A 57,671-nucleotide genomic window follows, 5' to 3' on the forward strand; every position below is an offset into this window, starting at 1 on the left:
AAAAAGTAATTCGAATAGAGTTGAATAATTTATTACGCCCAGTCGCCTGTCCTTATTACTGGTGTGTCTCACATACGTGGCGCTTGACAATTGGGATTTTGACATAATATAGCGATTTTAATGAGCAACGCATTTTTACTGGCTCGTGGTAATGATTGTTCCATTTATTGGTTAACCCTGACCCTTACCTACTATCTGCGCGGCACTTACTCGCATTAACCTTATCGTTATCTTTAATGGCGTCATCATTATACTCCCTTGTTGCATCTTGAATGGGATATACTCTACGTATATTATTCCCATCACTGTTCTATTCTGCGCAATTACGCCCATCGTATATTCAATGCCCATCACATTAATAACTAGGTAGTTCCCGACCTTAGTCGTATTCGTTATGAAGCCCTCACCGACCAAAATCAGCCTGCCACTGCCGATGTAATCCCTTACTGTGGGTATTCCCATCAATAACCTCACAGTCCCGTTGAATCCCTCGCCTAGGTTGGCGCCATTGTACCTCAGGAACTCATTGATTAATCCCTTGGCGTTATTTATTGCGCTTGGTGAGGTGAATATCCGCATTGGGATTAAGAAGCTTGGAGAGTTACCATAACCAGATAATACGTAGCACGTGTAATTGATAATACCGGGCGGCGCAGTAATATTAGTCAACGTACTACACCTTTGCATATTAATTACTTGGTAACCAACTATGAATGGGAGACCACTTGGTGGGGATCAACCGCGAAAGCCGGCGCACAGGCATGGGGGACCCGCAATAAGCGATTTATTGAGTATGAGTTCATTACCATTAAAGACAACGAGGTCTGCGCTAAACACGGCAGGGCATAGGCAAATACGAGGATAAGAAAGCTCATAGGCAACCTTAATAGATAAGAAAATAACAGTAGCGGTAATTACCATAGCCACCACTAGCCACTCCAGTTTCGCTACACCCTGTCCATGCGTGGTCACCCTGTAAGTTTGAGCGATAATTATTTCTAGGCTTTAATAAACCTCGTTCTAAGAGCTAGTGCGCAACGAACCATGATTAATTACGACAACTAAGTAATGAGACCGTAAGAGACCATTATTGGGCAAAACAATGCATTGGCGATTATCTTAATTTTAAGTGAAATTGAGGCTCATTATTTATCAGCCAATGTTCCCCTTATTACTTAATGCGCCTTGCGCCTAGGTCTACGTCTACGTAACTATACACTGCATTAACGGTATTGTCGTAACCTAGCGTTCAATTAGCTTATTAATACTAGGGCTGTGGCGTAAAAGGATTCATGTTCATAAAAGTTCCTAGAATTATTGTTGGCGTTCTGAATGGTATTACTTAGGCCACATCGCTCAAGTCCTACACATTACCGTAATTGAGCATCTCGTTACCTGTTTATGAGTAATATAATTATCGCTCTCGTAATTACCACTACTCAGGTTAGATTGGATAAATACATAGTATGAGATGATGACTAATCAATCAATGGTTTATTTGTGATTACTGCTGCATCATTCCATCATCATTAATATGCGTGCTGCGCGCATCATATGTCGCTTTACATAAAGGCTAAATCGTTTTATTACGGTTTGATGTCGCTATATTGCCAATGCTGTAGGGAAGGCCCACACTTATGAGGTCACCTATTTCTTTCCAGTAAATTATAGAAGTAACTTCCGGTGTGGAGATTTAGCTGTAGCTTGATAATAATGGTATTGTTATGTTTCCAATGCTTGTGTTCAATACGACATATCCGTAGGGTAGTTGGGCAATACTGAGTGGGAGTGTGCGGTTCACATTACAGGTGATTGATGATGTGAATAATGATGTCCAATTACCTGTTAATGTTACAACATTCAATGGCATTATAACATTCAATTGCATTGAGGTGGAGCGATGTGACTGGGCTAGTAGGGATATGTTGACGATGCTCGTTGAGTTTATTATTAACGACTTATTTAATTCGCACGAAGTTAATAATGAACCATTATATGCGTATACGCTATAACCATTAATAATTACATTGCTTGGTAATGGATTCTCAAGGACTAAGTTAATTGCATTGATTGGGATCCACAACCGTAGATAATGCAGTATAAGTACGGTATTACGGTGTATTTTGCGAAGCCCATTGGTTTATTTACCGGTATTATCTCGGTTATTGAGGTGTTATACATAACCCAAGCTGGTGCTAGGTTATTGTTAATTATTGTAATTGATACCTTCATACCGACCAACTCACTTGTGAAGTTAATGCCATTTAATGATTTAAAGTCAAGATAGCCGTATCCCGCGAAGTAGGTACGTGTTGAGTTGTATAGTGCTATTGCCAATGGTAGCATTACTGTGGTTCTTGGCGGCACTAAAACCACCGTTTGACTTGGTATTAATTCACTGAATATCGGTGATCCGGCATACATCGCTATTGTTATGCGCATGGGTTCATTTGTTGGGTTCGTTATGTTTAGGAACAACGCGAAGTTGTCATTAGCATTAGTGTAGGAGTAGAGCACGGGTTTAATTCTAATTAATGATCCATAAACCGCGTCCACAAGGCTTGTATAATTAACCCTCAATTCATTGTACTGAGATTGAAGCATTGTATAATTCATTACTAAATCCCTGTATGCTGTCTCAAGGTTCGTATAATTCATAATCAATTGAATATATTGTACCTGTAATACTGTGTAATTTGTTCTCAAGGTATTAACCTCACCCTGCAGTGAGGCAATCTTTGATTCTTCGTTACTAATTACTACACCCAGGAAGGCAGCGACAATAACCAATATGATTACTATAACGATGTATACAGAGACCTTTATTCTCATGGTTACTCCCATTAAAGGTAATTCAGCCACTTTATTATTTCTATGCTTTAGTTAAGGGCATGTTCTAGAAGTTAGAATACTGGCTCGGTAGTGATTTATTAGTTTGGTTGTGTATTAACCCTATGGATGTCTCATGGCTCTAAGGATTTGTTGGGGCGTTAAGGTCAGGGGCGAGAAGAGGCTCGAGTGCGGTGAGGAGGTCAGTGATCCTAAGGTGATTGACGAGGTCATGAAGCTAATAAGTGAGTTCATGATTAGGGTCGAGAGGCACAAAGCCGTGCTGTTAAGTGATTCGGCAACTCCATTCGACAACGCAACCAATGCACTGAGCAATTGGTTAAGGAATATCGAGACTAGGATTGGGGAAAGCAATGACGAGGCATAGCCAAACTGAGGAGAGCATTGCTCAATGCCGGGAGGAAGATGCTGAGACTCCTAAGCCAAGCCAGAGAGAAGTGCTGAGCACATACAAGCAAGAGCTCGAAGAACTAATTGAAAAGTTGAGGAATGGTGAGGTGAGGGTAATAATTACGGGAGAACCACTCAATAAGGATAAGTCGTTCGTGGTGCATCTGTACACGGAGAACCTGGCGATTGTGGTAGATAGGGTCGCTGGATCGAGGGGCATAACGATAAGTATATCACTCACTGGGCTCAGGGGCACTCATGTGATTACGCCGAGACTCCTCGGCGATGGCAAGCTGAAGACAATGCAGTGCGGGCTAATACTGACAGACGGCTCAATCAAGAATGGATACCCAGTAATGCCCACTACACAGCTTTGGCAAGCCATCGCCTGGCTAATTGCGTGGCCCGGAAAGAATCACGTGTATATAAGTGGCGTGAGTCTCAACGATAGTAGTATAAACATTACTTGGCAATTAAGGGCTATTGATTATAAGGGCGTGTTTAAGGGTAAAGCCGATGTCGTTAAAGAGACAGGTAGGCTCGGCGAGGAGGAGTTCCCGACGTTCGTGGTATATATAGTATTTGGTGATGGTGAAGTGAATGTTAAGAGGAAGGATTTTAGGCTCACCATGGGCAAGTCAAAGCTTGGGTTGTGGGGCAGCATAATTGAGAAACTTAAGGGTCTAGGGTTTAGGAAGGGAGATGATTATGGGTATGCCGTAGCTTACGTGGTTAGGTTTTCCAAAGCCGTTGAGCTGGCTAGGAAAATACTCAGCGACACAATGATTAAGGCGTTAATTGAGGGCTTGGCTCAATTGCCGGATGCCGAGAAGTTAAGGCGTTTAATCGAGCTGGCAAGTATGGAGCTTAAGCCATTGGGTCATTCATCAATCGAGGTAGTTGATGGCATAAGAATGAACGTCCACGTGAGCAATAGCGGCACAATAGAGCTCAGGGCTTGGCGTAAGGGGCTTGAGGATGCCGTGAGGATTCGGGAGAGACTCAAGAGGGCAGGCTATGAGGCTAGGTTGAGGCCTAGTAGCAGTGATTTCGAGGTCTACATAGGCATGTACGTAATTGAGAGGGACCAGGAACTGGCGAGGAAGGTCTGCGAGGTGTTGAGGAGAATGCACGAGGAGGCGGCCAGCAAGGGCAAGGAGAGGAGGGCAAGGGCGATAGCCAGGGCAATGAAGAAGTTAGGCTGCCCCGCCCAGGGCCCACGGGCCCAAACAAACAAAACGCAATCAACCATTAACCCGCGTGGTGCCCCGGCCGGGATTTGAACCCTATCCCAAACCCTACCCGGCCTGACCGGGTGGGGTTTGACGGGACCTACCGGTCTTCAGCCGGTCGCTCTCCCAGGCTGAGCTACCGGGGCGTTTTTGTTCTTCTTGTCGGGGGATTTAAGTTTTTTTGTCCTGCTTTATTGTTCGTTGCGTGGTTTTGTATTTTATTTTCTCGATTGGCTTTCTTTTGTTTATTAGTGTGTCATCATTGCTTTTATGGATAGTGCTTCCTCTGGATCTGGTCTGTTGTACTGATACCTGTGGAGTTCTAGTGCCGGTATTGCGTTGACGTAAGTGCTGAGGCGCCTTTCGATTATTCCAATTATTTCCTTCATCCCAGTAATTGGTATTAAGGCTATTATATAATCAGCATCGGCTCGTTCAACTTTAGTGTCGACGGTCAAGGTCTAAGCGGTGTCCTCCACGCTTGGAATGCCTTACCTGCGGCGTTTCTTATGAGCCAATTCTATGAATTACTCAGCTAACTCAATCTCAGTGATTGTCTCTTGACCTTGACCTCTCTGTATTTAAGTTGATTCAAAGCTTAACTGCTAGATTTAATGGTTCACCAAGCCTTAAATACTTGCCTTAACTATTAGCTTAGTGATTTGGATCTCGAGTGCTGAGTGTTGTGATGAGGGCTCGCAAAGATGATCCCTCACGCCTTACTGGTTACGTAGCCGTACTGCAATGCCCTCCTGTTCATCCACACGGCGAGCATTGTCATTGGGACTAGGCTTATCTTTACGGAGAGCTGTGACGCATCAGTAGTAGTAGCACGTTGTTTGGTACAACGCCGTAGAAGGCGGTTGGTATGAATACCAGGGTGTCGATGGTCATTGCCACTGGGTCCGAGTAACCAACCCTCCTTAAAATACCACCACCAAGCCTACTCACGAGGAATACGTCGTAGGTCTCGGAAATGAGGAAGGCGGTTATTGAGGCCATGGCGATCCTCGCAGATTGACCCATTATGCTCGTGAATGCACTCTGCAGGTTCCAGAATGGGGCCGGCGGGTACACTATGACCAGCCAGTTTATGATGAATACAAGTGCCTGGAGGTAGGCGGCAATCCTAACGACCCAGTAACCAACCCTCCTACCATACCTGAGCGTTAGGAAGTCAAGCATTGCCACGCTGGCGCTGTAGGTGAAGACGCCCAGAGGTATGACCAGGGGCCCAACGAAGGAGCCGATCTTAGATGCTGTGTATTGGCTGATCGTGAGGAGGAGCATGTAGTTCATGGCGGCCACAGGGAGTAGCAAGTCATCCCTACCAAACCTATGCAGTAACCATAGCACCCCGGCGACGGCTATGTAGGTTACTAGGGCGTAGCCGTAGAGTTCAGGCAGGCCTGCCAGGTTATTCAGAATCATACAGGTTATTCCTGAGCGGCAGGTATTAAAGGAATACCACAATGCACTGGGCTAGGCGCATTACTGTATTTAGCTTATTAGGGGTTGATTGATTAAATCCCTCACAACCACTATTGCGCCAATCAACGATAATATAAACGCTTTTATATCCAGGGTGAGGGTAATTCCCTGCTGAGTAATGGAGTCTATCGTTGGTCCGGTCATTGATAGGCTTTGGATGCCGTGATGAAGAAGGTGGAGAGCGGTAAGAAGTTAACGAGTGAGGACCTAGTGGTGTTAATGCTAGGCATGTTCAGGGAGACCAACAGGAGGATTGATGATTTGAATAAGAGGGTTGACACATTATTCGAAGCGCTCAGTAAGAGGATTGATGCACTGGAGAATGAGATTAATGAGAGGTTCAATGCGTATGATGAGAAGATGGCTATGCTCGATAAGAAGATAGATGACAAATTTGCAATAATTGATAGAAAGATTGATGAAAGATTTGCGGCACTTGACAAGAAAGTCGACGAGAAATTCACTATACTGGATAGGAAAATCGATGAGAGAATTGCCATGCTCGATAAGAAGATTGATGAGAAGGTTAGTGAGTTGATGAGGAAGATCGATGAGGTGGATGGTAAGGCTGAGTTGCGCAGTAATTCGTTAAATGCTAGTTGATTCGGTAAATGCCAGGATTGACGCAGTGTATGGCGAGTTAAGTAGACGTATAAACGAGTTGAGCGACAAGATGGATGCTAGTAATAAGGCGTTGGGCGAGAGGATCGATAGGCTTTATGAGTTGTTGGGTAAGATATACGAGGCCTAATGAGGCAGGTAGGCAATGCGTAACGTTGATACAGCGCCTTCTGTGACTCACAATTACTTCTCGCCATTGAGTCGAGCCTTTAACTCGTTGAGTAGCGGTATTTCCCTGAGCATTTCGTCTGTGACGAATTCCCAGTAAATACCGCGTGGCTTTGTGTCAACCCTCTTAACCCTAATCACCCTGCCTGGAGTGACTATTACGTCTACAGGTAGGTCATAGGATTCCCTGGGAATCTCATCACTTACTAACTGTAGTTCGTGGACTGTGGTTATGACCGGTGTATTCTCATTGACCTTACCCAAGGCGCTAGCTATTCCCCATTCAATCTCCGCATAACCGTGTGACTTACCCAGCTACGCCCATTGCCTGGGTTTACGGCTACAGAGCCTATTATGACGAGGTCTATGTTGGGCATGTCCCAGGCTTAATCGGTATGCCCCACCTGAACGCGCCCCTAATGGTCGAAGCCTCGCCATAGTACTGCCTCGGTATTCTACGAGGATCAAGCATTAGGAAGCCCTCCCTAATCCTAGGCGTGGGCATTATCAACAACTTACCATTAACAAGCGTCAACTCCCTACACCGACGCTGGGGTGAGTCAGGTTTATCTTCACCACCCGTGCCCTAACGAACTCAGGCAGTGAAGCGACTAATTCGCAAGCCCTCTCGGCACCCACGAAGTTAGGTATCCTACCATAGACTGGCCTTGGGAATGACGCCACATTTCTCTCCTCAAGCAACCTCCAAATCCTCTCCCTAATCGCTTGTTTAATGCCCTTAACCTCCATCGTTAGTACTCATGTTTACGGAGGGATTAAAATAAGCATTGCCCTACCTAACTAATAATCAGTATTAAGCCGTGATTATGAAAGACGCACTGCATGTTGGGTAGTTGTTCTATGATACATCGTTGAGCCCTTAATTCCATTATCATTAACTACTTCGTTATTGTCCATGAAATATAAATAAACAACTTACTAATTTATTAATGCGTGATTAATGTTGCTGATATTAATGCCTTAATTCAATGGATACAATCCCAACAATTAATACTGGGTTTCCCAAACATTACCGTTAACTTCAAGGATAGGCATAATGAAATAACGAACCTACTAAATGACCTACGTATTGGCGGTGTCAGGATTATCTATGGACCACTTGGTGCGGGCAAGACAACGCTGTTGAACCTGCTTGCCAAGTCCCTCAGGGCTGTTGGGGTAGGTGATACCGCAGTTATTTATGTGAATTACGAGAGTAGGGTTACCAACATTATAATGCCAGGTGCACTAAGCATTAGTGGGTTGGTCAACGACCTTCTCAATAGGCTTTCGGCAACCATAATGGGGGTTACGGTCGGTGTTGGTCAGGTGATTGAGTTAGCTAAGGCCTTATGGAATTACATTAGGGAGTTGCATGGAGTTAACAACGTTCTAATAATACATGATGACCTGGATAGGTGGTTCATGTCTGGAGGCGTTGGGCGTGGTGCTGTTCAGGAACTAATCACGATGTATGCCGGCGAATTTGAGGGTAAGCCTTTGGGTGAGGCTCCATGGGGTGATAAGTACGTTAAGGTATTCATATCAATCAGCGATCAGTCAGCGGTGGAACTCGCGTGGAGGTATAGGGGTAAGGGAGGTTTAATGACAATGCTCCTCTGGAACCTACCGCGTGATGCCTTCCTTGATGTCGTTCATGATGTTAAGAGACAGTTAATGAGCAATGTTGATATTGAACACAGCCTACTTTGGCAACTACTTGGTGGTAATGTTAGGGCGTTGATGGACCTGGCGACGAATTATAACTGGGACCTAGGGACCTGGTTAAAGGGCATCATAAATCACGTGAGGAACTTAATGTATAGGGAGGCATTAATCCTCAACCTGCCAGACGTATCGGCATTAATAGCAGGATTAGGTCTAAGGTGAGTGAACCAAGGCCTGACGATTTGATTTACGGCGCAATGCTTAATGACGAACCACTCATTGAGGATAACGTGTTAATACGCATCATAGGCAAGCCACTTTCACAACTACCAAGCGAGGAGTGGGTGGGCGGTGACTACGCCTACCAATTACCTGCTTACTACTGGGTCCTCAGGGCCATGATTAATAAGGGGTCGGTAAACATCACGGGCGAGGAAGTGGTGAACGAATTAACGAAATACCTACATAAATAATTACTCCATATTTTGCAGTAAATATCCTACGAACCACAACATACGATTGCGTAAATCTCCTTACCGTTATCATCTATTAACTTCATTAACTTCCACCTGGAGTCGCAATCGCTTGTCGAGAATACGAAGACACCGGGGGATCTTACCGCCAAAGCCCCAGCCATTAATTAACGGGTAAACCCTAAAGCCGATGGGGACGATGACGGAATAATCCCTTAATCTATCCTTCTCATTAATTACTTCAACCACCTTAAATTTCTCCCTACATAAATGCGTACTAAGCTCGACATAGTCACCTAGGAATCTACAGTCTCTAGGGAATAGCATGAGCACGCTGATTATGACTGCTAAAATAAGTACTAGAATTGCGATGGTCAGTGTGATTAATGGTGGAATTAATTCATACGTGCTTATGAGTACTACGATGCTAATAGGTATGATAAGTATTAAGATGGGGGTTATTAAGCCCATTTTGCTGAAACAAATCTTCACGAGTACTGAGTTAGCCTGAATAGGATTTATAAACTTTTAAAAGATAATATACCATTGAAGGAAAAGTTCCAGAGAGACATTAGGGATACCATAACACGTAGAGAGTTGTTAAAGGGCTTTAACTGCAACGTCAGCCATAGCACTATTGCCAACTCCAAAGTGAGTTGGGGCTTTTGGCTTCACGAGTTGAATATCTCTGTTGATGATTTTCATATGGTTTTTCCTCAGGAGATTTAGGGATTCGCTGGTGAAGTTGTCATTTAGGAAGAGGGAGCTTTTTAAGGTGCTTTTGAGTAATGGGGATATTGGTGACTTACTATGATGCAGAGTTTCTTCCTGACTTCGTGGGATATATTCAGGCTTGTCATGAGTAATTGGAGCACCCTATTTGTTATAGCTGTATTGCCGGCGGTGGTGCCGTTGGTAATACTAGTGTTTATATGGATGTGGGGTGTTAGGCATATTAAGAACAGGGGTAAGTTAAGGGTCTTTAATAGGGTCATGATTATTACCGTGGTAATCTTCATCGTAGTTATTGTGATTACCGTGTTCAGCCCATTAATCATGCTCCCTGGTAAGTACGGCTACTCAATAGTCAATAACACACTTACCCTTTATTTGCCCACGGGCAGGTTCATCGTGAATTTATCAACGGCTAATATATGCGTTGTTAACGTGACGCAGGCCATGAGGATTGAGGGCTTCGCCTACGGCCCACTCGGCATGGGGCTATTCCTTGTTAATGGCAGGTACATGAACGTATTCTTCTACTCACCTGAGGGCTTGCGTTGGATATACGTGATTAAGTACGGGCATGAGGTTCTCGGCCTATACACACCGGGGTTTCAATTACCAATTAAATGCGGTAATTAATACTATCACCCATCCCATCTTTAAGGATTTATAGACAAGCCCACTTACTTAAACCCAGTATGGGATTAATCACTTGATGAGGCTAGGGCGCATTCTGGGTTGTACTGCTGATGTCGTGATTATATCGTGATTTGTGAAATTCTTAAATAATTCCCTAATGTTTTATGGCAATAATGGCGAGTGGTGGAGGGCAGGGTGGTGATAAGGAGAGGATGATTTATCTTTATCATGGTGTTTCGAGAATTTTTGATGGTTATATAGCTGGTATAGGCCTGGGCGTATTATTGATCATAGTCCTCGTGGTCATTATCCTAGCCAGTGACGATAATGTTGCCGCCCTTATACATAATTTCGGCATATTTTTCATAGTAATCGGGGTTCTAGGCATTCCTTTCACTTACTTTTTCATGTACAGGGGCTTTACCTACTTGGCGATGGCGGATAGGGATAGGTACGGTATTGGCGCACTCGGCGCCATTGGTTCATTGGCACTAAGCCTAGCTCTCATTCCAGAGGGCGCACTCCTCCTCGTGCTAAGGACCTCCTACTCAACCTTCCTGGTATTGAGTGTGGTGACAATTATTGTCGGCTTCGTATTCGAATTACTCATGTACATAGCCCTGTACAGGCTTGGCGATTACTTCAGCGTGGGCTACCTAACCGCCGGTATTATTATTATTTCATTATTTACCACCCTACTTTCAGTGATACCCGTGATTGAAATTATAGGAGCATCATAGGCCTTATTGGCTTTGTGCTGATTCTCGTGGGCCTTAATGAGGTTAAGAAGAGCGTTGAGAGGATTATTGCTGGTCATTGATTGTGGTGATTATGAATGTCTGGGCAGGTTAATCAGAGGTTGATATTTATTTATAATGGTGTTTCCCGTATTCAAACCGGTATAAATATCGGTGTAATGCTTGGTGTTATATACAGTATAGCGTTGCTCGTAATAAACCTACTTGGTTCAGTGTCTATTGGAGCCATGATACGTGGTTATGGCATACTCCAGGTGGCTGAGGTTGCTGTTGGTTTACCAGTACTTTATCACTACATGTATAGGGGATTTAATGAACTTACGAAAGCCGATAGTGCGAGGTATGGGATAGGTAGGTTAGGGGTTATTTTATTACTCGTGATTAGTCCCTTACTCCTGGCGGAGGTTTATACTTCATTCTCGTAGACGTTTCTCCATCAATATTTCTTCTATTGCGTGTGGTGGATAGTGTTGTGGCGTTAGTAAATATACGTATTAATCCTAGTGGCGCTTTATAGGTTAGGTTCGGAGTTTAATGTAGATCATCTAAGGATTGGCGCTATCCTGATTATTGCTTCTGCAGTTATATTAGTAACGCCGAACATACTCGCCGCGATAATAGGGCTTGTGGGCGTTGTTCTGACGATAATGGGTATTGGTGAAGTTAAGAGGGTTGTTGAGGAAAAGATAAAGGGTATGTAATTATGTAATAATGATGTATTAAGAATAAGGAATGGCATGCTGTTTCTCTAAAATGTGAATAGTCACGAGTTATCCCTCATTTACATGAGCATTTTTAGGTCTTCACGGGCCATCTCGTAATAATTATCATAACAGTATTGATCCTAAGTAGTACTTGGCAATATTTATTCTGGTAGTTATTTAGGCATTGCTTATTGGTATCGCACTGGTGAGTTCATTAGTTGGTTCGTTGTTTAGGGTGGGTATTGGTTTGAATTATTCAATTGCTCAATCAATAAGTAAGGTTGTTTCTAAGTATCGCTAAGTGTACGGAGAATTTGGTTTTTATATGGATTTGTTTTTGATATCGATTGTGCAATTGGGATAGGGATGTTTGGTTGCTTCTTGTCTCCAGGGGTTTGAGGAGCGTGGCCGGTGGCGCGCTTGGCGTAGTTACTGGGCTTTACCTGTACTACTACCTGCATTTATCATTAACTGAGGTTGGCATTTTCTTCGGTGTTGGCGCATTCACGGCACCACTCCTCTCACTCCTCTTTGGTAGGTTGGGTGATAAGTACAGTAGGAAGGTGATCCTACTACTGACGCTTGCCTTCCTGCCGATAGCCACGGCAATACTCCTAATCACCAGGTATTACCCATTGCTCCTACTTGCAGCTGCATTGGGTGGCTTTGGTACGGCCGGGGCGTTGGCTAGTGGTAGTGTTGGTGCCGTGGCTGCGCCCGTCCAAACGGCTATATTGGCTGATAAGACCGAGGGCATGGATAGGTCCATGGTATATGCAGTATTCAACCTAGTATCTGGGACGCATCGGCGATCGGGGCATTATTAGCTAACCTTAGCTATCGAGACGTATTCTACATGGCTCTTGCATTATCGGCGATTAGCCTCTTCGTGGTATTACCAATTAAGGAGGAACATAAACCTAAGCATCGAACTAATGATGATCCAAATGGTAATTTCAGGACCATGACCCAGCAGATCAAGAGGGATTTAACGTACATAAAGAGGTTCGCGATAGTCGGTGCGTTGAATGGCACAGCCCAGGGATTAATAACGCCATTCCTACCGATAATATTTAAGATGGTCCTCCACGTGAGCAATGGCGTTGTTGGCGATATATTCTTCATTGGCGGACTAACGGCAGCCTTCGCATCGCTCACGGCGCCAGTATTCTCGAGGATCTTTGGGCTTAGGGACGCCATAATAATTCCGAGAATAATATCAACAATTGCCCTGATACTAATCCCCTTCTCAACAACTCTTTACCTAGCCGTAATCACGTATGTTATTTACGTGATGTTTAGGGTCTCATCCCTAGCCCCACAGCAGGCGTTAATGATGGAGCTCGTGGGCAGAGACAGTAGGTCAACAGTCTCTGGCGTTAACCAAGCAGCACGACTATTACCATCGGCGACGGCAACTACGGCGGCTGGCCCAATGCTCAACTATCTGCCAATACCCATCCCATTCGCCATAGCCTTCATTGTGAATGTCATAAACATAGCCCTATACAGAAGGTTCTTCCCCAACCCAAAACCAATACGCGGAGGAGTAACCGTAATTGAGTAATGATTAAATAACTCCAGACGCCCTAACCTCAACACCCAACCCTCTAGCCAACTCAAGAGCCCTCTTCCTAATCGCTGGACCAACGATGAGTAGCCTCGGCTTCACCCTATTGACCCTCTCGTATAGGATTCCCTCCCTATATAATTCAGCTACGTCACCACGGTCAATACTGGTCCTATACTCAACGAGTATGTGCTCGTTATCCCTAATAAGAACGTCAACATCAATGACCGAGGGATGACCGAACACGAAACCCTCACTATCATAATAGGTCCAGCGCCTAACCTGGTAAACCCTAAGTAGGTCACTAACTAAGTACTTAATGGACTCCCTAAAAGTCTCCTCGATGAATAGCCCATAACGGTAACTCAATGCCGTTACTGATGATGTCAACTTCTCAATACCACTCTGCATAATGAGTATAACCTAGCCATGTCTCCTAACATCCTCACTTAATGTCTCTATAACCTTCCTAAGCTCCTCTACGGCTTTCCTCATTTTCACCTACCTCCTCACCATGTTTAGCAACGACGTCCTTTAAATCAGTAATAGCCTTAACTAGGTTATTAACTGAGGACTTAAGATCATTAATGTCCAATAAGCCCATTACCGCATACCTAACTCCTCATCCTCCTTCAACAGCCTCAGAAGCTCCTTTCTGAGATCAAAACCCATGCCCTATTATGATCATGCTTAATTATTTAAACCTACCCATGGCAATACTTTATTAAGAGCTTGTAAATGCATCCTTAGGATGGTCTCGTGGGAATTAATATTCAGGGCTTCAGTATTCATTGCCGAGGAGATGGGCGTTGCACTGCGTAGGTCAGCCTTCTCACCCAATATTAGGGAGCGTATGGACCACAGTTGCGCCATAACGGACGCTGAGGGTAATATCGTGGCCCAGGCAGAGCATATACCTGTGCACCTTGGTTCGTTCAGGGTGGGCGTTAAAAACCTGCTTAACTGGCTTGGTAGGGAGGGTGTTGAGCTCGGCCCTGGCGATGTAGTGCTTCTCAATGACCCATACATATCGGTACGCACTTAAATGATGTCATGGTTATGGAGCCGATCTACGTTAATAATAGGCTCATTGGTTATGTCGTTAATAAGGCTCACCATGTAGACGTAGGTGGGCCCGTGCCAGGTAGCATAAACCCAAGCGCCAGGACAATCTATGAGGAGGGTTTAATCATACCACCAGTCAGGATAATGAGTAAGGGCGAGCTACAGCGTGACATGCTCAATATAATACTTAGTAACTTCAAGACCCCGGAGACAGCAATTGGTGATATAACGGCTCAATTAGCCGCGAATAGTTGGTGTTGCCAGTTAGGGAGTTGGTGGAGAAGTACGGTGTTGATGAGGTTGTAAATGCGTGGAGGGAGGGTATCGAGTACGGCAGGAAGTTAACCCTAATGGAGATTGGTAAGTGGCCCAGGGGAAGCTACGATGCGGTGGACTACATGGAACTCGGTGATGAGTTACTACCCATTAAGGTTTCCGTGGAGATTAACGAAAACGGTATCAAGGCGGACTTCAGCGGCACTCATGAACAGGTTGAGGCGCAATAAACGCTGTCTATGGTGTTACCTTCTCCGCAGTGTCATTCGTAATTAGGTCCTTGGTTCAAAGTGACGTACCGACGAATGAGGGCTTTTATGGGGTGATCGATGTTACGGCGCCCGAGGCACATTGGTCAATCCAAGAAAGCCGGCGCCTGTGAGTGGTGGTAATGTTGAGACGACTCAGAGGATCGCCGATGTAGTATTCAGGGCATTAGCTAAGGCATTACCCAACAGGGTCCCCGCGGCTGGTTCTGGCACTATGATGAATGTAATGATTGGTGGAACATTGCCTAATGGCGGTTACTGGGCTTATTACGAGACGATTGGTGGTGGGACTGGCGGTAGGCCTGGCAAGCCGGGCGTGAGTGGTGTTCATGTTAATATGACGAATACGTTAAATACACCCATTGAGATAGCCGAGAGGCAATATCCACTACTGTTCACGGGCTATAGGATTAGAGATGGAAGTGGAGGTGATGGGCTGTACAGGGGTGGTGATGGAATTATGAGGTCGTTCAAGGTACTGACTAGGGCGAGATTATCAATAATGGCTGAGAGGTTCAAGACAAGGCCCTGGGGTCTGTGGGGCGGTGGTGACGGAGCGCCGGGTAGGGTCACTATTAGGAGGAGTAATGGTGAGGTCATTAATTTACCGAGTAAGGCAACAATAGACCTGGAGCCGGGCGATGAGGTAATAATAGAAACACCAGGCGGTGGAGGGTATGGTTCGAGAAGGTGATTTTATTAAGGTCCAGTAATATACTGTGATGAGCGAATGGGTATTAGGGAGGAAATCAATACATTAATTAGGAGGGCCAGGGACTTCTTAAGGACGGCCGGCTTTCAAGTGGAGAATGGGATGTATGATCTAGCTATTTTTAACCTTGAACAAGCCCTTCAATTATTCTTGAAGGCAAAAATCCTTGAGTACGGCGCTCAATACCCACGTACGCATAGTATACGTTACTTGCTTAAGTTTTTGCGCGATATTGTGCCAAGCGATAAGAAGCGTGTTGTGAGTGAATTATTGGATAAGTATTTATTCGAACTGGGCGTACTTGAGGACGCTATATTGGTGCTAGGTATGTGCCAAGGGAGTATACGAGGGAGGAGGCTGAAAGGTTAATTAAGGTTGTTAGTGAAATAATGAGTAGTGAATTATGATTATCTAATTAAGGATGCTAGGATGCGTCAGGACGTATTCAAGAATCTTGATAAGTACCTTCACATCATTAAGGAGGTTGTTAGGTCCATAGACCCTGATGCTGAGGTTTACCTATTCGGTTCTGTTGCTGAGAATAGGTACGCATTATCGAGTGATATCGATGTATTAGTAATAACCAATGCCGACCCAGGGATGGTTCTCGAGAGGTTGTGGAGGGCAGGTATTGGACCTCCCTTTGAGGTACATGTTAGAACGCCAGACAAACTAGTTTATTATGAAAGGTTTGGTAAGTTAATCAGGATATGATCACCATTAACCATTTCAGGTATTACACATTATTTGCCCCATGTATGGACTTGAGTAATTGAGTATTATGCCCATCGGCCAATAATAGTTATTACCATTGTTTTGCGCCCCGTTCGTGCCTATGAACGTTAAGTATAATTGATTTATCCCTAATTGCGTATTTGAGGCACTAATCATTACCTGTGTTTGCGTGTAATAAGTACTCGCCGTGACCGGCTGCGGCGCAAACAGCCCAGCAAATGTCATGGCCAGGCTAGCTACGATACCCCAGGGGTCAGGTAATAATGATAACGCGAATGCGCCTACCGCAAATGCGATACCAACTGGGTTTGGATTGTACGTGGTTATTAATGAGCTTAACGTAAGTGAGACTCCTCCCGTTCCTAGATTAATGCTTGGCTCATTTTGACATAGTGGTGTTCCGCCTGCTCCAACTATTTCATAGCCATCATAAATCGGTAGTTCATAGCCGAAGTAATTCGTGTTCACGAACATGCTCGTTATTGGCCCATTACCCATGTCAACGCTCGGCATTAGGTATAGTGTGTTTGTGTCGCCACTGGGCATTGTGTTGCCCCCGAAGCCCAGTATGTACGTGCCGTTAGCCCAAAAGATGTAATTACCGGTGTCGTAGTAGAACGAGACAAAGGCAATGTAGCTATCGAAATACGCATAGGCAAATCCAGGTCCATTAACCTGGTAAAGTATTGTACTGCCTACTAAGGCGCCATTGGCCGTGCCCGGGGTTAAGGATGTGTCTGGCTCAACGGTGATTGAGTAGTAATCATTCCATAACTCAATGTTCATATTATTGTTAAATTCAAATAATGGACCAACGAGCTCCAGGTATGATGAACTCCACGTGCCCGTTGGGATGTAGTAGGCTGTCCTGTTCAGTACTCCGTAAGGGCCGCTACCTGATTCCACGTAACCGTTTACCGTGAAGGATATGCCGCTAATGCCCGACTTGGTTAGGACATTCTCGCTCCATCCGATGAAGAATTGGGGCCATGGACCTCATACTCAATGCAATCAGCTAGAATCCACGCGCTAGGTCCTGGTGGGTTATTCTCAACCACACCATTACCATTGCAGTTACCTATATATGTAAACCCTTCGGGCGGTGGTGGCGAACCACCACCGCCACTTATTACCTGCGGCTTAACCATAAATGGGTCTTTAATGCTATTAATTGGCTTAGGAGTCATGAGGTCGTTTCTTGTCATGTTCGTATTAACTACGATTGTTAATGGCTTACTCAACGCTAGGTAGCTAGGTGGATATGGGATGGTGATTACCTTCGTGTATACCTCAGATGGTCCATTCACGTATGTTATAAAGGCTATTAATGACGGCCATACCGCATCGCTGTAGCTGCCGTACCAGTCACTCGCTATCTTCACGACAAATGGGCTATCTAGATTTATGGATACCGTGCCTAGGCCTTTATAGTAACCGACTACGTATATGCGTCTTAGTGTGAAGGCGAATAGGCTTACCGTGACCTCAATGGGCTGTCCATCCATGTATACGTGAATTACCAAGGTTGGATGCCCAGTGGCACTGCTGCTGTAATATTCAATTAACGCTGACTTTGTCTTAATGGTCTTAAACGGTATTACGTAGCTTTGGCCGAGACCTACGTTAACCGTCAATGTCATGACAAATATCACGGTGATTATAGCAACTATTAAGGTAATCGTAATCAAATACTTAGAACCTAATCTCATGGGCATCAAACATTTATTTCTTGCGGTACTTTTTTTTACTCTGGCTGTTCTTAAAAAGTGAGTCGAGGAAATCAAGTTGCTTCGGTATTTCGAACCATTAATGGTATTCGATCTTCATTCCTCGGTTAAAGTAATTCTTATGCCAATGATGACTTATATCGTAACTATACTCCATGATTAGCATGTCCTTGGGTAAGCCTAGTTTATTTTGTTTGTTTTCTTAATTAATGGCTCATAATAATTCAATCATTGATAATGTATAGTAGGTTTGGGTTTATTGATAGGCCGTTGAATCCAAGCGGAGTTCCGCCAATTGAGCGTAGGTACTCGCCGGTGGGTTTTGAGGGTGAGCTTGAGAGGGTTAGGGCTGCAATCAACGCGTTTCTTAAGGGTAGTGACAATATTGCTGTTGTCATTGTTGGGCAGTATGGTTGGGGTAAGAGCGAGTTGCTTGATGCTGTGGAGGCTGCGGCCCAGGGGCTTGGGCTTAGGGTTCTTAGGCTTCCATTGACCTTTGGCCTTGATATTAATGTCGTAATTAACTCATTGCTTAAGGCTCGCAATAACTCCAGTGAGCCGTTGCTCCTGCTTATTGATGAGGCTGACGAGGTTAGTAGGGCTATTGAGCTTAGTAATGCCCTTAGCCCAGGCGATGCTGCTAAGGTTAGGGACTTGGTCATTAGGCTTGGCTCCCTAATTAGGGCGTTGATCGAGCCTAGGAATTACAGGGATGTACTAGGCGTGGATCCCAGGAGACTTGGTAGGGTAATGGTTGTGCTAGCCTTCACGCCGCAACTGTACTATAATATTCTCAAGAACATGGTACCCGACGTTTTCGATATAACGAGGGGTAGGGTGTACATGGAGATAGTGCTTGATGAGAGGATGCCACTATGGCTCTATGAGGCAATGCTACTGCAGCGCTTTAATGCCTACTCAACCGATGAGAGGCTTGACCTAGTCAGGAAGGCCTAATCAGTGGTCTTCACCCATTGAGGCGCGAGTATCTGGCCACGCTTTATGAGCTAGTGGCTAACACCGAGGGTGGTAAGGCATCGCCGAGGGCCTTGGTTAAGTTCACGTCTAAGCTCCTGGATATGGTTGTGGAGAGTGGTAAGGAGCTTAATTATGAGTTATTTGAGGAGTTCCTAAAGAGCGAGGTTTCCGGTGGTGAGTTGAAGGCGTACCTTGACGTGATTAATGAGGGACCAATGATGAGAAGGGCTCCAGGGTATTCAGGGCATTGTTATTATCAGGCATTCCAAGGGGTATTAGTGATTTAAGTTCGGAGCTTGGGTTTGATGTTACATCGTACATCAATGCAATGGTTAAGGCTGGGCTAGTTGAGGAGGTTCAGGTCGCTAGGTTTAAGCTTGATAATGATGGATTGATTAGGGTCAATAATGAGCTAGTTAAGCTAAACATGGCGCCTATCGAGGGTGACCTTAGGGATATATCGATAAGCTACGGCATGTATTACACGGCATATGAGGGTGAACCCATAATCTACGTGGTATTTCCAGTCAATGCCAGGGTTTCATCAATCACAGGCATAACTAGGGCATACCAAGTATCGCCCAGGCTACATAGGATGTTTGTTTTTGGTAAGGAGCCTGAAGAGGTCATTAGGCTAAGGAGGAGGTTAGTAAGGCCATAGGCATTGTTAATGCATTTCGTGAGGACTTGGCGATGGAGATCGTCAGGGCAGCACTTGGTTCGCAAGTAACGCTTTACCCATCGTCAGGCGCCCTGTTTGGCATTATTGAGAATCCGCTCGATGTTAGGATTGGGGTTATCGTGAGTATGGATGGGGAGCCCAATCAACTCATTAAATTACTGAGTAAGGTGGTTAATGAGGGCGTAATTACGGTTAATGGTCAGGAGAGAGTTATCGACTCGCTATTGGTCATTATTGTATCGAGGACCCTACTTACCAATGATATCGCGAAGAGCATTGTCGAGCCTATCAGTAGGTTATCCTGGAAACTCGTGCTTGGTCCGGCGACCGACTTTACGTACTTCTCCATATTTGGTTCTGATAGGATTGATGATCTTAGGTCCATAGTGATTGGTTCCAGGCTTGAGAGACTAGATAGGGTTCCCAGGGAGTACTCGGTCTTCCTCGAGAGACTTAATGACTATAGGGATGAGGTGTTGGCGTTTAGGGATAGGGTTAGGCAGAGGGTTCTTCAGTACACGATGGCCATTAGGCGCGGCGCTAAGGAGTCAAAGGACTCAGTGATTAGGCATATAGTTGAGGCTTGGGTTAAGGGTGAAAGCCTTGATGATCAGCCTGAGATCTTTAGAGATGAGGGTGGTAGGGCTAGGGTTAGCCCTGTTGAGTTGAGTCTCATAAATTACCTAAGGTCATTGGGTAAGCAGAGCTTTACGGTGAAGGAACTTGAGTACCTCATAAGGAGGTTATACCCTACACACCTGTGGAGGGAGTTTAAGGAGGGCGATTTGATTAAGTTATTAAGTCTTAGGGGATTGTTATTGCCAATTAATGATGACCTGACTGAGTATGCCCCATACTCGCCTGAACTCGTGCCTAAGGTATTAACCATACTCAGTGAGCATATGGAGAGACTTGGTGAGGCTCTCCGTAAGCCGGTATCGATAAGCATCGATGAGTTGAAGATTAGTATTGAGGTTCAGCCTGGGATTAATGCTCAGGATAGTGATTGTGAGAGGGCCTTCACATTATTAAAGGCTGTGCCTGAGACATCGAGTGAGTTCCTAAAGAGGTACTCATTATTTATGCTATGCATTGATAGGTTGGAGGGTGAGGTTGATCAAAGGCTTGAGGAATTGAATAAGGAATTATCGGCATTATCATCATCACTGAATAATACGATTAGGGACCTATTGAACAAATTGGGTAGTGCCAGGAAGGGCATTAATGAGGATTTATCGGCGCTTTCAAGCGAAATTGATTCGAGGATTAATAACTTAATTGAGAGGATTAAGTCATATATCCTGAAACTCAATGGTCTTGAGTTAGAGAATATTAAGGAGAGTTTACCAACAATACTTGAAACGATCAATTCCGAGGTTAATGGCATGATTGAACTAATGAATATTCTGAGAGGTATTGAGGATAGGATTAAGGAGTACGTAGAATTAACGGGCATCTTAAGAAACGCGTCGGTCATATTGGGTAAGGGCATTCCTGAAATGAGCACTGAGGACTTTATGAATGACTTATTACCATTAATAAAGCATGGTTCATTGGACTTATTGAATAATTACTTAAATGAACTAACACGCATTGTCGAGTTAAGGCGTAAGGAGCTTAGTGAGGTCTTGGGCAATGTTAATGCATTGATTGATAAGTACGTTAAGATGACAGCATGGCTTAAGAAGAGAATAAGTAATAAGTTAGTTGGTAAGTTATTAGGTGATAGAGTTCCCGAGATTCCAAGCCCATCACCAACATTCGACAATGCCAAGTACATCAGCGATGCCATTAGGAGCATCGACGAGGTGATTAATAAGATTAGCAAGGAGCTTAACATACCCAGGGACTTACTCATTAAGGTCGCATCGTTGGGGCCTAATGTGGGTATTGACGAGGATTCCATAGCCAGGGAGCTCAATATTGATGCCTCCACAGTTAATAAGTACCTGGAGAGTATGTGGAGGGCAGGTTTAATTGATAGGAGGTATGTAACGTGAGGTGATGTTAATGAAGATAGCAATTCTTGGGCTAGGGAGGAATTGCATACCCAATGAAGTATTTAGTTGTGAATATGATGGTGATGCGAACGTGATCATCGACTTGATCGGCAGTCTTAAGTCATTGAGTGTTAAGGCTCAGTTAATAGTTTCATCGAACCCTGAGCCCCTCGTTCAAGTTAAGAGGCGCGTGGTTGATGAGATTGCGATTGGTAATTCTGTGTTAAGGACTTTAATAGGTCTTGGGGAGCTCGATGGTGATGCCGTTATTAAGGGTGTTAGAGGTGAGGCATTTGGTGTTTCAGTGAGTGGTAAGGTCGTACTCTTCGCAAGGCCATTACTAATCTACCTAGTCCATGACTCTGAACCACTCATTAACGAGTTAAAGCTCCTGCTTAATAATGCCCCACCTAGTGTTAGTATTGAGGATGTGATTAGGGAGTTGGCATCATTAATAATTTCTGAGAGACGTAGTAAGAAGGTTTCACGCACATTGGCTTACTTAGAGGAGTTTCTCCAGGATAATGATGTCAGTAAGTTACCGCCATACATACTTGACCTACTGACTAGCGTTGGTGCTGTGCAGGGTGATAGAGTTAATAGGGAATTGATTGAGAGGATAATAAACGAGGTGAAGACTAGGATATACCCGAGGAGGGGCTAGGATGTTTAATGACGTAATAGTAAACATGCTTGAGCTCATTGAGACCAGGATCGCTCAGATGAGAGATAGAGCCCTAGAATTACTTAACAGTGCCAGTGATTTCATGAACTACGTAATTGAGATTGCGCCTAATAGGGAGTTCACAAGGTTTATAGCCGTTGATTCTGGGTTCACTGAGATAGCGTACTTAGGTTTTAGAATATCCGTTATTAACGTGGCCCTACTAATGAATATTGATGGTAAAGGGCACGTAATAAATAGGTTCGATGCATTACTTGGAATTTCCAGTGAGGAGTTAGAAAGAATGGCACTGGACATGGAGGTTCAATACGCCCTGGAGTACTCAAGATCCTTCCCCGTGGATATTGTGTTGCTTGATGGAGCATTAATAGGGAGGAACTATGTGAATAGGTTCACAATCCCATTGCTTGCCCACGTTAAGGATATTAAGGTCAATAGGTATTCGCAGGGAATAACTAGCAATGAGTTTAGGAATTATGTTAATAGGGCGTTGCAGATAATGGAGGAGCCATTGGTGATGCACATGATTATGGAGACCTACAGGGCGAGGAATAAGTCGGTTAATGCCCTAATTACCAAGCCTTATGTTGTCGGTAAAGTTGGTGACAGGGAGGTTTATGGGTTCTACGTTCAATACCTACCAGCGACATTACCAATATACACCGAGTACATGGGTGATCCCGACATGATTCAGCGTGTGATATCGCGCTTAGTCCCGTTATCCACAATGCCGAGGCTTGGGTACCAGCTCCGCTTTACATCGTTGATAGGGTTGCTAAGGTTAACTCGGACTTCAGGGAAATGGTTAGGTTGATAATGGAGAAGTTGGGTGGTGAGGTTTTGAGCGAGTTGAGGGGGATGTACTTAAGGATGGGGCTTAATGAGTATGTGAAGAGTAGGTGATGATGAAGTAATTCAGTATTATGGCGGGATTTATCATCCCGGGTTCATCTCATCAAAGCTAAGCGCTCAGCAGCGTCCTCGACCTAATCACCGGCTATAGCGCATTTTCTCAGTAATTTAACTCTTTATTTCCACAATGACCATTAAGCAAATAAAGTACTAAAGGCTTTGTTTTGCTGGATGTTGATTTACATCGTTCGTGCCATGAATGAGCTTAGGAGGTGCCTAGCCCTCTATGATGAGTTTGAGTGTTCGGCATACCTTAACAGGACCTATGGCACATGGATGGTTAGGCTAAGTAATGATGAGGCCAATTCAATACTTAGCGAGGCGTCTAAGGAATGCACGCAGGTTGAGAGTAGTTTCCTCTACTGCATATTCTGTGTTGGTTCGCAATGCAGTATGGAGCCCTCGGAATCCGTGACTAAGTACATAATTGATTGCCTCAATAAGCTCAATATCAAGCAGGGTGTAAGGGATGCACTGAGAAGCATGCTTAATAAGGCTGTGGAGATTAATTCCGAGGTCGCCTGCACCGGTGAGTGACCAATGCTTAGGCAGGTAATCTTTGGAGGTCTTTTCGACAAACTACCTCAGGATGTTTATAGAAGGTGGTTCGTATATCAAATGAGGGTTTCCCAGGCATTAATAATAATCTCCATGGCATCATTCGTAATTGGTTCGGCTATTTTGGCGCTGAGGTATGGGCGATTACACGGAGACTTAATGCTCGGAGGCCTAGTACTATTCTACATCGGCATAATGTTTAGCCAACACCCTGGTTTCACGAGAGTTATGCCGAGCCCACTTGCGTCAATGCTGGTAGGCGTACTAACCATTGCCTGGTTTATGACCTACGCATTGGGGCTATGGTTTAGTTGGGTCGTGGGTATAGTCCTAGCGTTATATTACGCATTACTACTAATCATCAGGGCGGCTTGGGTAGGAAACCCCTTTACTGGCCCAACACATTCTTCCTAAGTGGTTTAATCAGCCTAATGATCGCCTTATACCTGGGTGGTTTTAGGCCGGTGGTGTTCCCTGTGGCGTCCATTGTCAGCCTCATGAGGCGTGTTGAGGGAAGGCAGAGGCCTATTTACGTAATTGATGTATTATACGCGGTCCTACTTCCCGTGATGACGTACTTCCTCAATAATCCCATAGACCTGGCGATCCTCTCACTATTCACGTTAGTGGTCATTGGCGTGCCCAGGAAATTCGGGCCTGCATTTAAAACCATATACTCAAGGGCGTATCCAATCGGTTCATCGCTTGGCAGGGCTTCGCTGGTAATTACGGCCATACTATCACTGATTGGGGTACCACTGGGTGATGCCATTCATATGCTCTTCATAGGTTTATAGCCGTGATAATGTCCTCACTCTGCATACCAATGCTTAACCCTGGTATTCTCTGGTTCTCAATGAGGCGCTACGGTATTGTAGGCTTCGAAATACCAACCCTTCTCTTCATATCGGCAGTACTACGAGCAATCTACTACCTGGTTGGTCCTCCATTAATTGCCTTATCACTAATCCTCGTGTTTATTGCGTATATCGAGGTCGCAGTATCATACTTAAGCGGTGAGAGGGTTAAGGTTCTCTAACGTAATTGAGCAGGGCATTTGCTATTAACCTGGCAACCCTAATCGGTTCAGGTCTCTTACCCTCCTTAATGAACTTCTTAATTATTGTCCTAGCCGTCCTATAATCAATACCCGTAAACCTCACGTAAATCCTCAAACCACCAGGTAATAGCATCTCCTTAGGCTTGCCCAACTTCTCGTAAAGCCTTATTCTCACATCCGAGTCATTTGGAAATAACTTCCTTATCGCATTTACAACATCGCCCTCAGGCTCCTCAAAGGTTAGGCACATTATTGGCAGGCCCAGCTCATTCACCAGCCTCTCCAGGTCGATTATGTTGTACCAAGATATTATACAACCATCAATCATCACTAACTGAATATCATTCCTATTAAACGACCTATATAGGCTTATTACGGCATCCGTCGCATCCAAACCACCAACAGTGGTCCTACCCAGTGATACGCCGTCAATAATGCCATCACTCCTCATGACAACGCCAACCAATATCGAGTACTTAAGGTCAAGCCTAAAACTCTCAGCTATGCCAAGAGCCCTTACGCCAGGCTTACTAACGAGCGAGTCAACGTCCATATCGTGTAAGTCCCATAAAATCTTAAATACTACTTATAATACTTAACGGATCCTTCTCATCATTAACTAACCTGGACAACCTTACCGTACTTGCACGTATACGTATGCGGATTCCCATAGTAATTAGTTGCATTAAGTATAAAGCCGAACGTGGGTAAGCCGTAGGCCTGCGATGCGTCAATAACCGATACGTATAGGTTTGTACCAACACCAATGTCGAAGAACTCAACCCAGGTCTGTTGCACCGTTATCGATGATGATGGAGGTAGCGACATACTCGCGATGTTAAATAATGCACCACCAATACTCACCAAGATATCAAGAGGTTCAGTACCGGGTATTAATGCCACAAGACCAAGGGCTATTCCAGCAAGCCATGGTTTTGGTGCGCTTAAACTATACGCAGTATTAATACCACCAAGCTGTACCTGGTAATACCCATTAAGTGCGCCAACGGGGCCATTGCACTCATAGAGGTATTCAGTGCTTGTGTATTCAAAACTAGCATAGTCAATGGCTGAGGATGCATAGTGCTGAATGGCCAAAGTACTCCTTAGCCAGTGGTATTGCACCGTAATGCAATAGGCCGATTGTGCCATTGCCGTAATCAAGCGCGGTATTGTAAGTATCATGTCCAGGTACATAGAGCACCTCAGAAACGGTTGTCGTACCCAAGTATTCCGTATAACCAGTCGTTGGGCCAACGTACCAGGCGCTGTACTGAATAATAGCCAGGTAGTATCCTTATAGTAGTATAGATAGAGCCTGGCTCATCTACCTAAGCACTAATTCCGTAGGTATGAAGTATGGGCATTACCCCACCCGGTAGATTTGCATATACATTGCGCTTCAAACTAAAAATGCAATGATTATGGAGTTATACTGATACAATACATGATACACACCCTACTTATTGCAGTAGATGTTCCTAGATAGGCTGTGTCGAATTAATGATTATGCCCACGGGGAATGCTTCACTACTTACCGAGCCGTAGTTATACTTCATGGGTGTTCCGTAAAACGCCACATAGTATGCCGACCATAATTGGCGACTAAATTAATTACAGTATTGAAGTAAAAGAATGATGAGGAACCTGGCGGTGGAACCATGAGACCAGCTATGCCAAGGGCCACAGACGTGGCTAAGCCTGCCAGGAACTGATCACCGCCAAATATCGCGGCTATGCTTGAACCAACACTTGGGTAAGCAAGGATTAAACCAGCTATGAATAAACCACCTCTGCAGCCACTCCATATGGGTTAGGATTGAATGTTGATGCAGCCACACTTAATGAAAAGTAGCAGCCTGATGATGTACATGTTACACTGGGACTTGACGTGCATAAACCATTATAACGATAATTACCGTTACTATCCCTTGAAATGAAGACATAGTCATAAACATAGTTTGGGCTAATTAAACTGAACTTAGGCGCTATCTGGCTCATAATGAAGCTCGTAATGCCATTGCCGAGGTCAATGCCTGGCCATACCCACAGCACATTATTATGTATTGCACCTGGTAACAGGTTGATAACTGCAGTAGCATTAGCATATTCATCAAGTGGATAAGTATAGCCGTTCTGATCGACGTAGTAGCCTTCGAACTGTATTAAGGCTAGGGTGCCATTGATACCTAGGTAAAGGAAGCCAGGTCCCCTATTGACATAGTAATAAAGGTTTGGGTATGAATACGATAACGAGGAACTTGACGAAAATGCGAAATATACATAGACATTATCAACATAGTTATAGCCGTTATAGCCTCCATAAATAGGTAGATTACCTGAAAACTGTAATGTTGGTCCAACAACCTCAAGCCCAGAACCGGGAACATTAGCAGCTCCATATAGCCAGAGCCTTTTGAGCGTAACCGCCTATACTCAGCACTATTCCGCCGCCAATATTGTTACTCCATGCGTCCTTGCCCCAGGCAATCCACAGTATGGGTATTGAGCCATTAAATCCAGCGCAGGCACGTGGTTCCCAATAAATAATTCCTGTTCCGGCATATGTTGGTGGTGGAGCGGCATTCAGTACATTAGTACTTCCGAGGCAGTTATATGGTCCCACGAAGCCGTATGGGTCAACCGAGGATTTCATTATTGATAAAGTGGTATTTATAGTGCCATAGCTATAGTCAACCTTTATTGGCTTTACCCTGCTGAAGTCTACATATAAGTTTATTACTATTGATTCATTATTTATTATCCAGATTGGGCTATACGGAATTGTCACTACTACAGTTCTAGTCTCGTTTGTGGACTTATTAAAGTACGTAATGAATGCAAGCAGAGATGGCCATACCACATTTGGTGAATTCCCATTTAAGACGAGATCTTTCACGGTCTCCCTGGCAATGTCCATTATTGGCTTTGACGTTAGGCTTATGTTTACTGAGCCGACTCCATAGTAATAACCTATTGTATAAATGTGCCCTTCACCTAGGGCGAATAGGCTTACGGTTAATGGCACTGGATTATTGCTTAAGTATCCATGTACTATGAGTATTGGTTTCCTTGCTGTTGCATTATAGTAGTAAACCTGGTATGCATTAGTACTGATCATTAGTATTGGCTTGGGGTTCGGCGACTGAGCAAATGTACTCAATGCAATGAGTATGATAATGGCAGTAATTGATATAGCCAGCACCGTTATTGCAATACCCCTCCTATTGATACCCATGGACATCAAATAATCATTAATCACCAAGTTTTTTTTACTTCGGGTGTTCTTAAAAGATAGTCGAGCCAAATTGAATGAATATTTAAAATTTAATGGCATTACACCCTGGGCTTTAGTCCCAACCTCATTAATCCATCCCTGAGTCTCTGCACCTCTGTGTCGCTTAGTGGTCTTAGGTATGGTTCCTTAACGGTTCCGAAGTCATAACGTAGTAGGTGGACTAGCTTGTAATAACCATCAACGCCTGGGTATTCCTTAATCAACTCCCTAATCCTGGCTATTAGGTCCTGCTTCTCCATGGCTGACTGTAGCTTACCAGCCTAAAGTCGTTAAACATATCCCTCATGACCTCGGGAAGCACGTTGGCCATTGCCGAAATACAGCCCTTAGCCCCAACCATGAGCGCTGGTAATATCGTGGAATCCGCGCCATTGAGCACAGTTATGCCTAACCTAACGTGACCCATTATCTGCGTTATATCGCCAGTACTATCCTTAACACCAGCTATTCTGACGCCATCGCTTAATAATTTCGCTATTAAGTCAGGAGTTACGTTAAAGCCCGTGTTCTGCGGTATGTTGTAAATGAATATTGGTAACTTCGTTAATTGAGAGAGCTTCTCATAATACCTCCTCAGCGTTTCATAGTCAGGTTTGTAATAAATTGGTGGTATTGACGAGATAGCCACCGCACCATACCTCTCGGCAAGTCTCACAGTCTCCACAACATCCTGCCAATCAAATGAGAAGACATGAACCATTAACTGCCTATTGGTGTTCCTTGAAATGACATCAAGGGCCTCCCTCCTCTCCTCAAGCGTTAGGTATGGCCCCTGACTCGTCGTACCAAATGGGTAGAAGCCATCAACGCCCGCCTTCGTTAGTGAAGCAACGTGTCTCGCAAGGGACTCCTCATCCAATTTACCGTTTTTGAAAGGTATTGCTAAGGCTACGAATATACCCTCCATTGAGTATTCGGAAATAGAGGCCCTTAATAAAGCTATTTACTTACATATCATAATTAATTAAGCTCCTGAACAATCCTCCTCTCATTACCCTCCTTAACTAGCCTAATAATGCTGTACTTAACATTAGTCTCCCTAGCCGCATTGATTATGTCGTTGACTAAGTCCTCTGACTGGGTCGTGATTATTACCTGGTTGACCAAGCCCTCACTGATAAACCTCGCAAGTAATGATGCGAAGGCCCTCCTAATGTTCACGTCAACATAGGGTATTGGTTCATCCATGAGTAGGAAGTCAATATTATGATTAGTGGCCCTATAGACACTTAGTAGGAATGAGAGGCTATCGTTAACCTCTGCCCATCACTAAGCCTGGATATCGTGACCTTCCTACCCCCAGGCCTGATTGCATAGAGCGTGTACTCACTAACAACACCAACAACGCCCCTATCCCTAACCGTAACCTCAATGCCCGCCCCCTCGAGATCGCCGTATGGGTATAGTAACTTAAATATCGAGCCCACGTTATCCCTAACGATTTTAATCATCTCATCCCTAACCCTGGCCTGAACCTCCCTAATACCAGCCTAATCCTAACCAACCTATTATAGAAGTCCTCGAGGAAGTCGAGCCTCCTCCTAAGCACTGATGGATCCTCCTTATCAAAACCAAGGCTTGACAAGGCCAATTCAAGCCTACTCAACTCCGCCGAGTCATCACTCAACTTAGCCCTAACCTGGGTCAGCCTCTCATCTAAATACCTGATTTGATCCTCAATGCTTATTACTGTTCTTGTGTCAATACCGAGACTACTAAGTTGCTGCCTAAGCTCCTCCTCCTGCTGTCTCAGGGAATTGAGCTCCCTATACTTCTTAAGGTATGAAATAGCCCTATCAACGTCATCGATCTCAGCCCTAAACTCATCAATAAACCTAGTGAGCGTCTGAATTCTCCTATCAATATCCCTAATAGACCTCTCAATCGTCTCTAACTTCGAGATAACGGCCTCAAACCTGGACCTAACGTCACGTGCACGTTCAATGGTGGCGTCATAATCATTAACAATGGGTAACAGGGTTTCCATGTTCGTTAAGGCCCTCTCCAACTCATTCAATTTACTTTTCATTTCCTCAATCTCGTCACTACGGCCCCTTGATAACTCCTCAATTCTCTTCCTAATGTTTTCATAATCCTCCTCACTCAATGGCTTATTACAAACTGGACACCTCTCCTCATGATTATTAAGTATGTATTGAAGAACATTGAGCAGCGACACCCTAAAACTCTCCTCAGAACTAAGCTTCTCAAGCCTACTCCTTAGCTCATCAATATCCTTCTTAACCTTAATCGGTTCACCATACTTACTAACCAATGCCCTATACTCCCTAACCCTGGGCTCTTCCTGAGAAAGTCTCGCCTCCAACTCCTTAAGCGATGCCTTCAGCGATTCAGACTGTATCTCAAGATCGTTACGGACATTACTTAGGTACTCTCTATCCTCGATAAGCTTATCCTTAAACTTAATAAGTGACTCAAACGCCTTATATATGCTTCAGCCGTCTCAGCCAGGTTATCGTTTGTCACCACCAACTTACTGACCTCATCAGCCTCCTTAACGAGTGCGTACTCCTCAAGCTTCTCAACCAAGGAATCCCTAAGTCTCTCAAGCCTAAGCCTAATACTGGTCTCATTAATCTCCTTAACACCAGCCCTCTCAAGCTCCTGCTCAAGATTCTCCCTCCTAATCCTAGTCGCTATGTAATTACTATATACCTCCTCAACACCCTTAAAATTCCTCAGTAGCTCCTCCCTCTTCCTTAGTAAATCATTATAGGCATTACCAAGTTCCTCCTCCTCCCTCCTCAACCTATCAATCTCCTCCCTAAGCTCATTAACCTTCTCCCTAGCCCTCTCAATAGAGCCGTACTTAACGATTATTTCAGGGAGCTCCTTAACGCTGGCCAGTCTCTGCCTAAGCCTATTAATCAACTCCTCAAGCTGCGACATGGGCAATGACCTATTCAAGTTATCAAGCACCTCAAGCCCAAACAACTTATCAATGAATAGGCTCCTCTTCGTAACACTACCGTAGACTAAAGCCTCAAGGGTCCTGTGCGTAACCAATACAAACCTCTCAAAATCATCATCATCAACGCCCAGGACCTCTATGATCCTTGTATTAACACTATCACCTTTGTACCTAGTACCGTTAATTAATGCGCTGGGGCTTTCCCTAGCTGTTTCACCGGCTCTCCTAAGTTCCCTAACCACCTCAAGGCCATCTGTAAGGGTTAGCTTAACGAGTGAGGAGTCAGCATCCTCATTTATAAGGTCGGCTATCTTTGAAACCCTCTCCTTAACCTCTAGCTGGGTTCCATAAAGTGCGTACTCAATTGCCTGCACAATACTCGTCTTACCAGAGCCGACTGGTCCATGGACTATATTAATCCCGTCACTAAATTTAACCCTATGTTCACCCCTAAACCCCCTGAAATCCCTAATAAATAATTCATTAATTCTAACCCTCATTCTCACCCACCTCAACACCAACCTTACTTAACTCCTCATTAATCGCCTTAAGGACACCCTTCTTACCACCCTCCTTATAGGCCATGTAAAGCCTAATGGCTAATTCAGCATCCTGACCAAGCCTATCCTTTAGAAACCTAATTATTAATTCATCAAGCTCACCCATTCCCACCACCCCTCCTCCTCAGCACCTCAATCCATGGATTATTACTGAGGAAGTCAGGCAATTCACCACTGACTGCTGATCCCTCCTGCATCGTGGTACCGGGGTTTTTCGCCATCTGCGTTCCGAGGCTTTCAAGCCTATTAACTCGCTCAATTAAGTCGTTAATTACCTGTTCAATCCTCATTATCCTATTCCTCAACTCATTAATGTCATTAACCAGCGGTTGAATGTTAATACTCGATAGTGCGTTCTTCATATCAATAACCGCTCTCTCAAGGTCATCAATTCTCCTTTTAATGCCTTCATCAACGCCTTGTTGAATCTGTATTGGTATGCCTGGTATTAACTCCTCTACGGCCTTCTCCGGGTCGGTTGACGACAAGTCATATATGTAAACACCAACCCTATTACTCCTGAATAGTTTACCATTGATTAAGTCCCTGGCACTCTGTGGAAATGCTATGTATGCCTTATTGTAATTAAATCTATTCCTCATGACGTTACTAAGCTCATCAATTATGTAGGACTCCGTTGGGAATTCCTCAGTGGATATCCTGAGGTAAACAGTGTTATTGCCCTCCATGAGTACGATCTCCCTATCACTTAGCTTATCCACTATCCTAAAGCCCCTCTGTAGAAGCCACTCCTCGAGAAGCTTCCTTGCAATCTCAATACTCATTACGCCTACACATTATTAATTAACAACTCACTTTTTAACCTAATTGAATCATTAGGTTAAAATGAACAAACCTATTGATGAAGGTAATACCAACCCTCCTTGGTTCTTTCATTCCACTTCACATTGCCAGGCAATGCATAGCCATATATGATGGCTCCCTTCCAAACACTGAACTGTGGATCCTTAACAATACTAATACTCAACTTACTGGCTAGGTCAGGTAATCTTTCGGAAACCATTAACCTAATCTTATCCACGCTATTAACAGCCACATCCTCGAGACCGGGAGGCACAGACCAATTAAAGGCACCACCACTAAGTATTATCGTACTCATTATCTTATCCTGAATCTCCACAGGGACCTTCCTAATACTCGTTATCAACGCCTCGGCAATATCCATCTCACCATAAAACACCATATCACCAACCGTGGCATCCTCAATCACAAGCCTACCCTGCTGAATATAACTCGTGAATATGTCATGCCTTGGATTAAAGATAACCTCGCCAATTAAAAACCTCATCCACGCAGTATCCCTCAACTCAACCTCAACCAATGGATTCACCCTAACCTTAATCGCGAATCTATCCGGGTCCTCCCTACCTTTTTAATGGCTCATCGAGATTCCTCGGCACTAATCCTACGGCCCTTTTCACGACCTCAACCACGTACTCATCCTTGGCCAAGTCACCATAGCCCGAGTCCTTAAGGACCTCCCTAGTAACCGCATTTGCCTCGGCCCCACCCCTATTGAGCGCCACAATTCCCTCCCTAATGCCCGTAGCTAATTGGTACGAGTTGTATATTGCCATGTCCAGCCTCGATCACGGTGCATGTCACGGCCTTCTCAGCAATTGCAACGGCGAATGGCTGGTCTATTATGGTCACCGCCTGAAGCAATTTACCGCCAAACTCCTCATCAACCTCCTTATGGACCTCAATCATTCTATCTCTCATGTAATCAGGCGCCAATGCTGATAATGCAACCACCAGGAAGAAGCCTTAAAGTCAGGTCTTCTAGTGAAGTCTGAGAAGAATTGCGAGAACCCGTACCTAGCGAGCTCCTTAACTATCTTCCATGAATCCTCATCCTCCTTCCTAATAACACCATCCTTAAGTGGATAACGCAGGTTCCTAATGGCATCCCTAATCGAGCTTAAGTACTTGGGTATGTCATCACCAACCACAACACCCCTCTCAAGAACCTCCTTAGGAACCAGCAACTTAATACTCTCGGGTAAGTCCCTGAGAAAAAGCCCACGGCTCTGAATCATGTATGGCTTATCCCTTAGGGTTATTGGGCCGTACTTAAAGTACCCAGTGCCGAAGTCCTCCGCATATACATAGTTAAGCTTATACTTGCTCTCGTCCATCATGTCGAATCACCATATCGCCTTTATCGTGATAAACTCATTATTAAACATTATTACGTACGTATCGTCAAACGACTTAACCCTAGGCCTTAAGTACTCCCTCAACCTATCTGGCAATGAGTTAATTGACCCATTTATACAATTAAGCACTTGGTCAAGGACGTTCTTTAACTGTTCGTTTGTTGTCTCCACGTAATACATTGCTTGGTACTTAACACCGTTGTCTATGGCTATAACTTAAGGTTTAAGCTACTTAATAAGCATGATATGAATTTACGTCCCTCCCTAATCACGTCATCCTCATTCTTTATCTCGCCAACCTTACACTCCTGACAACTCACATGATTTTATTAGCAATAAGGTTTATAAGGAGATTGCGCCTCTTGTGACGGGATTATAAGGTGCATAGTATTATGGAAAGCGAGTTAATTCTTGAGGTTAAGGATCTTGGAAACATAGTAATTAGGTTGGAGCCGGCCCTATCGCCATTGACGTACTCAAGGTTGGGTAAGTCATTACCGACTAGGGCAAATGCGATTAAGTATAGTCAAGTAATATTGATACCGTTGGATTTAGGCCTTGTTAGTGAGGGTAAGAGGACTAGTTTAAAGCCGTATGAAGTTGGTTACTGGGTTAAGAAGAGGAGTCTGGTGATTGCTCTGGGCAATGTTGATCTTGGCGAGCAGGTGAATGTGCTTGGTTATGTAATTAATGGTGCCGAGCTTCTTAGTAAATTGAATGGCGGCTACTCCATTAGACTTTCGATTAGGTAGCTAGGATTAAGCTTTTAAAGGGTTAGGGAGGTACCGAATACGGCGGAAGAAATATGAGCACACCACAGCAGGAAACCACAATACTAGTGGGTAAAAAAACCAACCACAAGCTATGTAATAGCGACAGTAATGAGCTTCAACGCAGGAGCCAAGAAGGTAATACTAAAGGCCAGAGGCGGTGCAATAGCCAGGGCAGTCTCGACGGCAGTAATGATAAGGGACAGGTTCCTACCAAACCAGGTAAAGATAAGCGACATAAAGCTACTAACTGACAAGGTAACTGGGCAGGGAGGAAAGGAGAGGTCCGTGGCGGCTATTGAGATAGTACTTGAGAGAATTTAAGAGCGTATAATGAATGAGTAGCTTCAAAAATTAAGTAAAATAAATACAATAATTAATTCAATTACTTATCACCATTTATACTTAGACATCTCAAGGAGATAACTCCTAATTTCCTCAAGGAGAGTGACAAGAACAAATAACGCGCTCCTCCTGTTAGTGGCTATTAATGGCATAACCTTAACCTCATAAGGAATCTTCAAAATGCTCTTAATCGTGGGTATATCCACGGCAGTGGGTACATCCTGCTTATTCGCAGCTACTACATGAGGCGTTGATGGGAAGTTTTCCCTAAAGAAGTTATACATGCCCAGGGCCTCCTTAACCCTCTCCTCACTTGAACTATCAACTATGAATAAATATCCATGCATACCCCTAGCAATGATCTTCCACATAAAACTAAATCTCTCCTGACCAGGGATGCCAAATAGGTGTACAACAAGGTCCTCCCTCACCTTCATCCTACCGTAATCAAAGGCTACCGTGGTACTCCTCTTGCCATTAATTGATTCCTTGGTTATCGGAACATCGGTCTCGATGGGTAATACCTCACTTAGTGTTTTAACAAAGGTTGTCTTTCCAGCGCCGTATGGCCCGGCTATTACAATCTTTATGGTCTTTATCGGCATTGTTCTCACCTACATGACGGCCTTGCTCCTTATGAAATTGATCACATCCTCAATATCCTTAGGCGTTATCTCGACATTCACAACCTCTATCATCTCCTCCTCACTAACACTGAGCAACTTTCTCAGTAAGTCGTACAGCTTGTCGGCATATTTCTCGAGTATTATCCTGGTTAAACCTATTGATGCCTCAGAATTAATTATAACCATGATATAACCCGCATCCCTAATATTCATTAATTGAATAATTCCATCAACACCCTGCATTAGAACATAGTTAACACTACCAATGGGTAACGTAGATACTAACCCCTTCAATGATGATATGAATCTTGGGGCGGCGAAGAACGTATTCCCTGCATTGATTAGGATTGTGTTTGTGACGTATGTAATTACTGTGCCCTCCTTATCCATTATATAAACAGCCCTTATCTGATCAGGACTTTCCGAAATAATCTCCTCAGCCGATGACCTAACCTCATTTATGATTCTTTGAATATCACTATTCACAGTCCTTTCTATTTATTATAATTTTTAAATCTTTCGATTTCTCTTATGCGAATAGGGGTAATCCATGTTTCAACTCCATTAGTATGCACACCCAAGTGCATAATAAGTTTTTTTAAATGCATGATGCGAATTAATACGGATGATAACAATAAAGGGATACGTGGTAAGTAAGACGCTGGTTAATGATCCTACGGGCGGTAGAATGATAGCTATACAAATTGTTGAGGAGAGGGAGACGCCTGGTCCACTCATTACCGGCACTGACGAGACATCACAGATGATGAGGGACGTGATGCCACTTGTCCAGCAGTTGCTTAGGTCAATGCCCATGGTTGGGCCATTAATGAGCGGTAAGGTTCCAATACCGAGACTTCTGATTTGGCTTAACGAGGATGAGGCCGAGGCATTAGGTCCTAAGTTGGATGTTGGTGACGCCGTAGAGATTAGGATAGATAATGGGAAGTTGGAATTAGTCAAGGTTTAGTAATCAGATCTTTACGTCAAATTCCCTGCTTAAACTGAGTAGGTCCTTAAGCTTAATCCTCATATGCCTCCCATTTGGTAATGTCCTAACTATAATGAATGGAAGTAATCCCCTGCGAACCTCCTCCATGGCGATATCTATTGGATCATACGTACCGAGTTCCTGAGGGTTAATAAGCGGTTGGGCGCCCATTGCCAATTGCTTTGCTCTAGCCGCCACTATCCTGGCAAGTTCGTACTTAGTTATCCTGGGCGGGTACGTCAACTTACCCTTAATTAGGTCATTAATTGTATTTAGAACACTGGCCAATGCGTCCTCCTTAAGGATGGAATTTGAGGCTTGGTTTGACGACGACATTGAAGAATACGAAAATAAAATCGTTTAAAAACCTAACTTTATGAATGCCAAATTTTTATTATTCAGACTTTGATTCGCTCTCCTCGCCGCTGCTCTCTGTCTTTGACTTGCCAGTACCGCTTGTCTTTGTCTGGGCTGCGGCCACGATATCATCGATCCTGAGTATCATTATTGCGGCCTCAGCGGCGCTCCTAATCACGTGGGTCTTGACCAGGAGTGGGTCAACGACATTTATCTTACTCATATTTGCAACCTTACCGCTTAACACGTCAACGCCGGCATCAACCTCACCTGCATCGTGTCTCCTCCTTAACTCGGCAATTGCATCGACAGGATCTAAGCCAGCGGTTAGGGCTAATATCGTTGGTATGTGTTCAAGGGCCTCGGCAAACTTAAGCACTGCTAACTGCTCCTTGCCAGGTAACTTCCTACCCCACTCCCTGAGTCTCTTTGCAATCTCCATCTCAAAGCTCCGCCGCCGGGCACGATCTTAGGCTCCCTGTATAGGTCCCTAATAACATGTAGTGCGTCCTGCATTGACCTCTCAGCCTCATCAAGTATCCTATCTGCTGCACCCCTGAGTAATATAGTGACTGCCCTTGGGTTGGGGCACTGCTCGACGAATACCATCTTCTCCTCACCAACCTTCCTCTCCTCAACAAGCCCAGCAGTACCAAGGTCCTCAGGCCTTATGTCCTTAATGCTGGTGACGATCTTGGCGCCGGTTGCCTTAGCAAGTTTCTCAATGTCGCTTCTCTTAACCCTCCTAACAGCCATAATGCCCTTCTTAGCCAGGTAGTGCTGGGCAACTTCATCAATACCCTTCTGCGTTATAACAACATTGGCACCAATCTCTGCGAGTTTATCAACGTAGGACTTAAGTATGTTGGACTCTTCCTCGAGGAATGCCTTTATCTGTTGTGGTGATGATACCGATATCTTCGTAGTCCACTCAGGTTTTTCAATCTCAAGTGGTGCGTCTAAGACTGCGATCTTGGCATTAGCAACTCTCTTGGGCATTCCAGGATGCACAACCTCCTTGTCGAGTACAATACCCTGTATTAACTGGGTCTCAAAGAGTGACTGTCCCTTCTTCTTCTCGATCTTAATCCAGTCCAGGTCAAGGTTATACTTATCGCCGATCTTCTCAACGGCTATGGCGGAGGCATCAACCGCGATCTTGGCAAGGTAATCCCTCGCCTCAGCGACAATCTTACTACTTAATGAGTTCATTGCGACAAGGGCTAGTTGGTTCTTATCCTCAACGTTTATTGGCTGTGCAATCTCATTGGCAACCTGTATTGCGTAGTCCATAGCCTTCTTGTAGCCGTCAATTATTATTGTTGGGTGAATACCCTCATCCAGTAACTCCTCTGCGAGCTCTAGTAACCTACCGGCAAGCACCACAGCCGTTGTCGTTCCATCACCAACCTCCGCATCCTGGGCCTTGGCAACCTCAATGAGCAACTTAGCAGCTGGGTGCTGAACCTCCATCTCCTTTAGTATTGCTGCTCCATCACCTGTTATTGTTACATCACCAAAGGCGTCAATAAGCATCTTATCCATGCCCCTAGGCCCTAGGCTTGTTGATAATATCTCGGCAATCACCTTAGCGGCCATTATGTTACTCCTCCTCGCATCTGCGCCGGTTGTTCTTTGTGAGCCCTCCTTAAGAACCATTACTGGAACTCCTCCCCTCTGCTGTGTACCGCTGCTCATCGGCGACTCCGTAAAGCACTTCTATAAAAACCTTTCTTCAAACAAAGCGAGTAAAAAAATAAGTACTACAGAGACCACGCCGACTTAATGGGCATGGGGCATGTGTTAATCATGCTTATTACGGCGTCGTTATTCGTAATACCATGGGCCGTCGTTAGTTCGTACTCCATGGAACCAACACTTGAGGTTGGTGATTTAGTCATAATGATGCCGCCGAGTCAGAACTGCGGCTCCTTACTAAATCACGTAGCCATATACTACTCACCACAGTTTGGCGATTACATAGTACATAGGGTAATAGCTATTAATAATGCGCAGGGATGCACATACATCTTTAAGGGTGATGCAAACCCAGTACCTGATCCGTACCCGGTGCCTCATGGTAATGTAGTTGGTGTTGTTACCTTCGTAATACCCAACTAGGCCTCTTAAGTCTCTCCTATAGGACGTTCACGGCAGCCCTATACATGCTGGGTCTCATTATCTTGGTAATTATTCCAGCATACATACTTGATAAGTGATAATTCCCTAATGAGGAAAAATGTATTAAGTCTCGCGGGTCAGGGATTTTAATGGGGGAGGAGGTTCGGGACGTCACGACTAAACTAAGTGGTCGTGAGTATATAAGGGGTAAGGATGGCAGGGTATTCGTACTTAGGGAGTTCGAGATAACGGACTTAAATACCGTGGTTATGATTAATAGGAGGGTATTACCCGAGAATTATCCTGAGTTCTTCTTTGTTGAGCATTACAGGAGCTTCCCCAAGGCCTTTATAGTGGCTGAGCTTAATGGTAACGTGGTTGGTTACATGATGAATAGGGTTGAATTTGGGTGGAGCTATATCTGGAGGGGTAAACCGACCAGGAAGGGCCACGTAATATCCATAGGCGTATTGCCCGAGGCAAGGAGGTTGGGCATTGCGTATAACATGATGATTAGGGGCATGCGTGCGATGAAGCACTTCTATGGCGCTGAGGAGGTTTATCTAGAGGTTAGGGTTTCAAATACGCCTGCCATTAATCTTTACAAGAAGTTGAATTACAAGATAGTAGACCTGATAAAGGGTTATTATCATGATGGTGAGGATGCCTACATAATGGCCAGGTCACTTGAGGACTTTGAGTAATGCAATTACTCACCAAACTTCTCAAGGGTTCCTAAGTAATTGGCTATGATATTCATAACGTCGACACCCCTAATCCTATTCCAAAAGCCCCTTGCACAGGACCTCTCACTGAATTGGGTCACGTCATCCCTCATAACGTCGGTCCCCACGCCATGAATGGTACTGGGTCACCCGTATGTTCCTTAACGGTTATTGGCGTTGCGTGGTCGCAGGTTATGAATATGTAGGTGTCGCTTGGCGCCTCCTCAAGAAACCTCCTAATACCTGCATCAACTCTCTCAATAATCATAGCCTTACCCCTCGCATCACCATCGTGTGACATCGAGTCTGTAGGCTTCACGTGGACGAATACGAAGTCGTAATTACTCAAAGCCCTGGCTGCTGTTTGGAATGCGGCTATGAAGTCATCATCCTTAGAACCAATATAATTATTAACATTGATGGCATCCATGCCCAATGCCCTACCAATACCTCTAATTAATGCAACACCGGCAATTATTGCGGGCTTAATCTTATACCTGGAACTTAATGGTTCAAAGCTCCTCAATGATCCGGCGCCTCTTAGGAGTACCATGTTTATGGGGCCCTTACCCTCCCTCCTCCTTTTCTCGTTGAACTCAGCCTTGCCTAATTTTTCATAGACAAGCCTTGTAAACTCATTAATGTAATCAGCCGTGATCTTAGCATCACCACTTAGGGCCTTGGCCTCCAAAACCTTAACACCAGTATTATGTGGATCGGTATCACTGACATGTGGTGAAACGTTGCCCCTAAGGACTAGGACACCCCTATGCTCCACGGTTTGTTTATAAACCGCGTCAATACCGTACTTGCTCCTTAATGCTGGTAATACCTCGTTATTAATTATATTTTCTATTTCCCTAACTTCGTCAGCGTCTATATACCTACCACCCTCCTATCAATAACAACCAAGTCACTATTAACGGTGGCCACGTTTGTCCTAAACGCAACATCGCCGGGATTAAGATTCAATCCCGCGCCCAATGCCTCAAACGGGCCTCTACCAGGGTAGTACTTATACGGGTCATAACCAAAAATGGCTAGGTGAGCCGTGTCGCTACCCGGCCTAATACCTGGCGATATTACGTCCATGAGGCCGCAGGAGCCCTCGGCGGCTAGCCTATCAATTGTTGGTTTATTGGCAAATTCCAATGGTGTCTTTCCGCCGAGTTCCTTAACCGGTCGGTCAGCACAACCATCCAGGATAACCAGTAATGCCCTGGGCATATGTAATTACTGAATCAAGCTTAGTTAAAAGCATTTGCCTTAAGTGAGGTTATTTTCGTTCTAAGGTTTCATCAATCCACTTTAAATACTCATTAAGGCCACCAATTATTGGCAGCGCGATAATCTCAGGAACTTTATACGGATGCTTCTCTCTAATGGATCTTACTAAGTCATTAAGTCTGTCCCTTCTTGACTTAATAATAAGCAGTGTTTCACTATCTTCCTCAACCCCTCCCTCCCAGTAATAAATACTCCTTAGCCCATCAATGATGTTCACGCATGCAGCCAACCTATTATTAATGAGCGACCTAGCTATTTCGAAACCAACGTCCTTATTCGGTACAGTGACAAAGACGACTATATAATCCCCCTCACCCATGGCCTACCCCAATAAGTCATCACCCCATCTACTAAAGCATTATCTCACTTATACCATAACCGCATTGTTAATCATGAGCAATAGATAATAAGATGTTAATAATATAACATTTAATAATGTAGTAAATCCAGCGTCATCTTCGATGGAGTACGTAAGTCTTGGCAAGACCGGACTAAGGATTTCAAGAATTGGTCTCGGTGCATGGCAATTTGGTGGTGATGCGTGCCCCTACGAATACGGCATCGCCAAGGAGGTTATTGCAAAGGCCTTTGAACTTGGCATTAATTTCATAGATACTGCGGCCGTCTATGGGCGTGGCCGTAGTGAGGAATTCGTAGGTAGGGCAATTAGGGAGTTGGGAATTAGAGATCACGTTATCATCGCCACTAAGATACCAGGCGATTGGCGTAGGTATGGCGATGTCCTTAAGGCGGCGAGACGAAGTAAGGAGAGGCTTGGCGTAGATGTCATTGATCTTCTCCAGCTTCATTGGCCAGCCTGTTGGCATAACGTCCCAATTTGCGAGACTATGAAGGCGATGGAGAGGTTGGTTGAGGATGGTGTGATTAGGTACATTGGAGTTAGTAATTATCCGCTTCAGTTACTTGAGGCTGCTCGTTCATGCCTTAAGAGGAATGACATAGTAAGTTCTCAGAACAGGTATAACTTAATCGAGAGGGATGTCGAGAAGGAGCTGTTGCCTTATCTGCAACGTGAGGGCATTACGCTCATTGCATGGAGTCCACTGGCGAAGGGCGCGGTCACGGGTAAGTATAGCCTGAGAATAGGCCTAGGGGTGACTTGAGGGAGAATGAGCCGGTGTTTTATCCCGATAATCTTAGGGAGATAAGTACGAAGTTAATCCCGGTAATTAGGGAGTTAGCGAGTAAGTACGGTAAGACAACAGCCCAGGTGGCGCTTAATTGGATTATAATGCATGACAATGTTGTGCCAATACCCGGGGCTAAGAATGCGGTGCAGGTCGCAGAAAATGCAGGCGCAGCTGATTGGAGGTTAAGTGAGGAGGACTTTAGAAGACTCGATGAAGCTAGCAGGTCCTTAGCCATAACATACGTTACCTGGTAATCAACTAGGCAGCGCAGTGATAATTGAGTTTAGTTTATTTAGTACTTATTAGGGATGTACCATTGTATGAGACTCCCCCGGGGAATCTATGGTATAACGGATACAAGCTACACCATAAAGAATCACGTAGATGCCGCTAAGGCATTCCTAGAGGGTGGTGTTAGGATCGTTCAGTATAGGCGTAAGGAGGGCAGTATTAGGATTATGCTTGAGGAGGCTAAGGCAATTAGGAGGCTTTGTAGTGAGTATGGCGCAGTGTTCATAGTTGATGATAGGGTTGACGTAGCAATACTTAGTGATGCGGATGGGGTTCACGTGGGGCTTGACGATGCGCCTGTTGATGAGATTAGGAGGAGGTTTGGTGGTTTGATAATTGGGGCTAGTGCAAGTACCGTTGATGAGGCAATTCAGGGTGAAAGGGCTGGTGCTAACTACATAGGTGCTGGCTCGGTATTTCCGAGCCAACCAGACCTGACTATAGGATAACAGGGCTAGAGGGATTGAGGAATATCGTCAGGTCGGTCAACATACCTGTCTACGCCATAGGCGGTATAACACTCGAGAGCATACCAGCAATTAAGGCAACCGGCGCCTGGGGTGCGGCAGTAATTTCAGGAATACTCGCCGCTAAGGACCCCGTCAAGATGGCTAGGGCATTTGTTGAAGCTTGGGAAAGCGCGTAGTTCTTTCTATTAACGTAGTTCTATACTTAATTCATGGAGTATTCTTACTGAATTTAGCAAATAAAACGTGGCAACTACTACACCTGAAATGAGTAGAAAGGAGGTCGCTAGGCACTATGCTAATGCTATAGTTAAGCTCGTAATATATATAGTCGTGTACGTTGTTGTGGCCGCAATAGTTCACTGGATAATAGTAACTTTACTGCCGATGTTCCACGTAAATATTAAGCCATATGAAGGCTATGTGAACGTACTACTCGCTTTGGCCTTTGGTTACTTAATCGTGTCTGCCTTCGCCGACGTTATTTACTGGTCTATGAGGTTTAGGTATGATCACCCAACTGCTAGGGCTATGAGGAATGTATTCCTGCTAATAGGTATTGGTGCGTTAGTTGCTGGTATCGCAGGTGCCATTGGTGGTGGGATTGCCGGCGTGGCTGTCGGTGGCTTCCTCGGCATTGTGATTGGCTTTGCCGTTCAGCAGGTCCTTGGGCAGGCGGTGGCCGGGCTCTTCCTGTTATTGCTAGGCCGTTTAAGATTCATGATCATGTTAATTTGCTTGGTGAGGATGGTATTGTGAATGATGTGGCTATTCTATTTACTGAGGTTCTTAAGAGTGATGGTAGTAAAGTCCTGATACCAAATAACTCAATAATTGGTAACAAGATATACATACTGCCCAAGCAGCAGCCTCAGCAGCAACAACAGAAGTGATTCATTGGGTTAAGATACAATATTAAATTTATTAATTGGTATATTCTCTTATTCCTCGTGCCATTACAGAGCCATGTCCAGATTGGTATTGTTGGTAAGCCTAATGTTGGTAAATCTACGTTCTTCGCCGCAGCGACCATGATTGACGTTAAGATTGCGCCATACCCATTCACCACCATTGAGCCTAATGTGGGTATTGGGTATGTCAGGATACCCTGCGTGTGCAGGGACTTGGGCGTTAAGGATAATCCCAGGAATTCAATATGCATTGATGGTAATAGGTTCATACCCGTGGAGTTAATCGACGTTGCCGGCCTGGTTCCCGGGGCTTGGCAGGGTAGGGGCTTAGGTAATCAATTCCTTGATCACTTGAGAAGAGCCCCCGTGCTTATCCACGTTGTTGATATGGCGGGCGCTACGGACGAGGAGGGTAGGTTAGTTAAGCCTGGTTCTCATGATCCGCTGGTTGATATTGAGTTTCTTAGTAATGAGGTTACCATGTGGATGGTACAAATGCTCAGTAAGGATTGGGATAAGTTGGTTAGGCTTGTGGATTATGCAAAGAAGCCACTGCTAGACGTACTGTATGATAGGTTTAGCGGGTTAGGCATAACCCAGGCGCAGATAAGTGATGCCCTCACTAAGTTAGGCCTCGATAAGAAGCCCCTCAGTAGGTGGAGTGGTGATGATGTTAAGGGCTTCGTGTCAATGCTCAGGGAGTTGAGTAAGCCCATGGTCATTGCGGCAAATAAGATGGATATTCCCGAGGCCGAGGATAATTATAAGAGGGTTATTAAGGAGGTCGGTAATAGGTATAGGGTTATCCCCGTGAGTGCTGATTATGAGCTCGCACTTAGAAGGGCGGCTAAGGCGAATCTGATTAAGTACATACCTGGGATGATGACTTTGAGGTTATCTCGAATAATTTAACGAAGGCTCAAAGGGATGCCCTGGAGAGGATTAGGGACTTCATGCATAAGTGGGGTGGTACTGGCGTCATTAAGGCGTTGAATACTGCCGTGTTCGATGTCCTAGGCATGATTGCGGTTTACCCAGTGGCAGATGAAAGGAGGTTTACTGATACGGAGGGTAATGTGTTACCGGATGTCTTATTACTACCTAAGGATGCTACGGTACTGGATTTGGCTAGGGAAATCCATAGCGAGATTGCCGAGAGGGCTATCACGGGTGTTGACGCCATTACTGGCAAGAGACTTGGCGTTAATTCAAGGCTTTGGCATAGGGCTGTCGTGAAGATCTACATATCAAAGTGAGCGGTTTCCTACATCCTCCTTAATCGAGGTATACCGAGTATGTCCATGGCATTACCAAGCACTGTTCTCACGGCATTCACAAGGTTTATCCTAAACTCCCTAATGCCGGGCTCGGCATTGAGCACGGGGTACTTCTCATAATAACTATTGAATACCAGGGATAGCCTATTTACATACTCAATTATGTTCTCAAGTCTTAATTCCTGGGCAGCCCTGGCAATGACCTCAGGATACTCACCAAGTAACAGTATTAATTCCCTCTCCTCATTAGCGATATTGTTGGGTATTTGCGTAAGCCTGGGAATATCACCAGCCTTCTCGAGTATTCCGTTAGTCCTTACGTATGTGTACTGAACAAATGGACCACTATTCTGTCTCAAATTCAGCACCTTATCCCATGAGAATGTCAATGGCTTATTCGGGCTTACCGATAGAAAGGAGTACCTAATCGCGCCGACCGCCACCGCCTCTGCCACCTTATCAGCCTCATCGGGCGAAAACCTGCCCTTTACAATCTCCATAACCCTATCCTTGGCCTCATTCAGCAACTCATCAAGTGATACGTAAACCCCCTTTCTACCGCTCATTTTCATTCCAGCCAGGTTAACCATCTCATAGGAGTAATGAATGAGCTTCTTAGCCAGGTCCTGATACCCCATCGCGTACAACGCCAGCCTAAGTTGTGCCTGTGGGTGTGCCTGCTCAGAGCCGATAACCCTTATCAACTTATCAAACTTGAAATTATCCCAGAACCAGAGGGCGTAGGCAATATCCCTCGTTAGGTATAGGCTTGTTCCGTCGCTCCTGAGGAGCGTGGCCTTCGGTATGTACCTAGGTAGTTTAAGCTCGTCCCAAAGCCCAAGGTCCTGGGCATACTTATCAGCCCTAAACACCAATGCGCCATTATCCCTCTCGATGTATTGTGGAGCCCTCCTAAGCAATTCATTGATTACCCTGGAAACACCACCGTTATCCACGGCAACCTCGCTCTCGAAATCCCACGAATCAAAACCTATTCCAAGCCTATCCAGTGTTATCCTGAAGCCCCTAAGCACTATGTCAACGGCCTCCCTAATGACCTTCCTAACGAACTCATCACCCTCCTCATAAGCCCTTGACCACTGCTTAACCATTAATGGGAGATCCTCAAACTTACTCAATCCCTTAAGCAAGGTCTCAGTAAGCTCCTTATCCCTCTCCATGAAGTTATTAATTACGGAGACCCACTCATCCCTCTCGCCAATTAGCTTATTGGCATCCTCATACTTACCCTCATTCTTAAGCTGCTCAATCTGCTTGCTCAATCTCTTAATCTCGCTTACTGCATAGGTTACTGAATAGATTATGCCCATTACATCATCAGGTTTCCAACCACTATTAACTCTATTAAGCACGAGGTCCTTAGCCACGTAATAGCCAATGCCGACATACGGCATTTGGTCACCACAATCATTAACGTAGAAGTGAACCCTAACTGAGGCACCACAGAAGCGTAGTAACCTCGCCAATGAGTCTCCAAGCACCGCGTTCCTACCATGACCAATATGCATTGGCTTAGCAGGGTTCGCACTTGTATGTTCTATTACATAGCTACCTGTTGGGCACTTATCACTAAGGCCGTACCTATTACCCAAGTTATTAATTGATGATAATACTATGTTTGCATAATTCCTTATATCAATATCAATGTTTAAATAGCCATTAACTAATATGGTTCTATTTATTAATTTTAATTGAGGTATTATCTTATTATTTATTATTTCGTCAATATTCTTATGCTCCCTCACAATGCTATGCATTGGAATTGCTAGATAACCGTACTGCGGCGGCGCCTTATTACTTCATTAATGTACTTAGTCGTATCAATTCCGATTTCTGCGCTTAAAAGTTCAAGGAGCTTTTGGACGTCCCTAATCACTTCATTATATGGATTACTCATTCAAGAATTGTTATAACCTCTAACTATTAAATGTTTTAATGCTGTTGATTAGGTCTTGGTGTAAGGCTTATATAGCCTTATGATGAGCGCAACATCGTGAGTTCAGGAGGTAGGAGGAGGAAGACTGAGGAGCGTTTTAGGAGGATTCTTGAGCATGAATACATGCCTAAGGCCGAGATTGTGCCTAAGGAGGAGGTTAAGGAGATTCTTAAGCAGTTGAATGCTAAGGTTTTCCAGCTTCCATGGATTAGGGCGAGCGATCCATTGGCCAGGGCCATAGGCGCTAAGCTGGTAACGTAATTAGGATAATCAGGAAGTCCGACACAGCAGGCGAGTTCGTTACGTATAGGTTCGTGGTTCCAGGCTGATATACAAAGCAATTTAAATAGGCCCTTTATAAGAGGGTAAGAGCATGATTATTCAGTCTATGGATAAACATCCTGGAAAAAAAGAGTTTAAATATTGATTTTGCATGGGGTGATTAATCATGCCAACGGATAATCCTAACATTGAGCATGGTAAGATGCTGAACTCAGTGCCAATACCAATCCTAAGGTCTAAGAGGGCTTACACGGCATTCCCATCATCAGACGATAGGTGGGAGTTGGTAAGGGCATTCATTAGGGAGGGCGGCCTCGTTAGGCATCAGATTGATTCATTCAATGACTTTGTGGAGAAGAAGCTGCAGGAGATTGTTAATGAGAACAGCATAATCGAGACAGAGGTTAAGGGTCTCTACATAAAGCTTGAGAGGATTGAGGTTGGGAAGCCAAGGGTTAGGGAGGCAGACGCAAGTGAACACATACTCTACCCAATGGAGGCTAGGCTCAGGAACCTAACCTATGCAGCACCGCTTTACCTAACGATGGTGCTTTATGTGAATGATGAGGAGGTTGATAGGCAGAAGGTCTACATCGGCGACCTACCAATAATGGTTAGGTCAAAGTTCTGCAACTTATATGGGCTTAAACGGCAGGAATTAATCAGTAAGCTTGAGGACCCGGATGACCCAGGCGGTTACTTCATCATTAATGGTAGTGAGAGAGTCATAGTCTCCCAAGAGGATTTGGCTCCAAATAAGCCGTTTTACGACAAGGGTGACAAGGCTAGCATTACCCACGTAGCCAAGGTAATATCGATTGGCGCTGGTATAAGACTACCGTCACGGTCGAGAGGCATAAGGACGGCATTATATACGTGACATTCCCTGCAATAGCCACCAGGATACCATTCCCAATAGTAATGAGGCGCTTGGCCTAGAGACGGATGAGGACATAGTGCTTGCGGTGAGCGATGACCCTGACATACAGAATGAATTATTACCTTCACTTCAATTCTCCGTTCAAATCGCCAGCACGGTTGATGACGCGCTGGACTTCATAGGCAGTAAGGTAGCCATTGGGCAGCCCAGGGAGGTTAGGATTGAGAGGGCGAAGCAGGTTCTTGATAAGTACTTCCTGCCTCACCTGGCACTACCGAGGATGCCAGGATAAGGAAGGCATTGATGGTTGGGCAGATGGTTAAGGGAGTAATTGAGATGTACCTTGGGCGTAGGCAGCCCGATGATAAGGACCACATAGCCAACAAGAGGGTTAGGCTCGTTGGTGACCTAATGGCTCAGTTGTTTAGGGCCGTGTTTAGGCAGGTGATTCAGGACATTAGACAACAACTGGAGAGGCATTATTCGAGGGGTAAGATACCGAGCTTAGTTACGCTTGTTAGGGCAGACATAATAACTGAGAGGATAAGGCATGCATTGGCCACGGGTAACTGGATAGGCGGTAGGACAGGAGTGTCGCAGATGCTTGATAGGACCAACATCATGTCAACACTAAGCCACTTGAGAAGGGTCGTTTCTAATCTAAGCAGGACACAACCTCATTTCGAGGCCAGGGACTTACACCCAACCCAGTGGGGTAGGCTTTGTGCAATTGAGACTCCTGAGGGCCAGAACTGCGGCTTGGTGAAGAACCTGGCATTACTAGCCACAATAACAGTCGGTGTTGATGAGAATGAGGTCGAGAAAATGCTTTATGACTTAGGCGTTGTACCAATACTGAAGGCTAGGAAGGAGGGTGTTAAGGGTACTGAGGTTTACCTGAATGGTAGGTTAATAGGCATTCATACAGAGCCTGATAAGTTGGTTAGTACGATTAGGGAGATGAGGAGGAGGGGGCAGATTAATCATGAGATTAATGTTGCTAGGATAAGGAATGAGTACCTTGATGAGGTTAGGGTTAACTGTGACGGTGGTAGGCTTAGAAGACCATTAATAATCATTGATAACGGAAAGCCAAGACTAAGGCCCGAACATATTGAGAAGTTGAGGAAGGGTGAGTGGACTTGGAGCGACCTGATTAGTAATGGCATAATTGAGTACCTTGATGGTGATGAGGAGGAGAATGCCTGGTGGCCATTAACCCCGAGGAGGACATGAGTAAGTACACACATATGGAGGTAATACCGTCAGTCATGATTGGTGCCGTGGCATCCATAATACCGTACGCAGAGCACAACCAATCACCCAGGAATATCTATGAGGCTGCAATGGCGAAGCAGAGTCTCGGATTCCCAGCTGCTAATTACAGGTTTAGAATGGATAGTAGGGGTCACCTACTTATTTATCCTGAGAGGCCGTTGGTAATAACGAGGGGAATAGAGCTTAATGGCTACTTAGAGAGGCCGGCAGGGCAGAACGCGGTGGTTGCGTTATTAACATACACGGGCTATAACATGGAAGATGCCGTTATACTGAATAAGTCAGCCATTGAGAGGGGTATGTATAGGAGCGTATTCTTTAGAACATACGAAACAGAGCAGATGAGGTACCCAGGTGGTGAGGAGGATAGGATAGAAATACCGTCTGCCGAGGTCAGGGGTTATAAAGGACCTGAGGCCTACGCTCACCTAGATGAGGATGGTATCGTATCACCTGAGGTATTTGTTTCGGGCGGTGAGGTGCTGATAGGCAAGACATCACCGCCGAGGTTCTATGGCGTATATACAGAAACAGTGGTATCCAGCGCTAGGAGGGATTCGTCAATAACCGTTAGGCGTGGTGAGAAGGGCATTGTCGATAGTGTGGTGGTTACGGAAACTAACGAAGGCTACAAGCTCGTTAAGGTTAAGGTCAGGGAGTTGAGGGTGCCGGAGCTTGGTGATAAATTCGCCAGTAGGCATGGGCAGAAGGGTGTCATGGGCATGATGATACCAATGCAGGACATGCCATTCACAGAGGATGGAATAACACCAGACATAATAGTTAATCCACATGCATTACCGAGTAGAATGACCGTTGGCCAACTACTTGAGTCCATGGCTGGTAAGGTCGCGGCATTGAGGGGCGTCATGATTGATGCAACGCCGTTTGAGGGCGTGACTGAGGAGGAGCTCAGAGACTTGCTCATTAGGTCTGGCTTTAGGTGGGATGGTAAGGAGGTCATGTATAGTGGATTGACCGGTAGGAGCTTGAGCCGACATATTCATTGGCGTTGTTTATTATCAGAAGCTTCACCATATGGTTGCTGATAAGATACATGCTAGGGCGAGGGGTCCCGTACAGATACTGACTAGACAACCAACGGAGGGTAGGTCTAGGGAGGGTGGTCTCAGGCTTGGTGAGATGGAGAGGGATGTATTGATAGCCCATGGTGCAGCCGCCCTACTTAGGGAGAGACTTGTTGAGTCCAGTGATAAGTATGTTATGTATGTCTGCGAGGATTGCGGCATGATTGCTTGGTATGACTCCAATAAGGGTAAGCCTGTTTGTCCAATACACGGTGATAAGGGTAGGATTGCGAGGGTTGTTGTGCCCTATGCATTTAAATTATTGCTCCAGGAATTAATGAGTCTAGGTATTTACCCAAGGATTGAGGTGGGTGATCTAATTGAGGAGAGGAGGGCCTGATAAGGTTTATTTAATTGTTGGTCAGGGAGGTGGTGAGGGATGGTAGCCCAGACCGAGAAGGTATCCGTTAGGGAGGAGGAAATACCGCTTAAGGCCATAAAGGCCATTAAATTCTCGATTCTCTCGCCGGACATCATAAGGTCGATGTCCGTCATGGAGATAACGACGTCGGAGACCTATGATGAGCTGGTAGGCCGATGGTCGGTGGATTAATGGATAGGAGATTAGGCGTTGTTGAGCCTGGTGCCAGGTGCGAGACCTGTGGCAATCCACCCGATAAGTGCCCTGGGCATTTCGGTAGGATAGAGCTCGCAAGGCCGGTAATACATGTTGAGTATGCTAAGTATATCCATGACCTGCTTAGGACAACCTGTAGGGAATGCGGTAGGATATTATTAACGGACGAGGAGATCGAGAAGTATAGTAAGAGGTTGGCTAGGCTGAGGGTTAGGTGGAAATTGCTTGCCGATAGGCTTATTGAGAGGATTAGGAAGAAGGCCATGGAGAGGACCGTATGCCCACATTGCGGTGCTAAGCAGTATAAGATTAGGTTTGAGAGGCCGTACACGTTCTATGAGGAGAAGGAGAATGGTGTCTTGGAGAAGCTTGATCCAATGAAGATTAGGGAGAGACTTGAGAAGATTCCAGACAGCGACCTGGAGTTATTGGGTTGGGATCCGAAGTTCGCAAGGCCTGAGTGGGCGATTTTAACGGTATTACCTGTACCGCCACCGCAGGTTAGGCCCTCAATACAGCTAGAGACAGGGCAGAGGAGTGAGGATGACTTGACGCATAAGCTCGTTGATATTGTTAGGGTCAATGAGAAGCTTAGAACGGCCATTGACTCAGGCGCGCCAAGTAGTGTGGTTGATCAATTATGGGACCTACTCCAGTATCACGTGGCCACCTACTTCAATAATGAATTACCAAACCTACCACCAGTCAAGCATAGGAGCGGTAGGCCACTAAAGACCCTGGCCCAGAGGCTTAAGGGTAAGGAGGGTAGATTCAGGGGAAGCCTATCAGGTAAGAGGGTTGACTTCTCATCAAGGACCGTAATCAGCCCAGATCCCAACCTAAGCATCAATGAAGTTGGTGTCCCAATAGACGTTGCTAAGATATTAACGGTACCTATGACGGTTACTGAGTGGAATCTCGAACTGGCTAGGCAGTTGGTGCTTAATGGTCCTGAGGTATGGCCTGGCGCCAATTACGTGATTTACCCAGACGGTAGAAGGGTTGACCTTAGGTACTTCAGGGATAGGCGTGAACTGGCCAATAAGCTGGCCCCTGGATTCATAGTTGAAAGGCACTTAATGAATGGAGACATTGTGCTATTCAATAGACAGCCAAGTCTACATAGGATGTCGATGATGGGCCACATAGTTAGGGTATTGCCTGGCAGGACCTTTAGGCTTCATCTAGCTGTTTGCCCGCCATATAACGCGGACTTTGATGGGGATGAGATGAACCTACATGTGCCGCAGAATGAGGAGGCTAGGGCTGAGGCTAAGACGTTGATGCTTGTTCAGAATCACATAATAACGCCTAGGTATGGTGGGCCAATAATAGGTGCTAGGCAGGACTACATAACGGGCGGTTACCTATTAACTAGGAAGGACACATTCATAAATAAGGAATTGCTCATGTACCTACTGGCCGCGGCTAATTATGATGGTGAAATTGATGAGCCGGCCATAATGCACCCGAAGGAGCTTTGGACGGGTAAACAAGTCATATCAATGCTCCTGCCCAAGGACCTAAACTGGGTTCAACCAACGGCAATTAAGGAGAGTTGCAAGGATCCATACAACTGCTACACAGATGAGTACATAATAGTGATTAATGGTTATATGGCCACTGGAGTCCTGGATAAGAAGTCCATTGGTGCTGAGCAGGTTGACTCGCTATGGCACGTAATAGTTAAGAGGTACGGCAATGACTATGCAAGGAAGTGGGTCGACTCAATACTAAGGGCGTTACTCAGGTTCCTAGACCTTAGGGGATTCTCGATGGGTATCGATTCACTGGAGATGCCACCCGAGAGCTATAGGGAGCTTGAGAAGCTCTATGAGGAGAGTGAGAGGAAGGTCCTTGATTACATACAGAGGTTTAGGGAGGGTAAGCTTGAGGCTGAGCCTGGCTTAACGGTTGAGGAGACATTAGAGAATGACATAACGATAGAGTTAAGCGTGTTAGGGAGGCCGCAGCCCGTGTTGCTGAGAAGTATATCAATAAGGACGGTGAGGCGTACATAATGGCTAAGACAGGCGCCAGGGTAGTATTGTCAATATAACGCAGATGGTGGCTATGATTGGTCAACAGACAATAAGGGGTGAGCGCTTTAAGAGGGGATTCACTGGAAGGACTACGGCTCATTTCGAACCTGGTGACCTCGGCCAATAGCTAAGGGATTCGTTAGGGACAACTTCAAGGTGGGCTTATCACCGATTGAGTTCTTCTTCCATGCAGCTGGTGGTAGGGATGGCCTAGTGGATACTGCCGTCAGAACAGCCCAGAGCGGCTACATGCAGAGGAGGCTCATTAATGCATTGCAGGATATTTATGTTGCCTATGATGGAACTGTGAGGAACGCCTCAGGCTCCATAATACAGACTAAGTATGCTGAGGATGGTATTGACGTTAGTAAGAGCGACCACGGAAGGCTTAATTTAGATGAGATATTTAGGAGGGCAGGCATTAATAGGTGATGGGTATGGCTGAGGCGAGGAACGTGGTATCGCAGGAGGAGTTGAATAACATATTAGCCCAATTAGCTAATATACTGCCTCCAAGGATTATTGATGAACTGAGAAACAAGTTATCAGGCGTGGAAATAACTAGGGAGCAATTAGCGAGATTAGTTAAGATATTGGTTGATGAGTACTATAAAATGCTTATTGATCCAGGAGAGGCTATTGGCATTGTTACTGCGCAATCTGTTGGTGAGCCAAGCACACAGATGATCCTTAGGTCATTCCACTTCGCAGGGCTTAGGGAGTTCTCGATGGCGCTTGGTTTACCAAGAATGATAGAACTCGTTGATGCCAGGAGGAAGCCGTCGGTACCCATGATGACGATATACCTAGATGAAGAGCATAGGAATGACCCGAACAAGGCTCAGGAGGTTGCCTATAAGATCCAGTTAACGACGATAGAAAACGTTACCAAGAGTGTTGAGGTTGATTACATAAATTCACAAATAACCATTGAGATTGACGAGGATGAACTTAAGCAAAGGGGTTTGAGTATGGAGGATGTTAGGAAGGTTGTGGAGAGGATTAAGGGTAAGGGTGCCCAGGTGGAAATTGAGGGTAATGTCATTAGGATCACGTTAGAGGAGGCCGACATAATAAAGCTAAGGAGAATTAGGGATAAGGTGATGCAGACCAGGCTTGCCGGTATTAAGAATGTTAAGAAGACCCTAGTTAGGTATAAGGATGGTGAATGGATAATAGAGACTGAGGGTACGAACCTGGAGGCAGTCCTCACAATAGACGGGGTTGATTATAGGAGGACGATATCCAACGATATTCATGAGGTTGCGGAGGTATTGGGCATAGAGGCTGCAAGGACAGTCATTATGAGGGAGTTGAAGAAGGTTCTTGACCAGCAGGGTTTGGACACGGATATTAGGCACCTAATGCTTATTTCCGACGTAATGACTTGGACAGGCAGGGTTAGGCAGGTTGGTAGGCATGGCGTTGTTGGTGAGAAGGAAAGCCCGCTGGCCAGGGCTGCCTTTGAGGTTACGGTTAAGAACCTCGTCGAGGCCTCAATTAAGGGTGAGTTGGAGAGCTTCAGGGGTGTTGTCGAGAGCGTTCTTGCTGGTAAGTACATACCGATTGGCACAGGTATTGTTCAGTTGCTAATGGAATTCGAGTAAAATAATACCTAGGCCTATCGTTGGCATTAGGTTTAAATAGGGTTTTTTTCAGGGCTGTCTTGAATGATTGATATTTCACGAGAACTACAGGTTGCGTTGAACACGGGTAAGGTAATGCTTGGTTATAGGAAATCGCTTAAGGCGGTAATTGACGGTTCAGCAAAACTGGTAATACTAGCGTCTAATGCGCCGGCTGATGTCATGAACACAGTACAGTACTATGCAAAGTTATCAAATGTGCCTGTGTATGTGTTTCAGGGATCAAGCTGGGACCTTGGTGCAGCCGTTAGAAAGCCCTTTAAGATCTCGACAATAGCCATAATTGATCCAGGAGAAAGCAATATATTGGCTTTAGTAACACAACGTACTGGGTGATCATAATGCCAAGCATTAGATTAACAGAAGAGGAAATTCGATATGTAGCGTTGTTTGAAAAAAATAACTGGAATAACACCAAGGGATACGGTAATAGACCCTCAATACAACAGAATAATATTTATAGTTGATAAGAATTTCGCACCACTTGCTGTTGGTAAGAATGGTATTAATATTAGGAAACTGAAGGAATTAACGGGTAAGGATGTCGAGGTTGTTGAGTATGGAGAGACTCCGGAGGAACTTATTAAAAACAGCCTTTACCCAGCGAGGGTCCTCTCAGTTAAAATAACGAAGTTACCCAATAATGGAAGTATAGCCATAGCCACGGTACACAATGAGGACAAGGCAATAGCAATAGGTAGGCAGGGAAGGAACATAAATAGAGCCAAGTTATTAGCTAAGCGGTACTTCGATATTGATAAAATAAAGATAGTATCACCAGAACAAAGCCAGTGACGTGAGGAAAAAGTAAATAAGCACTTAAATCACGGTGATAGCAATGCCCGGTAAAAAAATCACCACTTGGCATGTTTGCTGCCAGGGGATTGAAGGAGAAGAGGAAGAGGTTCAGGTGGAGCGACACGTACTATAAGAGGAGAATGCTAGGCATAGCCAAGAAGTTTGACCCGTTAGAGGGAGCACCAATGGCTAGGGGGATAGTCCTTGAGAAGGTCGGCGTGGAGGCAAGGAAACCAAACGCTGCCGTGAGGAAGTGCGTGGCTCCAGACACGTTGATTAATTTAACGCCCAGGGTGGCTACTAAGATAATAAATTTGATTGATAAGTGGCATGAGATATCAATAATTCATTTTAATAGGGATTCTAAGTTAATCGAGCCCACGCATCTTATAGATTTTTTTCCATATAGGATCTGAGGAATTTAAGGAAGACGGTGTTTATGAATTAAAGACACTTTACGGTAGGAGGATAATAGCTAGTGGAGACCATCCTATATATACGAGCAAGGGAGTGGTGCCGTTAAAGGAGGTTAGGCCTGGTGATTACGTGGCTGTATATCCAAGGGAGCCCATTGAAGCCTACGCCCTCAGTGATGATAGGGTTATACTAACCGAGGACGATATTAAGAGGGTAGCACCGCCCAATTCTAAGGTTGATGATATAATAAACAAGCTTAAGGGGCTCGGGTTACTGCCACTTAAATATAATAATAGGAATATTTATAGACTTGCACGACTCGTTGGTCACTTATTTGGTGATGGCTCATTAAGCTATGCCAGGGGTGGCAATGGTTACGAGGGTAAGGTGGCGTTTAGCGGAGATCCCGCTGACCTTGAGGATATCATTAATGATGTTATTGAGTTGGGGTTTAAGCCATCAAAGGTCAAGGAGTATAATCGTGAGAGTATCGTTACTTGGAGCGATGGTCAAGTTCAAGTAATTAGTGGTAAATCATACGTTGTTTTTGTTAATTCAATAACGTTATTCGTACTACTTAAGGCGCTGGGAGTCCCTGTAGGTGATAAGGCATTACAGGCATATAGAGTCCCTGAGTGGATAATGAAGGCGCCACTGGATGTTAAGGCTGAGTTCTTAGCGGCATACTTTGGTAGTGAATTAGAAAAACCGCGGGTAGAGAAAAATGGTAAGACGTTCCAGCCATTGTCATTAGTAATCCATAAGGCAGAGAGTTTAGTGGATAATGGTGTTGCCTTCTTAAACGACATCAGAACACTACTTAATGAATTTGGCATAGAGACAACCCCCATAACTATTAACGAAGGTGTCATTAGGAGAGATGGCATTAAGACCGTTAGGTTGAAATTCACGATACTCAGCAGGACTGAGAATCTATTAAGGTTCTTTGGAAGAATTGGCTATGCATACAATAGAGAACGTGATTCATTAGCGGTATTAGCATATGAGTACTTACGTAGGAAGACCATGATTTGGCAACACTACGTAAGGGCTTATGAATTAACCAAGAAATTATTGGCCGAGGGACATGACTGGCACAGCATTATTAAGGCAGTAAGAAGCGCTGGGTATAAGGTTAATAAGGCTACGATTTACAAATGGGTGAGGGGTATTAAGAATGATCATTACGTAGGTAAGACCGCTAGAATACCACCATTTGGTAAATGGGTTATTGAGAACACACTGGGACTAGGCAGTTCAGGCCTTGTATGGGATATCGTTACTGAAGTTAAGCCCGTTGAATGGAATGATAGACTTTGGGATGTAACCACAGAAAGTCCTTACCACAACTTCATTGCTAATGGTTTAGTAACTGGTAACTGTGTCAGGGTCCAAATAACTAAGAATGGTAAGGTGGTCACGGCGTTCGTGCCTTGGGATGGTGGGTTGAACATAATAAATGAGCATG

Annotated in this window: 58 protein-coding genes, 1 tRNA gene and 16 pseudogenes (1 of these 75 running past the window's edge); 41 read left to right on the top strand and 34 right to left on the bottom strand. The window is 44.9% G+C overall.

Annotated elements, in window-relative coordinates; all coding sequences use genetic code 11:
- Positions 1 to 171: 171 nt before the first annotated feature.
- The 3 genes from JCM16161_RS08305 to JCM16161_RS08320 all read right to left on the bottom strand — a co-directional run bounded on the left by JCM16161_RS08305 (position 172) and on the right by JCM16161_RS08320 (position 2,832).
- Positions 172 to 579: a hypothetical protein gene (locus tag JCM16161_RS08305; RefSeq protein ID WP_243670923.1), complete on the bottom strand. Its 408-nt coding sequence runs from the start codon at positions 577 to 579 to the stop codon at positions 172 to 174.
- A gap of 1,114 nt (positions 580 to 1,693) precedes the next feature.
- Positions 1,694 to 2,083: a hypothetical protein gene (locus tag JCM16161_RS08315; protein WP_054855573.1), complete on the bottom strand. Its 390-nt coding sequence runs from the start codon at positions 2,081 to 2,083 to the stop codon at positions 1,694 to 1,696.
- Entirely contained in the window at positions 2,053 to 2,832 is a 780-nt protein-coding gene (locus JCM16161_RS08320) for a hypothetical protein (RefSeq protein WP_243670925.1), read from the bottom strand. Before JCM16161_RS08320 ends, JCM16161_RS08315 begins: the two co-directional genes overlap by 31 nt.
- A 133-nt stretch (positions 2,833 to 2,965) precedes the next feature.
- Between JCM16161_RS08320 and JCM16161_RS17160 the strand changes: the two genes are divergently transcribed.
- Entirely contained in the window at positions 2,966 to 3,217 is a 252-nt protein-coding gene (locus JCM16161_RS17160) for a hypothetical protein (RefSeq protein WP_243670926.1), read from the top strand.
- 1,080 nt (positions 3,218 to 4,297) lie between these two features.
- Here JCM16161_RS17160 and JCM16161_RS17165 read toward each other — a convergent pair.
- From JCM16161_RS17165 to JCM16161_RS08335, 4 genes are all read right to left on the bottom strand, one after another.
- Positions 4,298 to 4,492, bottom strand: a complete 195-nt coding sequence (locus JCM16161_RS17165) for a hypothetical protein (protein ID WP_243670928.1) — start codon at positions 4,490 to 4,492, stop codon at positions 4,298 to 4,300.
- A 9-nt stretch (positions 4,493 to 4,501) separates the two neighbouring features.
- Positions 4,502 to 4,618, bottom strand: a tRNA-Phe gene (locus JCM16161_RS17170).
- 102 nt (positions 4,619 to 4,720) lie between these two features.
- Complete coding sequence (locus tag JCM16161_RS08330) at positions 4,721 to 4,930, bottom strand: hypothetical protein (RefSeq protein WP_054855575.1); 210 nt, start codon at positions 4,928 to 4,930, stop codon at positions 4,721 to 4,723.
- A 340-nt stretch (positions 4,931 to 5,270) separates the two neighbouring features.
- Entirely contained in the window at positions 5,271 to 5,903 is a 633-nt protein-coding gene (locus JCM16161_RS08335; protein WP_243670930.1) for a queuosine precursor transporter, read from the bottom strand.
- Positions 5,904 to 6,125: 222 nt separating this feature from the next.
- On the opposite strand from JCM16161_RS08335, the gene JCM16161_RS08340 reads away from it, so the two are divergent.
- Together JCM16161_RS08340 and JCM16161_RS17175 are read left to right on the top strand one after the other, a co-directional pair.
- A complete protein-coding gene (locus JCM16161_RS08340; protein ID WP_243670932.1) occupies positions 6,126 to 6,566 on the top strand; it encodes a hypothetical protein in 441 nt (146 codons plus the stop codon).
- A complete protein-coding gene (locus tag JCM16161_RS17175) occupies positions 6,556 to 6,714 on the top strand; it encodes a hypothetical protein (protein WP_243670933.1) in 159 nt (52 codons plus the stop codon). Before JCM16161_RS08340 ends, JCM16161_RS17175 begins: the two co-directional genes overlap by 11 nt.
- A gap of 53 nt (positions 6,715 to 6,767) precedes the next feature.
- Here the strand turns inward: JCM16161_RS17175 and JCM16161_RS08345 are convergent.
- Positions 6,768 to 7,502 (bottom strand): annotated as a pseudogene (locus JCM16161_RS08345) (5-formyltetrahydrofolate cyclo-ligase).
- A 204-nt stretch (positions 7,503 to 7,706) separates the two neighbouring features.
- Here JCM16161_RS08345 and JCM16161_RS08350 point away from each other — a divergent pair.
- Complete coding sequence (locus JCM16161_RS08350) at positions 7,707 to 8,642, top strand: AAA family ATPase (RefSeq protein ID WP_054855577.1); 936 nt, start codon at positions 7,707 to 7,709, stop codon at positions 8,640 to 8,642.
- Entirely contained in the window at positions 8,639 to 8,893 is a 255-nt protein-coding gene (locus JCM16161_RS08355; RefSeq protein ID WP_054855578.1) for a hypothetical protein, read from the top strand. The genes JCM16161_RS08350 and JCM16161_RS08355 overlap by 4 nt, the downstream gene beginning before the upstream one ends.
- 69 nt (positions 8,894 to 8,962) lie before the next feature.
- Here JCM16161_RS08355 and JCM16161_RS17180 read toward each other — a convergent pair whose 3' ends face one another.
- Positions 8,963 to 9,220: a hypothetical protein gene (locus tag JCM16161_RS17180; protein ID WP_243670935.1), complete on the bottom strand. Its 258-nt coding sequence runs from the start codon at positions 9,218 to 9,220 to the stop codon at positions 8,963 to 8,965.
- Between JCM16161_RS17180 and JCM16161_RS17185 the strand changes: the two genes are divergently transcribed.
- The 6 genes and pseudogenes from JCM16161_RS17185 to JCM16161_RS08385 all read left to right on the top strand — a co-directional run bounded on the left by JCM16161_RS17185 (position 9,219) and on the right by JCM16161_RS08385 (position 13,287).
- Positions 9,219 to 9,404 (top strand): hypothetical protein, encoded by a 186-nt coding sequence (locus tag JCM16161_RS17185; protein ID WP_243670937.1) that lies wholly within the window; start codon positions 9,219 to 9,221, stop codon positions 9,402 to 9,404. The genes JCM16161_RS17180 and JCM16161_RS17185 overlap by 2 nt on opposite strands.
- Positions 9,405 to 9,703: 299 nt before the next feature.
- Positions 9,704 to 10,258 carry a hypothetical protein gene (locus tag JCM16161_RS08365; RefSeq protein WP_054855580.1) on the top strand — a complete coding sequence of 185 codons (555 nt, stop codon included), beginning with the start codon at positions 9,704 to 9,706 and terminating at the stop codon, positions 10,256 to 10,258.
- 173 nt (positions 10,259 to 10,431) lie between these two features.
- Entirely contained in the window at positions 10,432 to 10,998 is a 567-nt protein-coding gene (locus JCM16161_RS08370) for a DUF973 family protein (protein WP_243670939.1), read from the top strand.
- Between the two features lie 95 nt (positions 10,999 to 11,093).
- Positions 11,094 to 11,441, top strand: a complete 348-nt coding sequence (locus JCM16161_RS08375) for a hypothetical protein (RefSeq protein ID WP_054855582.1) — start codon at positions 11,094 to 11,096, stop codon at positions 11,439 to 11,441.
- 78 nt (positions 11,442 to 11,519) lie between these two features.
- Positions 11,520 to 11,717 carry a DUF973 family protein gene (locus tag JCM16161_RS08380; protein WP_054855583.1) on the top strand — a complete coding sequence of 66 codons (198 nt, stop codon included), beginning with the start codon at positions 11,520 to 11,522 and terminating at the stop codon, positions 11,715 to 11,717.
- Between the two features lie 407 nt (positions 11,718 to 12,124).
- A pseudogene (locus JCM16161_RS08385) lies at positions 12,125 to 13,287 on the top strand (MFS transporter).
- 3 nt (positions 13,288 to 13,290) lie between these two features.
- On the opposite strand, the gene JCM16161_RS17190 reads toward JCM16161_RS08385, so the two are convergent.
- Complete coding sequence (locus JCM16161_RS17190) at positions 13,291 to 13,701, bottom strand: DUF3782 domain-containing protein (protein WP_243670940.1); 411 nt, start codon at positions 13,699 to 13,701, stop codon at positions 13,291 to 13,293.
- A gap of 340 nt (positions 13,702 to 14,041) precedes the next feature.
- On the opposite strand from JCM16161_RS17190, the pseudogene JCM16161_RS08395 reads away from it, so the two are divergent.
- From JCM16161_RS08395 to JCM16161_RS08405, 3 genes and pseudogenes are all read left to right on the top strand, one after another.
- A pseudogene (locus JCM16161_RS08395) lies at positions 14,042 to 15,594 on the top strand (hydantoinase B/oxoprolinase family protein).
- 120 nt (positions 15,595 to 15,714) lie between these two features.
- Positions 15,715 to 16,019: pseudogene (locus JCM16161_RS08400) on the top strand (HEPN domain-containing protein).
- On the top strand, positions 16,009 to 16,326 hold the full coding sequence (locus JCM16161_RS08405) for a nucleotidyltransferase domain-containing protein (protein ID WP_243670941.1): 318 nt from the start codon (positions 16,009 to 16,011) through the stop codon (positions 16,324 to 16,326). The pseudogene JCM16161_RS08400 and the gene JCM16161_RS08405 overlap by 11 nt, the downstream one beginning before the upstream one ends.
- A 15-nt stretch (positions 16,327 to 16,341) precedes the next feature.
- On the opposite strand, the gene JCM16161_RS08410 is transcribed toward JCM16161_RS08405, so the two are convergent.
- Positions 16,342 to 17,253 carry a hypothetical protein gene (locus tag JCM16161_RS08410; RefSeq protein ID WP_054855584.1) on the bottom strand — a complete coding sequence of 304 codons (912 nt, stop codon included), beginning with the start codon at positions 17,251 to 17,253 and terminating at the stop codon, positions 16,342 to 16,344.
- A 44-nt stretch (positions 17,254 to 17,297) separates the two neighbouring features.
- Positions 17,298 to 18,062 carry a hypothetical protein gene (locus JCM16161_RS08415; protein ID WP_054855585.1) on the bottom strand — a complete coding sequence of 255 codons (765 nt, stop codon included), beginning with the start codon at positions 18,060 to 18,062 and terminating at the stop codon, positions 17,298 to 17,300.
- Between the two features lie 249 nt (positions 18,063 to 18,311).
- On the opposite strand from JCM16161_RS08415, the gene JCM16161_RS17195 reads away from it, so the two are divergent.
- From JCM16161_RS17195 to JCM16161_RS17225, 10 genes are all read left to right on the top strand, one after another.
- On the top strand, positions 18,312 to 19,031 hold the full coding sequence (locus JCM16161_RS17195) for a hypothetical protein (protein ID WP_243670943.1): 720 nt from the start codon (positions 18,312 to 18,314) through the stop codon (positions 19,029 to 19,031).
- A gap of 17 nt (positions 19,032 to 19,048) precedes the next feature.
- Positions 19,049 to 19,339: a hypothetical protein gene (locus JCM16161_RS17200; protein WP_243670944.1), complete on the top strand. Its 291-nt coding sequence runs from the start codon at positions 19,049 to 19,051 to the stop codon at positions 19,337 to 19,339.
- Positions 19,300 to 19,713 (top strand): hypothetical protein, encoded by a 414-nt coding sequence (locus JCM16161_RS17205; protein WP_243670946.1) that lies wholly within the window; start codon positions 19,300 to 19,302, stop codon positions 19,711 to 19,713. The genes JCM16161_RS17200 and JCM16161_RS17205 overlap by 40 nt, the downstream gene beginning before the upstream one ends.
- Positions 19,714 to 19,745: 32 nt before the next feature.
- Entirely contained in the window at positions 19,746 to 21,734 is a 1,989-nt protein-coding gene (locus JCM16161_RS17210) for a hypothetical protein (RefSeq protein WP_243670948.1), read from the top strand.
- A 10-nt stretch (positions 21,735 to 21,744) separates the two neighbouring features.
- Positions 21,745 to 22,398: a hypothetical protein gene (locus JCM16161_RS08425; protein ID WP_054855697.1), complete on the top strand. Its 654-nt coding sequence runs from the start codon at positions 21,745 to 21,747 to the stop codon at positions 22,396 to 22,398.
- 1 nt (position 22,399) lies between these two features.
- Complete coding sequence (locus JCM16161_RS08430) at positions 22,400 to 23,233, top strand: single-stranded DNA endonuclease (protein ID WP_243670950.1); 834 nt, start codon at positions 22,400 to 22,402, stop codon at positions 23,231 to 23,233.
- Between the two features lie 269 nt (positions 23,234 to 23,502).
- On the top strand, positions 23,503 to 23,868 hold the full coding sequence (locus JCM16161_RS08435; RefSeq protein ID WP_054855586.1) for a hypothetical protein: 366 nt from the start codon (positions 23,503 to 23,505) through the stop codon (positions 23,866 to 23,868).
- A 3-nt stretch (positions 23,869 to 23,871) separates the two neighbouring features.
- Positions 23,872 to 24,303 carry a hypothetical protein gene (locus tag JCM16161_RS17215; RefSeq protein WP_243670952.1) on the top strand — a complete coding sequence of 144 codons (432 nt, stop codon included), beginning with the start codon at positions 23,872 to 23,874 and terminating at the stop codon, positions 24,301 to 24,303.
- Positions 24,261 to 24,686, top strand: coding sequence for a hypothetical protein (locus JCM16161_RS17220; protein WP_243670955.1), 426 nt, complete (start codon positions 24,261 to 24,263; stop codon positions 24,684 to 24,686). Before JCM16161_RS17215 ends, JCM16161_RS17220 begins: the two co-directional genes overlap by 43 nt.
- Positions 24,687 to 24,694: 8 nt before the next feature.
- Positions 24,695 to 24,928: a hypothetical protein gene (locus tag JCM16161_RS17225; protein WP_243670956.1), complete on the top strand. Its 234-nt coding sequence runs from the start codon at positions 24,695 to 24,697 to the stop codon at positions 24,926 to 24,928.
- On the opposite strand, the gene JCM16161_RS08445 is transcribed toward JCM16161_RS17225, so the two are convergent.
- From JCM16161_RS08445 to JCM16161_RS17270, 15 genes and pseudogenes are all read right to left on the bottom strand, one after another.
- Positions 24,915 to 25,502: a DUF99 family protein gene (locus JCM16161_RS08445; protein ID WP_054855587.1), complete on the bottom strand. Its 588-nt coding sequence runs from the start codon at positions 25,500 to 25,502 to the stop codon at positions 24,915 to 24,917. The two genes, JCM16161_RS17225 and JCM16161_RS08445, sit on opposite strands and share 14 nt — an antisense overlap.
- 62 nt (positions 25,503 to 25,564) lie before the next feature.
- Positions 25,565 to 26,047 carry a hypothetical protein gene (locus JCM16161_RS08450; RefSeq protein ID WP_243670962.1) on the bottom strand — a complete coding sequence of 161 codons (483 nt, stop codon included), beginning with the start codon at positions 26,045 to 26,047 and terminating at the stop codon, positions 25,565 to 25,567.
- On the bottom strand, positions 26,013 to 26,177 hold the full coding sequence (locus tag JCM16161_RS17230; RefSeq protein ID WP_243670964.1) for a hypothetical protein: 165 nt from the start codon (positions 26,175 to 26,177) through the stop codon (positions 26,013 to 26,015). The genes JCM16161_RS08450 and JCM16161_RS17230 overlap by 35 nt, the downstream gene beginning before the upstream one ends.
- 548 nt (positions 26,178 to 26,725) lie before the next feature.
- Positions 26,726 to 27,004: a hypothetical protein gene (locus tag JCM16161_RS17235; protein ID WP_243670966.1), complete on the bottom strand. Its 279-nt coding sequence runs from the start codon at positions 27,002 to 27,004 to the stop codon at positions 26,726 to 26,728.
- 334 nt (positions 27,005 to 27,338) lie between these two features.
- Positions 27,339 to 28,211 (bottom strand): hypothetical protein, encoded by an 873-nt coding sequence (locus tag JCM16161_RS17240; protein WP_243670968.1) that lies wholly within the window; start codon positions 28,209 to 28,211, stop codon positions 27,339 to 27,341.
- Between the two features lie 74 nt (positions 28,212 to 28,285).
- Entirely contained in the window at positions 28,286 to 28,486 is a 201-nt protein-coding gene (locus JCM16161_RS17245; RefSeq protein WP_243670970.1) for a hypothetical protein, read from the bottom strand.
- The gene (locus tag JCM16161_RS08460; RefSeq protein ID WP_243670972.1) at positions 28,468 to 29,154 is read right to left on the bottom strand and encodes a dihydrodipicolinate synthase family protein; all 687 of its coding nucleotides are present in this window, start codon (positions 29,152 to 29,154) and stop codon (positions 28,468 to 28,470) included. Before JCM16161_RS08460 ends, JCM16161_RS17245 begins: the two co-directional genes overlap by 19 nt.
- Before the next feature lie 53 nt (positions 29,155 to 29,207).
- Positions 29,208 to 29,435, bottom strand: a complete 228-nt coding sequence (locus JCM16161_RS17250) for a hypothetical protein (RefSeq protein WP_243670974.1) — start codon at positions 29,433 to 29,435, stop codon at positions 29,208 to 29,210.
- A gap of 41 nt (positions 29,436 to 29,476) precedes the next feature.
- Positions 29,477 to 29,698, bottom strand: coding sequence for a hypothetical protein (locus JCM16161_RS17255; RefSeq protein ID WP_243670976.1), 222 nt, complete (start codon positions 29,696 to 29,698; stop codon positions 29,477 to 29,479).
- Positions 29,695 to 30,573 carry a hypothetical protein gene (locus tag JCM16161_RS17260; protein ID WP_243670978.1) on the bottom strand — a complete coding sequence of 293 codons (879 nt, stop codon included), beginning with the start codon at positions 30,571 to 30,573 and terminating at the stop codon, positions 29,695 to 29,697. The genes JCM16161_RS17255 and JCM16161_RS17260 overlap by 4 nt, the downstream gene beginning before the upstream one ends.
- Before the next feature lie 59 nt (positions 30,574 to 30,632).
- Positions 30,633 to 31,697 carry an AAA family ATPase gene (locus JCM16161_RS17265; protein ID WP_243670979.1) on the bottom strand — a complete coding sequence of 355 codons (1,065 nt, stop codon included), beginning with the start codon at positions 31,695 to 31,697 and terminating at the stop codon, positions 30,633 to 30,635.
- A complete protein-coding gene (locus JCM16161_RS08470) occupies positions 31,669 to 31,851 on the bottom strand; it encodes a hypothetical protein (RefSeq protein WP_054855588.1) in 183 nt (60 codons plus the stop codon). Before JCM16161_RS08470 ends, JCM16161_RS17265 begins: the two co-directional genes overlap by 29 nt.
- Positions 31,838 to 32,524, bottom strand: a complete 687-nt coding sequence (locus tag JCM16161_RS08475; protein ID WP_054855589.1) for a hypothetical protein — start codon at positions 32,522 to 32,524, stop codon at positions 31,838 to 31,840. The genes JCM16161_RS08470 and JCM16161_RS08475 overlap by 14 nt, the downstream gene beginning before the upstream one ends.
- Positions 32,525 to 32,595: 71 nt before the next feature.
- Positions 32,596 to 33,901, bottom strand: a pseudogene (locus JCM16161_RS08480) (heat-shock protein Hsp70).
- A gap of 6 nt (positions 33,902 to 33,907) precedes the next feature.
- A complete protein-coding gene (locus tag JCM16161_RS17270) occupies positions 33,908 to 34,090 on the bottom strand; it encodes a hypothetical protein (protein ID WP_243670981.1) in 183 nt (60 codons plus the stop codon).
- A 209-nt stretch (positions 34,091 to 34,299) separates the two neighbouring features.
- Between JCM16161_RS17270 and JCM16161_RS08490 the strand changes: the two genes are divergently transcribed.
- Both JCM16161_RS08490 and albA read left to right on the top strand, forming a co-directional pair.
- Positions 34,300 to 34,671, top strand: coding sequence for a hypothetical protein (locus tag JCM16161_RS08490; RefSeq protein ID WP_243670983.1), 372 nt, complete (start codon positions 34,300 to 34,302; stop codon positions 34,669 to 34,671).
- A 53-nt stretch (positions 34,672 to 34,724) separates the two neighbouring features.
- Positions 34,725 to 35,013 (top strand): annotated as a pseudogene (gene albA, locus JCM16161_RS08495) (DNA-binding protein Alba).
- 68 nt (positions 35,014 to 35,081) lie between these two features.
- Here albA and JCM16161_RS08500 read toward each other — a convergent pair.
- Together JCM16161_RS08500 and JCM16161_RS08505 are read right to left on the bottom strand one after the other, a co-directional pair.
- Positions 35,082 to 35,639 (bottom strand): ATP/GTP-binding protein, encoded by a 558-nt coding sequence (locus JCM16161_RS08500; RefSeq protein ID WP_054855698.1) that lies wholly within the window; start codon positions 35,637 to 35,639, stop codon positions 35,082 to 35,084.
- Between the two features lie 9 nt (positions 35,640 to 35,648).
- Positions 35,649 to 36,146 (bottom strand): hypothetical protein, encoded by a 498-nt coding sequence (locus tag JCM16161_RS08505; protein ID WP_054855591.1) that lies wholly within the window; start codon positions 36,144 to 36,146, stop codon positions 35,649 to 35,651.
- Between the two features lie 139 nt (positions 36,147 to 36,285).
- Between JCM16161_RS08505 and JCM16161_RS08510 the strand changes: the two genes are divergently transcribed.
- On the top strand, positions 36,286 to 36,630 hold the full coding sequence (locus JCM16161_RS08510; RefSeq protein WP_054855592.1) for an arcadin 1: 345 nt from the start codon (positions 36,286 to 36,288) through the stop codon (positions 36,628 to 36,630).
- A 3-nt stretch (positions 36,631 to 36,633) separates the two neighbouring features.
- Here JCM16161_RS08510 and JCM16161_RS08515 read toward each other — a convergent pair whose 3' ends face one another.
- Together JCM16161_RS08515 and JCM16161_RS08520 are read right to left on the bottom strand one after the other, a co-directional pair.
- A complete protein-coding gene (locus tag JCM16161_RS08515) occupies positions 36,634 to 36,987 on the bottom strand; it encodes a DNA-directed RNA polymerase subunit K (protein WP_054855593.1) in 354 nt (117 codons plus the stop codon).
- 58 nt (positions 36,988 to 37,045) lie between these two features.
- A pseudogene (locus tag JCM16161_RS08520) lies at positions 37,046 to 38,706 on the bottom strand (TCP-1/cpn60 chaperonin family protein).
- Between the two features lie 93 nt (positions 38,707 to 38,799).
- On the opposite strand from JCM16161_RS08520, the gene JCM16161_RS08525 reads away from it, so the two are divergent.
- Complete coding sequence (locus JCM16161_RS08525; protein WP_243670984.1) at positions 38,800 to 39,129, top strand: signal peptidase I; 330 nt, start codon at positions 38,800 to 38,802, stop codon at positions 39,127 to 39,129.
- Positions 39,130 to 39,278: 149 nt separating this feature from the next.
- Positions 39,279 to 39,833: a GNAT family N-acetyltransferase gene (locus tag JCM16161_RS08530; RefSeq protein ID WP_054855594.1), complete on the top strand. Its 555-nt coding sequence runs from the start codon at positions 39,279 to 39,281 to the stop codon at positions 39,831 to 39,833.
- A 5-nt stretch (positions 39,834 to 39,838) separates the two neighbouring features.
- On the opposite strand, the pseudogene JCM16161_RS08535 reads toward JCM16161_RS08530, so the two are convergent.
- Positions 39,839 to 41,081 (bottom strand): annotated as a pseudogene (locus JCM16161_RS08535) (2,3-bisphosphoglycerate-independent phosphoglycerate mutase).
- 49 nt (positions 41,082 to 41,130) lie between these two features.
- Positions 41,131 to 41,460: a divalent-cation tolerance protein CutA gene (locus JCM16161_RS08540; RefSeq protein WP_054855595.1), complete on the bottom strand. Its 330-nt coding sequence runs from the start codon at positions 41,458 to 41,460 to the stop codon at positions 41,131 to 41,133.
- A 142-nt stretch (positions 41,461 to 41,602) separates the two neighbouring features.
- On the opposite strand from JCM16161_RS08540, the pseudogene JCM16161_RS08545 reads away from it, so the two are divergent.
- From JCM16161_RS08545 to JCM16161_RS08560, 5 genes and pseudogenes are all read left to right on the top strand, one after another.
- Positions 41,603 to 42,546: pseudogene (locus tag JCM16161_RS08545) on the top strand (aldo/keto reductase).
- 66 nt (positions 42,547 to 42,612) lie between these two features.
- Positions 42,613 to 43,229 (top strand): annotated as a pseudogene (gene thiE, locus JCM16161_RS08550) (thiamine phosphate synthase).
- 88 nt (positions 43,230 to 43,317) lie between these two features.
- Positions 43,318 to 43,809, top strand: a complete 492-nt coding sequence (locus tag JCM16161_RS08555; protein ID WP_243670986.1) for a mechanosensitive ion channel family protein — start codon at positions 43,318 to 43,320, stop codon at positions 43,807 to 43,809.
- The gene (locus tag JCM16161_RS17275) at positions 43,785 to 43,943 is read left to right on the top strand and encodes a mechanosensitive ion channel (protein ID WP_243670988.1); all 159 of its coding nucleotides are present in this window, start codon (positions 43,785 to 43,787) and stop codon (positions 43,941 to 43,943) included. The genes JCM16161_RS08555 and JCM16161_RS17275 overlap by 25 nt, the downstream gene beginning before the upstream one ends.
- A gap of 57 nt (positions 43,944 to 44,000) precedes the next feature.
- Positions 44,001 to 45,217 (top strand): annotated as a pseudogene (locus JCM16161_RS08560) (redox-regulated ATPase YchF).
- A gap of 8 nt (positions 45,218 to 45,225) precedes the next feature.
- On the opposite strand, the gene JCM16161_RS08565 reads toward JCM16161_RS08560, so the two are convergent.
- Positions 45,226 to 47,016: an arginine--tRNA ligase gene (locus JCM16161_RS08565; protein WP_243670990.1), complete on the bottom strand. Its 1,791-nt coding sequence runs from the start codon at positions 47,014 to 47,016 to the stop codon at positions 45,226 to 45,228.
- Between the two features lie 236 nt (positions 47,017 to 47,252).
- On the opposite strand from JCM16161_RS08565, the pseudogene JCM16161_RS08570 reads away from it, so the two are divergent.
- From JCM16161_RS08570 to JCM16161_RS17285, 7 genes and pseudogenes are all read left to right on the top strand, one after another.
- Positions 47,253 to 47,524 (top strand): annotated as a pseudogene (locus JCM16161_RS08570) (DNA-directed RNA polymerase subunit H).
- Between the two features lie 155 nt (positions 47,525 to 47,679).
- Positions 47,680 to 51,063: pseudogene (locus tag JCM16161_RS17280) on the top strand (DNA-directed RNA polymerase subunit B).
- Positions 51,064 to 51,102: 39 nt separating this feature from the next.
- A pseudogene (rpoA1, locus tag JCM16161_RS08585) lies at positions 51,103 to 53,774 on the top strand (DNA-directed RNA polymerase subunit A').
- A gap of 23 nt (positions 53,775 to 53,797) precedes the next feature.
- A complete protein-coding gene (rpoA2, locus tag JCM16161_RS08590) occupies positions 53,798 to 54,949 on the top strand; it encodes a DNA-directed RNA polymerase subunit A'' (protein WP_054855699.1) in 1,152 nt (383 codons plus the stop codon).
- Between the two features lie 63 nt (positions 54,950 to 55,012).
- Positions 55,013 to 55,324: a 50S ribosomal protein L30e gene (locus JCM16161_RS08595; RefSeq protein WP_054855596.1), complete on the top strand. Its 312-nt coding sequence runs from the start codon at positions 55,013 to 55,015 to the stop codon at positions 55,322 to 55,324.
- A 5-nt stretch (positions 55,325 to 55,329) separates the two neighbouring features.
- Positions 55,330 to 55,783: pseudogene (locus tag JCM16161_RS08600) on the top strand (NusA-like transcription termination signal-binding factor).
- A 71-nt stretch (positions 55,784 to 55,854) separates the two neighbouring features.
- Positions 55,855 to 57,671, top strand: a pseudogene (locus tag JCM16161_RS17285) (intein-containing 30S ribosomal protein S12); it runs 143 nt beyond the window's last position.

Source organism: Vulcanisaeta sp. JCM 16161 (assembly GCF_001316285.1).

Coding starts and splice junctions, on each gene's coding strand:
- JCM16161_RS08305 (WP_243670923.1), bottom strand. CDS start 579: ATGCGGATATTCACCTCACCAAGCGCAATAAATAACGCCAAGGGATTA.
- JCM16161_RS08320 (WP_243670925.1), bottom strand. CDS start 2,832: ATGAGAATAAAGGTCTCTGTATACATCGTTATAGTAATCATATTGGTT.
- JCM16161_RS17160 (WP_243670926.1), top strand. CDS start 2,966: ATGGCTCTAAGGATTTGTTGGGGCGTTAAGGTCAGGGGCGAGAAGAGG.
- JCM16161_RS17165 (WP_243670928.1), bottom strand. CDS start 4,492: ATGGTTGATTGCGTTTTGTTTGTTTGGGCCCGTGGGCCCTGGGCGGGG.
- JCM16161_RS08335 (WP_243670930.1), bottom strand. CDS start 5,903: ATGATTCTGAATAACCTGGCAGGCCTGCCTGAACTCTACGGCTACGCC.
- JCM16161_RS17175 (WP_243670933.1), top strand. CDS start 6,556: ATGCTAGTTGATTCGGTAAATGCCAGGATTGACGCAGTGTATGGCGAG.
- JCM16161_RS17185 (WP_243670937.1), top strand. CDS start 9,219: ATGAGCACGCTGATTATGACTGCTAAAATAAGTACTAGAATTGCGATG.
- JCM16161_RS17180 (WP_243670935.1), bottom strand. CDS start 9,220: ATGCTATTCCCTAGAGACTGTAGATTCCTAGGTGACTATGTCGAGCTT.
- JCM16161_RS08365 (WP_054855580.1), top strand. CDS start 9,704: ATGATGCAGAGTTTCTTCCTGACTTCGTGGGATATATTCAGGCTTGTC.
- JCM16161_RS08370 (WP_243670939.1), top strand. CDS start 10,432: ATGGCGAGTGGTGGAGGGCAGGGTGGTGATAAGGAGAGGATGATTTAT.
- JCM16161_RS08375 (WP_054855582.1), top strand. CDS start 11,094: ATGTCTGGGCAGGTTAATCAGAGGTTGATATTTATTTATAATGGTGTT.
- JCM16161_RS17190 (WP_243670940.1), bottom strand. CDS start 13,701: ATGCAGAGTGGTATTGAGAAGTTGACATCATCAGTAACGGCATTGAGT.
- JCM16161_RS08415 (WP_054855585.1), bottom strand. CDS start 18,062: ATGCCCATGAGATTAGGTTCTAAGTATTTGATTACGATTACCTTAATA.
- JCM16161_RS17195 (WP_243670943.1), top strand. CDS start 18,312: ATGTATAGTAGGTTTGGGTTTATTGATAGGCCGTTGAATCCAAGCGGA.
- JCM16161_RS17210 (WP_243670948.1), top strand. CDS start 19,746: ATGGAGATCGTCAGGGCAGCACTTGGTTCGCAAGTAACGCTTTACCCA.
- JCM16161_RS08425 (WP_054855697.1), top strand. CDS start 21,745: ATGAAGATAGCAATTCTTGGGCTAGGGAGGAATTGCATACCCAATGAA.
- JCM16161_RS08430 (WP_243670950.1), top strand. CDS start 22,400: ATGTTTAATGACGTAATAGTAAACATGCTTGAGCTCATTGAGACCAGG.
- JCM16161_RS08435 (WP_054855586.1), top strand. CDS start 23,503: ATGTTGATTTACATCGTTCGTGCCATGAATGAGCTTAGGAGGTGCCTA.
- JCM16161_RS17215 (WP_243670952.1), top strand. CDS start 23,872: ATGCTTAGGCAGGTAATCTTTGGAGGTCTTTTCGACAAACTACCTCAG.
- JCM16161_RS17225 (WP_243670956.1), top strand. CDS start 24,695: ATGTCCTCACTCTGCATACCAATGCTTAACCCTGGTATTCTCTGGTTC.
- JCM16161_RS08445 (WP_054855587.1), bottom strand. CDS start 25,502: ATGGACGTTGACTCGCTCGTTAGTAAGCCTGGCGTAAGGGCTCTTGGC.
- JCM16161_RS17245 (WP_243670970.1), bottom strand. CDS start 28,486: ATGGAGAAGCAGGACCTAATAGCCAGGATTAGGGAGTTGATTAAGGAA.
- JCM16161_RS08460 (WP_243670972.1), bottom strand. CDS start 29,154: ATGGAGGGTATATTCGTAGCCTTAGCAATACCTTTCAAAAACGGTAAA.
- JCM16161_RS17250 (WP_243670974.1), bottom strand. CDS start 29,435: ATGGATGAACCAATACCCTATGTTGACGTGAACATTAGGAGGGCCTTC.
- JCM16161_RS17255 (WP_243670976.1), bottom strand. CDS start 29,698: ATGATTAAAATCGTTAGGGATAACGTGGGCTCGATATTTAAGTTACTA.
- JCM16161_RS08475 (WP_054855589.1), bottom strand. CDS start 32,524: ATGAGTATTGAGATTGCAAGGAAGCTTCTCGAGGAGTGGCTTCTACAG.
- JCM16161_RS08500 (WP_054855698.1), bottom strand. CDS start 35,639: ATGCCGATAAAGACCATAAAGATTGTAATAGCCGGGCCATACGGCGCT.
- JCM16161_RS08510 (WP_054855592.1), top strand. CDS start 36,286: ATGATAACAATAAAGGGATACGTGGTAAGTAAGACGCTGGTTAATGAT.
- JCM16161_RS08515 (WP_054855593.1), bottom strand. CDS start 36,987: ATGTCGTCGTCAAACCAAGCCTCAAATTCCATCCTTAAGGAGGACGCA.
- JCM16161_RS08525 (WP_243670984.1), top strand. CDS start 38,800: ATGGGGCATGTGTTAATCATGCTTATTACGGCGTCGTTATTCGTAATA.
- JCM16161_RS08530 (WP_054855594.1), top strand. CDS start 39,279: ATGGGGGAGGAGGTTCGGGACGTCACGACTAAACTAAGTGGTCGTGAG.
- JCM16161_RS08540 (WP_054855595.1), bottom strand. CDS start 41,460: ATGGGTGAGGGGGATTATATAGTCGTCTTTGTCACTGTACCGAATAAG.
- JCM16161_RS08555 (WP_243670986.1), top strand. CDS start 43,318: ATGAGTAGAAAGGAGGTCGCTAGGCACTATGCTAATGCTATAGTTAAG.
- JCM16161_RS08565 (WP_243670990.1), bottom strand. CDS start 47,016: ATGCATAGCATTGTGAGGGAGCATAAGAATATTGACGAAATAATAAAT.
- JCM16161_RS08595 (WP_054855596.1), top strand. CDS start 55,013: ATGATTGATATTTCACGAGAACTACAGGTTGCGTTGAACACGGGTAAG.